The organism is Pseudomonas sp. MPB23 (assembly GCF_046605395.1).
Lineage (GTDB): Bacteria > Pseudomonadota > Gammaproteobacteria > Pseudomonadales > Pseudomonadaceae > Aquipseudomonas.
The window spans coordinates 6,011,568-6,067,835 of sequence record NZ_CP176771.1 but is presented as its reverse complement, the minus strand read 5'-3'; the positions used below and the strand labels follow the sequence as shown (position 1 = coordinate 6,067,835).

Here is a 56,268-nt window from a genome sequence, read left to right as displayed (position 1 = left end):
TGCGCCTGAGCGAAGAAGAACTGCTGACGTTCCTGTTCCTGCCGGGCTTCAGCCTGCGCGACAAGGTCACCGAAGTGTCCGGGCGCGGCGTCGGCCTGGATGCGGTGCAGCACATGGTCCGCCAACTGCGCGGCGCGGTGGTGCTGGAACAGACGGCGGGGCAGGGCAGTCGCTTCCATTTGGAAGTGCCGTTGACCCTGTCGGTGGTGCGCAGTCTGGTGGTCGAGGTCGGCGAAGAGGCCTATGCGTTCCCGCTGGCCCATATCGAGCGCATGTGCGACCTGGCGCCCGACGACATTGTGCAACTGGAAGGCCGCCAGCATTTCTGGCACGAGGGCCGGCATGTCGGCCTGGTCGCCGCCAGCCAGTTGTTGCAGCGCCCGGCGGCGCCAAGCAATGACGAAACCCTGAAAGTGGTGGTGATCCGCGAGCGCGATGCGGTGTACGGTATCGCCGTAGAGCGTTTTGTCGGCGAGCGCACCCTGGTGGTGTTGCCGCTGGATGATCGCCTGGGCAAGGTGCAGGATATTTCCGCCGGCGCCTTGCTGGATGACGGCTCGGTGGTGCTGATCGTCGATGTCGAGGACATGCTGCGCTCGGTGGACAAACTGCTCAACACCGGTCGCCTGGAGCGCATCGCCCGGCGTAGCCAGCAGGCCGCCGAGGCACCGCGCAAGCGGGTGCTGGTGGTGGATGATTCGCTCACGGTGCGTGAGTTGCAACGCAAATTACTGCTCAATCGCGGCTATGAAGTGGCGGTGGCGGTCGATGGCATGGACGGTTGGAACGCGTTGCGCTCCGAGGACTTTGACCTGTTGATCACCGATATTGATATGCCCCGCATGGACGGTATTGAATTGGTCACACTGCTGCGTCGTGACAGTCGCCTGCAATCGTTGCCGGTGATGGTGGTGTCCTACAAGGACCGCGAGGAAGACCGGCGTCGCGGACTGGACGCCGGCGCGGACTACTATTTAGCCAAAGCGAGTTTCCATGACGACGCGTTGCTGGATGCTGTGGTGGAACTGATTGGAGGTGCGCGGGCATGAGGATTGCGATCGTCAATGACATGCCCCTGGCCGTGGAAGCCTTGCGCCGCGCCCTGAGTTTCGAGCCCGCGCACGAACTGGTGTGGGTCGCCAGCAATGGCCTGGAAGCGGTGCAGCGCTGCGCCGAATTGACCCCGGACCTGATCCTGATGGACCTGATCATGCCGGTGATGGACGGCGTGGAAGCCACTCGCCGGATCATGGCCGAGACCCCGTGCGCCATCGTGATCGTCACCGTCGATCGCCAGGCCAACGTCAGCCGCGTGTTCGAAGCCATGGGCCACGGTGCCCTGGACGTGGTGGACACGCCGCCCCTTGGCGTGGGCAACCCCAAGGACGCGGCGGCGCCGCTGTTGCGCAAAATCCTCAATATCGGCTGGCTGATCGGCCAGCGGGGCAGCCGTGTCCGCGCCGAAACCGCACCGCAGCGCGCGACCGGCAAACGCCAGCGCCTGGTGGCCATCGGCTCGTCGGCGGGTGGCCCGGCGGCGCTGGAAGTCTTGCTCAAGGGCTTGCCCCGGGACTTTCCCGCCGCCATCGTGCTGGTGCAGCATGTCGACCAGGTGTTTGCCGCCGGCATGGCCGAGTGGCTGAGCACGGCCTCGGGATTGCCGGTACGCCTGGCCCGCGAGGGTGAGCCGCCCCAGAGCGGCGTGGTATTACTGGCCGGCACCAACCACCACATTCGTCTGTTGAAGAATGGCACGCTAGCCTATACCGCAGAGCCGGTGAACGAGATTTACCGGCCTTCGATCGACGTATTCTTCGAAAGCGTGGCCAGTCACTGGAATGGCGACGCCATCGGTGTACTCCTGACCGGTATGGGTCGCGACGGGGCTCAAGGCCTCAAACTGCTGCGTGAACAAGGTTATTTGACCATCGCCCAGGATCAGCAAAGCTCGGCGGTGTATGGCATGCCCAAAGCGGCGGCAGCGATTGATGCTGCTGTTGAAATTCGCCCACTGGACAGCATTGCGCCCCGATTGCTGGAGGTGTTTGCAAAATGAACCGCTCCTCCCGCTGCTGGCAGGCAGGCAGCAATTCAGGTGACTGCACATGAATGATTTACAGATCGACGACATCAAGACCGACGAAAACGCCGCCATGGTGTTGCTGGTCGACGACCAGGCCATGATCGGCGAGGCGGTGCGGCGTGGCTTGGCCCATGAAGAAAACATCGACTTTCACTTTTGCGCAGATCCGCACCAGGCCATCGCCCAGGCGATCCGGATCAAACCGACCGTCATCCTGCAGGACCTGGTGATGCCCGGCCTCGACGGCCTGACCCTGGTGCGCGAATACCGCAACCACCCGGCCACGCAGAACATCCCGATCATCGTGCTTTCCACCAAGGAAGACCCACTGATCAAAAGCGCGGCGTTCGCGGCCGGGGCCAACGATTACCTGGTCAAGCTGCCGGACAACATCGAACTGGTGGCGCGCATCCGCTATCACTCGCGTTCGTACATGACCCTGCTGCAGCGGGACGCGGCGTATCGCGCGCTGCGGGTCAGCCAGCAACAGTTGCTCGACACCAATCTGGTGCTGCAACGGCTGATGAACTCCGACGGCCTCACCGGGCTGTCCAACCGCCGGCACTTCGACGAATACCTGGAACTGGAATGGCGCCGCGCCATGCGCGACCAGACCCAGTTGTCGTTGCTGATGATCGACGTGGATTTCTTCAAGACCTATAACGACAGCTTCGGCCACGTCGAAGGCGACGAAGCCCTGCGCAAGGTCGCCGCCGCCATCCGCGAAGCCAGCAGCCGCCCTTCGGACCTGCCGGCGCGCTACGGCGGCGAAGAATTCGCCCTGGTGCTGCCCAACACCTCGCCGGGCGGTGCGCGGCTGGTGGCCGAAAAGCTGCGCATGGCCGTCGCCGCGCTGAAAATCCCGCACATCGCCCCGGCGGAAGGCGCAAGCCTGACCATCAGCATCGGCCTGTCGACCATGACCCCGGTACAAGGCACCGATTGCCGGAAACTGATCATGGCGGCGGACAAGGGGTTGTATACGGCCAAGAATAACGGGCGCAATCAGGTCGGCATCGAATGACTTGAGACCGTAGCCAATCCAAATGTGGGAGCCAGCCCTCCCACAGGCGTTGTTCATTGTTCTGCAGCGTGCCTGCAAACCCCGCCTTTTCGCCAAGCGGACTGCCGTTGTCGGCTGTTTGCCGTTATACTCGCCGGCTTTCAAAAGTTCGCCAACGAGTGCTGCCCGCCATGGAAATCAACCCGATCCTTAACACCATCAAGGACCTGTCCGAGCGCTCCGAAACTATTCGGGGGTATCTTTGACTACGATCAAAAGCATGAGCGTCTGACTGAAGTCAACCGCGAGCTTGAAGATCCGAGTGTCTGGAACAAACCTGAATACGCCCAGGAACTGGGCCGCGAGCGCTCTGCGCTGGCGCAGATCGTCGACACCCTCGACGAACTGAACACCGGTCTGGGCGATTGCCGCGACCTGCTGGACATGGCCGTCGAAGAAAACGACGAAGGCGCAGTGGGCGATGTCGTCGCCGAGCTGGCCCGTCTCGAGGAAAACCTCGCCAAGCTTGAATTCCGTCGCATGTTCAGCCACGAAATGGACCCGAACAACGCCTACCTGGACATCCAGGCCGGTTCCGGCGGCACCGAAGCCCAGGACTGGGCCAACATCCTGTTGCGCATGTACCTGCGCTGGGCCGACAAACGCGGTTTCGACGCGACCATCATGGAGCTGTCGGCCGGTGAAGTCGCCGGCATCAAAGGCGCCACCGTGCACATCAAGGGTGAATACGCCTTCGGCTGGCTGCGTACCGAGATCGGCGTGCATCGCCTGGTGCGCAAGAGCCCGTTCGACTCCGGCAACCGTCGCCACACCTCGTTCTCTGCGGTATTCGTGTCGCCCGAGATCGACGACAAGGTGGAAATCGAGATCAACCCGGCCGACCTGCGGATCGACACCTATCGCTCCTCCGGTGCCGGTGGCCAGCACGTAAACACCACCGACTCGGCCGTACGTATCACCCACGTACCGACCAACACCGTGGTCAGCTGCCAGAACGAACGTTCCCAGCACGCGAACAAGGACACCGCCATGAAAATGCTGCGGGCCAAGTTGTACGAGCAGGAAATGCAGAAACGCAACGCCGCTTCCCAGGCGCTGGAAGACACCAAGTCGGATATCGGCTGGGGTCACCAGATCCGTTCGTACGTGCTCGATGCGTCGCGAATCAAGGATCTGCGCACTAACATCGAACGCAGCGACTGCGACAAGGTGCTCGACGGCGACATCGACGAATACCTGGAAGCCAGCCTGAAATCGGGCCTGTAAAGACTGTAGGAGCCGGCTTGGCCGGCGATCCCCGGCCGCAGGTCGGGGACAACGAACCTGATGGAAAATCTAAAGACATGAGCGACCAACAACTCGACCCGCAAGCCCTGCAACAGGAAGAAAATTCCCTGATCGCCCTGCGCAAGGAAAAGCTTGCCGCCGAGCGCGCCAAGGGCAATGCCTTCCCCAACGACTTCCGTCGCGACGCCTACTGCGAAGACTTGCAGAAGCAATACGCGGACAAGACCAAGGAAGAGCTGGCAGAGGCTGCGATCCCGGTCAAGGTGGCAGGTCGCATCATGCTCAACCGTGGCTCGTTCATGGTGATCCAGGACATGTCCGGGCGCATCCAGGTCTACGTCAACCGCAAGACCCTGCCGGAAGAAACCCTGGCCGCCGTGAAAACCTGGGACCTGGGCGACATCATCGCCGCCGAAGGCACCCTGGCCCGTTCCGGCAAAGGCGACCTGTACGTTGAAATGACCAGCGTGCGCCTGCTGACCAAATCCCTGCGCCCGCTGCCGGACAAGCACCACGGCCTGTCCGACACCGAGCAGCGTTATCGCCAGCGCTACGTTGACTTGATCGTCAACGAAGACGTGCGCCACACCTTCCGCGTGCGTTCGCAAGTGATTGCCCACACCCGCGCCTTCCTGATGAAGCGTGACTTCCTGGAAGTGGAAACCCCGATGCTGCAGACCATCCCCGGTGGTGCCGCAGCCAAGCCGTTCGAGACCCACCACAACGCGCTGGACATGGGCATGTACCTGCGTATCGCGCCGGAGCTGTACCTCAAGCGCCTGGTGGTCGGCGGCTTCGAGAAAGTCTTCGAGATCAACCGCAACTTCCGCAACGAAGGCGTCTCGACCCGGCACAACCCGGAATTCACCATGTTGGAGTTCTACCAGGCCTACGCCGACTACGAAGACAACATGGACCTGACCGAAGAACTGTTCCGCGAGCTGGCGCAGTTGGTCCTGGGCAGCACCGACGTGCCGTACGGCGACAAGGTATTCCACTTCGGCGAGCCGTTCGTGCGTCTGTCGGTGTTCGACTCGATCCTCAAGTACAACCCCGAGCTGACCGCCGACGACCTGACCGACATCGACAAGGCCCGCGCCATCGCCAAGAAAGCCGGGGCCAAGGTGCTCGGCTTCGAAGGCCTGGGCAAGCTGCAGGTGATGATTTTCGAAGAGTTGGTGGAGCACAAGCTGGAACAGCCGCACTTCATTACCCAGTACCCGTTCGAAGTGTCGCCGCTGGCCCGTCGCAACGATGACAACCCGAACGTCACCGACCGTTTCGAACTGTTCATCGGCGGCCGTGAAATCGCCAACGCCTACTCCGAGCTGAACGACGCGGAAGACCAGGCCGAGCGCTTCATGGCCCAGGTGGCCGACAAGGACGCCGGCGACGACGAAGCCATGCACTATGACGCCGACTTCGTGCGCGCCCTGGAATACGGCATGCCGCCAACCGCCGGTGAAGGTATCGGTATCGACCGCCTGGTGATGTTGTTGACCAACTCGCCGTCGATCCGCGACGTGATCTTGTTCCCGCACATGCGGCCACAAGCGTAACCGTAGGGAAATCCAGAGCCGCCTTTTATAAGGCGGCTTTTTTATGCGGCGTTTATAAGCGTCAAGCAAACAGCGCCGGGTTTTTGATCTATTCAAGGATGTGAGTCGTGAACCGCGTAATCGCTCAAGAAGGCGCCGCCGGCATCGCCGCTGCCGTGGCTGAAAGCGTCCAGTACCAGGGCCGCAAGGCCAGTCGTCGGGGCAGCGAGCAGCGCAGGCAAGACATTCTCGATGCCGCCATGCGCATCGTGGTGCGTGACGGCGTGCGGGCCGTGCGCCACCGTGCAGTGGCGGCGGAGGCGGGGGTGCCGTTATCGGCGACGACGTACTACTTCAAGGACATCGACGACCTGCTCACCGATACCTTCGCCCAATACGTCGAGCGCAGCGCCGCCTTCATGGGCAATTTGTGGGTGCGCAACGAAGGCCTGCTGCGTGAGATGGTCGCCTACGGCGATGGCAGCCCGGAATCGCGTTCGCAACTGGCCGATGACATTGCGCGGCTGACCGCCGATTACGTCATGCGCCAGTTGAGCAACCGTCGCGAACACCTGATGGCCGAACAGGCCTTTCGCCAGGAAGCCTTGCTCAACCCGCGCCTGGCCGAGCTGGTGCGTTCCCACCAGCAGATCCTGTTGCAGGGCACCGGGCAGTTTTTCCAGGTATTGGGCTCGCGTGAGCCGCAACAGGATGCCAAAGTGTTGACGGCGATAATCGGTCGGATGGAATATCAGGGCCTGCTGGGCGGCGCAGAGCCTCTGACCGCTGACGAGATGCTTGAGATCCTCAAGCGTTACATGCATTTGGTGTTGGCCTCGGTCTGACACCGGGGGATGTCCAATGAAAACCTGGCGTGTCGCGGTCATCGCGTTGTCGTTCCTGCTCCTCAGCGGTTGCCTGGTGACCTTCAAGGACCCGCTGCCGGCCACTGAAGCCGCGCCCAAGGCCTTACTGGGCCAATGGAGCAGCAAGAATGCCTGGGGCGAGCCGCTCAACCTGACCATCACCCGCGCCGGGCAACATCGCTACAAAGCCGTGAGCTACCCTACAGCCAAGCCGGGTCAGCGCGATGAGTACCTGTTCAGCGTCTCGCGCCATGGCGGCCGCTGGTACCTGTCGGCGCCGTTGCCGGCAAAACTCGGTGGGCATTACGTCCTGGCCGGCTTTGAATTTGACGATAAGCACGAATTGGTGGTCTACAACCTCGACCTTGAGCAGATCCATCAAGCGATAGGCCAGCAAGCCTTGCATGGCAGCCCTGTAGACACCGTCGAAGGCGCCGGGGTGCTGGTGGACAGCCCCATGAACCAGGTGTTTGCCTACCTGGACAACCCGGCCAACGCCGATGTGTTCGTTGAAGCCGCGCGCTACCAGCGCGCGGGCCAATAACGTTTTAAGAGGAAGCACCGGGTGGACGATTACCAGCAGACGATACGCACCTTGTCTGATCGCATTGTGCTGGCGCAAACACCGATTCGTGTCCTCGACGCGGTGAAATGGGACGAAAACATCCGTCAGGGATTCCTCAAGGCCAAGGGCAAGGCCATGCCCGCCGTGGATCGCGACTATTACCTGAACCGGCCACTGTCGTTCGATTCGAGCGCGGTGAAGCTGGAATTCCAGAACATCGAGCGCGACATCACCCGCCGCCTCGGCCAGTTCAGCCCGGTGGGGCAGATCATGCGCCGCATGTGCCGGGAGTACCGGATGGTGGTGCGCATGCTCGAAGCACGGGGCACCGAGGACTTCGGCCTGATTTCCCAGGAACTCTATGGCGCCGCCTCCGATGCCTTCCACGCTGGCGATCCGACCCTGGCTGACCTGGGCCTGATGCTCTCCGATTACCTGAATAACATCGACGGCCGCGGCGACCTCAAGGACGAAGCCAAGACCCTGACCGCCAAGGACGCCGTTGCCCTGCTGCAAACCCGCCTGAACCGGGTGTTTGGCGAGGCCGAGGAAACCATCCGCGTGTTCGAGTCCGACGGGATCGTCGCCGATGCGGCGGCGGGTGCCGACTACATCAAGATCCGCGCCGATGCGATGTTCAACGAGCGCGACGTGCGTGCGCTGGAAGTGCACGAAGGCCTGGTGCACGTGGGCACCACCCTCAACGGCCTGAACCAGCCGATCTGCACCTTTTTGTCCAAGGGCCCGCCGTCGTCCACCGTGACTCAGGAAGGCCTGGCGATTCTGATGGAGATCATCACCTTCGCGTCCTACCCCAGCCGCCTGCGCAAACTGACCAATCGCACCCGCGCCATCCATATGGTGGAAGAGGGCGCCGATTTCCTGCAGGTGTTCGAGTTCTTCCGTGAGCAGGGCTTTGAAATGGCCGAAAGCTACGGCAATGCCAGCCGGGTATTCCGTGGTTCAGTGCCGACCGGTCTGCCATTTACCAAGGATTTGTCCTACCTCAAGGGCTTCATCATGGTCTACAACTACATCCAGCTGGCTGTCCGTAAAGGCAAGCTGGAACAAGTGCCGCTGCTGTTTTGCGGCAAGACCACCCTGGAAGACATGCGCACCCTGCGTCAACTGATCGACGAAGGCCTGGTGGTGCCGCCCAAGTACCTGCCCGAGCAGTTCCGCGACATGAACGCGTTGGCGGCGTGGATGTGCTTCTCCAACTTCCTCAACCACTTGAGCCTGGACCGGATCGAGGCGGATTACTCCAACATCCTGTAAAGGATGTGACTGACGCAACCGCTTCAAAACATGTGGGGGGCTTGCTCCCGATAGCGCGGCATCAGGCACATAGGTGTCAACTGACACACTGCTATCGCGGGCAAGCCCGTTCCTACAGTCTGATCTCATGGGTCTTTAGATCTACGACCTGCTCACGAGGCTTCAACGGATGAGAATCCTCGGCATTCTTTGCCTGCTACTCACATTGAACGGCTGCAGTTCGCTGCTGTTCTACCCCGAACCCGGCCTGCCGTTCACGCCGGAAAGGGCCCATCTGCCATACCGTGACGTCACCCTGACCACCGCCGATGGGGTCAAGCTGCACGCCTGGTGGCTGCCGGCCAAGCCCGGCGTGCCGCTCAAGGGCACGGTGCTGCATCTGCATGGCAATGGCGGCAACCTGGCCTGGCACCTGGGCGGCAGTTGGTGGTTGCCGGAGCAAGGCTACCAAGTGCTCTTGCTCGACTATCGCGGCTATGGATTGTCGCAAGGCAAACCCTCGCTGCCGGCGATCTACCAGGACTTGGACGCGGCATTCACCTGGCTCGACAAGGCCCCGGAAACCCAGGGCCAGCCGCTGATCGTCCTGGGCCAGAGCCTGGGCGGCGCGTTGGCCGTGCATTACCTGGCCGCCCACCCGGAGCGGCAGTCGCGGCTCAAGGCGCTGGTGCTGGACGGCGTGCCCGCCAGTTATCGTGACGTAGGACAATTCGCCCTGAGCACCGCCTGGTTAACATGGCCATTGCAAGTGCCCTTGTCCTGGCTGGTGCCGGATGCAGACAGTGCGATCCAGGCCATGCCCCGGTTGACCGGCGTGCCCAAACTGCTGTTCCACAGCCTGGATGACCCGATCGTACCCATGGCCAACGTTATCCGCCTGTACCAGGCCGCACCGCCGCCCCGGGTGTTGCAGTTGACCCGCGGTGGCCACGTGCAGACCTTCGCCGACAAAACCTGGCAAACCGTGATGCTGCGGTACCTGGATGACCCGCAGCACTTCAACGGCCTGCGCCGCCTCGGCGAAATTCCGAATTATCCGACTTCCCAAGTTGATTCATCAGAGAGCCCGCAATGAGCGAAGAACGCAATATGATCCCGCTGATCCTCACTGGCATCGGCACCATCATCGGCACCGTCGGTTGCCTGTGGTACTACGGCTACCTGCACTTCGCCAAACCGGAAGATGCATTGCTGCTCAGCGAATTCACCATGCTCAAGACCGTGCCTGGCGAGGACTACAAGATCTCCCTGACCCCGGCGGCCCAAGTGGCGCAATGCGTGGATGGCGTATTGGTGATGTTCGACACCGAACAGAAAGGCCTCAGCGGCGTGCTGGTGAACAATAAGAAACAGGCTGTGCGTTGCGTTGGTCAGGAAACTCCGCAGTTGCAGCAATAACCCACATTTCTGAAATGTTTGGAACCGCATTCCGTGAGAAACCACTGAGTGGGGTGTCAGCAGAGCTGGCACATAACCTACGAATGACGAATCCAGGAGTGTGATAATGGACGTTGGTGCATTAGGCAGGATGTTGGGCATGTCGAGGGGCCAGGACAGCCTCGACCAGAAGGGGGCGCAAGGCAGCGAGCAGCAGAAGGGTGGGATCGATCCGGAGCTGCTCAAGAAGCTGTTGGAAATGCTCTCGGGCGGTGCCGGTGGCGCACAGGGCGGTGGGGGCTCCTCGGGCTCCGGCGGTTCTGGCGGTTCTGGCGGTCAGCCGGATCTCGAACAAATCAACAAGATGATGTCCGGACGCGAAGGCATGCAGGCGATGATGCCGGACAGTGATAACGGTCGCCAAATCCAGGTCTGATAGGCAAAAAGAACCCCACCGTCAGGTGGGGTTCTTCTTTGCAGCATCAATCAATCAGTTCGCCATCGACGAACGTGGCTTGACCGGCTGGTTGTCGTTGGAGATGGTCACTTCGACGCGGCGGTTCATCGCACGGCCCGAGACGCTGCCGTTATCGGCAACCGGGTATTCCTTGCCATAGCCCTGGGTCACGATGCGCGAGATGTCCACGCCTTGCTGAGCCAGTGCACGCTGTACGGAGGCCGCACGACGCTCGGACAGGCTCTGGTTGTACGCGTCGGAACCGGTGCTGTCGGTGTAGCCTTCGACAATCACTTTACGGTCCGGGTTATCGCGCAGGAACTGCGCCAGCTTGGTGATGTTCACCAGGCCGTTGGATTTCAGATCCGACTTGTTGGTCGCAAACAGCACGTCACCGAAGGTCACCAGGGTACCGCGCTCGGTTTGCTTGGCGTTCAGGCTGTTTTGCAGTTGCTTGATCTGCGCATCACGGGCTTCCAGCAGGGCGCGGGCACGTTCGTCGCCGGCGTTTTTCAGCTTGGCTTCGGATTCGCGCAGCGAGATGGTGTCTTTGGCCACTTCCACGCGCTGGTTGGTCAGGTACGCCAGTTGGTCGACTTTCTTCTGGTCTTCCTTGTCGCGGTAGGCCTTGTCAGCCTTGTCCAGCCAATCCTGGGCGTCCTTGGTTTCCAGGGCGGCAACCTTGGTGGCGTTCGGGTTGGCCTGCAGGGCCGAGAAGTTGGTCCGTGCGTTTTCCAGGTTCGCGTTCGGCGGGGTGGAGCAGGCCGCCAGCGCAACGCTCATCGCCAACAGGGCAGGGATCATCAATTGTTTACGCATAGTCGTGTCGTCCTTTCAATTCGATATCAGGTGCGATGCAGTCAAGGGGTGCGTCTTACTGCTGCTGGATAACAGCCGGACGCATGCCTTCCTTGCGCAACTCGTCAACAGCCTTCTGGGAATCCTTCACAGCCTGTTCAGCCTTGGCGGCCTGGGCTTTACGCTCGGCGACGCGCGCGTCCCACTCGGCTTGTTCGGCCAGGCGACGGGCTTCGTCATAGTTCTTGTCGTGCATGGCGATTTCGGCTTGCTTGAGCTTGTCCTGGGCCGACTTCATTTCCACGGCCGCGTACTCGGTGCCGCCGGCGCTGACAGCGCTGTTCACCGCCGATTGGGTTACGGCGTACTGCTCGCTCGGAGGGTTGCCGGCGCAGCCAGCAAGAACGAAGCTGGTACCGATCGCCAGCGCGGCCAGTTTCAGCCCGCGCAGAGGGTTAAACGAGGATTTGGCAGTGCTGGTCTTCATCGTCTTCAACTCCATGGTGTAACTCCTGAAAAACATCAAAATCCATGTCACTGGTCAGCGGTCGCGGCACCGGCGGCAGAGCACCAAGCGCCTTTTCAAACGGCTGTTCCAAGTGATGGCTTACTGGCTGTGACCGGAGGCTTTTTTCAAAAGTTCAGAAAAGATGGCGATTTGCCCGAAAAGATAATTGACTGATCGGTCAGCGAAAAAAAATGGAACTTTGACGGCGCGCAAGAGTATTCCGGGCCTGTGGAAGGCCCGGAATACAAGGAGTTTGCGGGGGAGTGCGCGCGGATCGGTCAGTGCTTGTGTTCGTCGGCGCTGCTGGCCATGTCGTGCAAGTAGCGGCGTGACAAGGTCAGAAAACGCGGGGTAGGGCCGACGTCTTCATACAGCGGATCGCCCTCTTCGTCAGTGGCAACCACCTGTTGGCCCTTGATATAGGGAAAGCTGGCTTCCAGCTCTTCGAGGGCTGCGCCGATCAGTTCGCCGAGCAGTTCTTCGGCGCTGCGCTTGGGGTACATTTCCGCGATGGCCGCCAGTCTGGCCGCGGCCTCCACATCCAGGTGGATCGCGTACTCGGTTTTGGTCAGATGACCCTTGGCATTCTCTTCCCAATGCTGGGCCAGTTCTCGAATTTTCATGGCAACCTCAATAAAACCCAGGGTAACGGGCGGTGATGAGTGACCGGTCGTTCGCGTGGATAAGCGCGGCGACTCAGTAATGAGACTAGCTGTAAACCACAAGGTTTAAAGTCTTGTCATAAACCGACACTGGCGGCACTCTGCAAAGCTTGCGCGTCCCGGATTTCTGGCTGGAGATTGGCTGATGAGTGATATCGATGCACGCTTGCGTGAGGATGTTCACCTGCTGGGTGAGCTGTTGGGCAACACCATTCGAGAGCAGTACGGCGATGAGTTCCTCGACAAGATCGAGCAGATCCGCAAAGGCGCCAAAGCCGACCGTCATGGTGCTGGCGATGCGCTGAGCACCCGCTTGAACCAGTTGCAGGAAGACGAGTTGCTGCCGGTGGCACGGGCGTTCAACCAGTTCCTCAACCTGGCCAATATCGCCGAGCAGTATCAACTGATTCACCGGCGCGATGAGTCACAACCGGCCCCTTTCGAGTCCCGTGTACTGCCCGAGTTGCTGGCCCGCCTGCAGCGCGAAGGTCACAGTAACGAATCCCTGGCCCGCCAGTTGGGCCGCCTGGAAATCGAACTGGTCCTCACCGCGCACCCCACCGAAGTGGCGCGCCGCACCCTGATCCAGAAATACGATGCCATTGCCGCGCAACTGGCACTGCAGGATCACCGCGACCTCACCACCGCCGAGCGCGAGCAGATCCGCGAGCGCCTGCAACGATTGATCGCCGAGGCCTGGCACACCGAGGAAATCCGCCGCACCCGGCCTACGCCCGTGGACGAAGCCAAGTGGGGGTTCGCGGTGATCGAGCATTCGCTGTGGCACGCCATCCCCAATTATCTGCGCAAGGCCGATCACGCCTTGCATGCCGCCACCGGCCTGCGCCTGGCGCTGGAGGCGGCGCCGATTCGCTTTGCGTCGTGGATGGGCGGCGACCGTGACGGCAACCCGAACGTCACCGCGACGGTCACCCGCGAAGTGCTGTTGCTGGCGCGCTGGATGGCCGCGGACCTGTACCTGCGCGATATCGATCACCTGGCTTCCGAGTTGTCGATGCAACAAGCCAGCAAGGCCTTACTGGCCAAGGTCGGTGACAGCATCGAACCCTACCGCGCCGTGCTCAAGCAACTGCGTGACCGCCTGCGCGCCACCCGCCAATGGGCCAATGCCTCGTTGAGCACGCCGACCCCGGCACCGGCCGATGTGCTGCAGAACAACCGCGACCTGCTGGAGCCGCTGGAGCTGTGTTACCAGTCGCTGCACGAGTGCGGCATGGGCGTGATTGCCGATGGTCCGCTGCTCGATTGCCTGCGTCGCGCGGTGACCTTTGGTTTGTTCCTGGTGCGTCTCGATGTGCGCCAGGATTCCAGTCGCCATACCGCGGCCATGACCGAAATCACCGATTACCTGGGCCTGGGGCGTTACGAGGACTGGAACGAAGAAATGCGCATCAGCTTCCTGATGAAGGAACTGGTCAACCGTCGACCGCTGTTGCCGGGCTATTTCAAACCGTCGGCCGACACCGCCGAAGTGCTCAACACCTGTAAGGAAGTGGCCGCCGCCCCAGCGGCTTCACTCGGCTCCTATGTCATCTCCATGGCTGGCGCCGCGTCGGACGTGCTCGCTGTGCAACTGTTGCTTAAAGAGTCGGGCGTACAACGGCCGATGCGCGTGGTGCCGCTGTTTGAAACCCTGGCCGACCTGGATAACGCCGGTCCCGTGATCGAGCAATTACTGCTGCTGCCGGGCTACCGCGCGCGGTTGCAGGGCCCGCAGGAAGTGATGATCGGCTATTCAGACTCGGCCAAGGATGCCGGCACCACCGCCGCGGCCTGGGCGCAGTACCGCGCCCAGGAACGCCTGGTGGATATTTGCCGCGAGCAACAGGTGGAACTGCTGTTGTTTCATGGTCGCGGCGGCACCGTCGGCCGTGGCGGCGGCCCGGCCCACGCGGCAATTCTGTCGCAGCCGCCGGGGTCGGTGGCGGGGCGTTTCCGTACCACCGAACAAGGCGAAATGATCCGCTTCAAATTCGGCCTGCCGGATATCGCCGAGCAGAACCTCAACCTTTACCTGGCGGCAGTATTGGAAGCGACGCTGCTGCCACCGCCGCCACCCGAGCCTGCCTGGCGCCATTTGATGGATGAATTGGCGGCAGACGGTGTCAGTGCCTATCGCGCCGTGGTGCGGGAAAATCCGCAGTTCGTCGAGTACTTCCGCCAATCCACCCCGGAGCAGGAACTGGGTCGCTTGCCCCTGGGCAGCCGCCCGGCCAAACGCCGTGCCGGTGGTATCGAAAGCCTGCGCGCGATCCCGTGGATATTCGGCTGGACCCAGACCCGCCTGATGCTGCCGGCCTGGCTCGGCTGGGAAGCCGCGCTGAGCAAGGCCTTGGCCCGGGGCGAAGGCGAGCTGCTGGGGCAGATGCGCGAACAGTGGCCGTTCTTCCGTACCCGCATCGATATGCTGGAAATGGTGCTGGCCAAGGCCGATGCCGATATCGCCCGTCTGTATGACGAGCGCCTGGTGCAGCCGGACCTGTTGCCATTGGGCGCGCACTTACGCGACCTATTGTCGCAGGCGTGCAGCGTGGTGTTGGGCCTGACCGGCCAGTCGCAGTTGCTTGCCCACAGTCCTGATACCCTGGAGTTTATCCGCCTGCGCAATACCTACCTCGACCCTTTGCACCTGCTGCAGGCCGAATTGCTGGCGCGCTCGCGTCGCCAGGAAGCGGCGCAGGACAGCCCTCTGGAACAGGCGCTGCTGGTATCCGTGGCCGGAATCGCGGCGGGACTGCGCAACACCGGCTGAGGTTTTTTGCCTGTTCTCAACGGTTTGCAGATAAACCCCATCGACCGCCCGAACCGGGCGGTCGATGTTTATGGAGCCGGGTTGCACCCAGGCACACCGCACCTATGACGCGTGTACGGCGTGGGTTTTTCCTACTTTTGGCGGCTTGTGTGGTTTGGGCCCGCTGTGTATCTTGATCAGCCTTTGGCCGTTTGGGCGGCCTGGACCCACATTTTTACGAGATTGGCCCCCGCGGCGAATCCGAGCGTCATCTCTATAAAAAATTGAGGAGCACATCGATGCGCGTCATTCTGCTGGGAGCTCCCGGGGCCGGTAAAGGTACTCAGGCAAAGTTCATCACTGAAAAATTTGGCATTCCACAAATCTCCACCGGTGACATGCTGCGCGCTGCGGTAAAAGCAGGCACCGAGTTGGGTATTAAAGCCAAGAGCATCATGGATGCCGGCGGCCTGGTGTCCGATGACCTGATCATCGCACTGGTCCAGGACCGTATCGCGCAGCCTGACTGCGCCAACGGCTTCCTCTTCGACGGCTTCCCTCGCACCATTCCCCAGGCTGAAGCCCTGGTGACTGCCGGTGTCGAACTGGACGCCGTGGTCGAAATCGCCGTCGAAGACGAAGAAATCGTCCAGCGTATCGCCGGTCGTCGTGTCCACGAAGCCTCGGGCCGCGTGTACCACACCGTCTACAACCCGCCGAAAGTGGAAGGCAAGGACGACATCACCGGTGAAGACCTGGTGCAGCGCAAGGACGACACCGAAGAAACCGTGCGTCATCGCCTGTCGGTCTACCATTCCCAGACCAAGCCGCTGGTGGATTTCTACCAGAAGCTGTCCGCTGCCCAGGGCAAGCCGAAGTACAGCCACATCCCTGGCGTCGGCTCGGTCGAAGCGATCACCGCCAAGGTGCTGCAAGCACTGAGCTGATCGAACGACCGGCTTCATCGACAACGGCCCGCTTGCGGGCCGTTGTTGTTTATACTGGCGCACTTTTTTTCAACTTGGACACCGACACCGATGAGCACCCTGCTGGCCCTGGACACTGCGACTGAAGCTTGCTCCGTTGCCTTGCTGCACGATGGCAAGGTCACGAGCCACTACGAGGTGATCCCGCGCCTGCACGCGCAGAAGCTGTTGCCGATGATCAAGCAACTGCTCGAAGACGCCGGCATCACCCTGGCCGCTGTCGATGCCATCGCGTTCGGCCGTGGCCCGGGCGCGTTTACCGGTGTGCGTATCGCCATCGGCGTGGTGCAGGGCCTGGCCTTTGCGCTGGAGCGTCCAGTGTTGCCGGTCTCCAACCTGGCAGTGCTGGCACAGCGCGCGTTGCGTGAACACGGTGCACGGCAAGTCGCGGCGGCCATTGATGCGCGCATGGACGAAGTTTATTGGGGCTGCTACCGCGAAACGGCCGGCGAAATGCGCCTGATTGGCGTAGAGGCCGTGCAGCCACCGGAGTCGGCGGCATTGCCGGTCGACGCCAGCGGCGATTGGTTCGGTGCTGGCACCGGGTGGGGTTATGGCGAACGCATCGGCGTGCACGTGGCGGGGCAGGACGCTGCGATGTTGCCCCATGCCGAAGACCTGCTGACCCTGGCGCGCTTCGCTTTCGAGCGTGGCGAGGCCATGGCTGCCGACCAGGCCGCGCCGGTTTACCTGCGGGATAAGGTGGCGCAAACCAAGGCCGAACGCGGGATCCTATGAAGGCAAAAAGTGATGGCAATTTGGGCTAAAAGCCGCCAATCATCAGAATTTACCGCCGTTTTTAAACCTTTTTCAAATTATGTGTTCTAGTTATCACCAGAGCATTTGCGCGCCATGGATTGCGCCACTAAAATGCCATCACCGATACCGAGTTCGCATCGATGCGTATAGACGGCTTTTCCTCACAGTCCTACCCCATCAAGCGTAAGCCGCGTAAGGCAAACGCCACGGTAGACGATTCCGTCGAGGATTCGCCGGACTTCATCGACGTACAGTCCGAAGCCCAAGGCGCCGCCAGCGCTCGTATCAGCGGTCTTCCCGCCCGTCAGCAAGACATGGTGTTCCCGCGCTCCATGAGCAAGAACGTCGCCACCGCCCTGGCCAGCTACCTGACCACCGCCGGTTTCGTCGAATGGGATATGGAAGTGCTGGGCCTCGACATCCACATCTGATGTGCCTGCCTTACTACATCGGTTGCCCATCCTGGAGCGAAAACGCCTGGCGCGAGTACCTGTACCCCGCCGATGCCCGTTCCAGCGACTACCTGGCCTTGTATTCCCAAGTCTTCAACGCTGTTGAAGGCAACACCACGTTTTATGCTCGCCCCTCGGCCGCCACCGTGCAGCGCTGGGCCGAAATCATGCCTGACAACTTTCGCTTCACCGCCAAATTCCCCGGCGATATCAGCCATGGTGGCGACCTGCGTGAGCAGTTGCCGGCGGCGGAAAGCTTCGTCGGCCTGATGAGGCCGTTGGGCGAGCGCGTTTCACCGCTGTGGCTGCAACTGTCGGCGAGCTTTTCGCCGCAACGCCTTGGCGAGCTGGCCGGTTTTATCGACGGGCTGGAACGCCCGCTGGCCGTGGAAGTGCGCCACTCGGAATTCTTCGCCAAGGGCGATGCCGAGCGCAGGCTCAATCGGCTGCTGCGTGACCGTGGCGTCGAACGCATCTGCCTCGATCCGCGTGCGCTGTTCAGTTGCACATCCACCTCAGCGGCCGTGCTGCATGCTCAATCGAAAAAGCCCAAGGTACCGCCACGTCCGGCGGCGCTGACCCTGTTTCCCCAGGTGCGCTTTATCGGCCATCCGGAGCTTGAGGCCAACGATCCGTTCCTGATCCCCTGGGTGGAAAAAATCGCCGGCTGGATCGAAGAAGGGCGCACGCCCTACATGTTCCTGCATACCTCCGACAACCGCCTCGCCGCGCAACTGGCCCTGCGCTTCCATGACAAGCTGATGGCGCGCCTGCCCGGCCTGCCGGCACTGCCGACCTTGCATCGCGAGCCCGCTGTGGAGCAACTGGGGTTACTCTAGGGCACCTTTTCCCGCCAGGAGTCAGTCATGGATGCCCAAGCCCTTCGTGCCGAAACCTTCAAGGCCTTGCATGAACGTGATCGTGCGTTTGTGATGCCCAACCCGTGGGATGCGGGCTCGGCGGTCATGCTCGCCAGTCTCGGTTTCGAGGCCCTGGCCACCACCAGCGCGGGCTATGCCTTCAGCCTGGGGCGGCCGGATGCTGAAGGGGCACTGTCCCTGGAAGACACACTGGCCAATGCCGGCATGATTGCCAGGGCGACCACCTTGCCGGTCGCGGCGGACTTGGAAAACGGCTTCAGCGACATCCCCGAAGGCTGTGCCCACACCATCCTGCGCGCTGCGGCCAGCGGTATCGTCGGGGGTTCCATCGAAGATGCCACCGGCATTGCCGTTGACCCGATCTATCCCTTCGACCTGTCCGTGCAGCGCGTGGAAGCCGCCGTGGCCGCCGCTCGCAGCCTGCCATTTCCGTTCACCCTGACGGCCCGCGCAGAGAACCTCCTGCACGGTCGCCTGGATTTGCCCGACACCATCCGCCGCCTGCAGGCCTACGCCGAAGCCGGTGCCGACGTACTCTACGCGCCGGGCCTGAGCAGTGCCGAGGAGGTGCTGGCGGTGGTCAAGGCCGTCGCCCCGAAGCCTGTGAACGTGTTGATGTCCGGCGGGCTGAAACTGAGCGTGGCGCAGTTGAGCGAGATGGGTGTCAGGCGTATCAGCGTGGGCTCGGCCATGGCGCTGGCGGCCTATGGTGAGTTTTACCGGGCGGCGCAGGAGGTATACGAGCGGGGCACGTTCACCTTTACCGAGCGTTCGATGCCCTTCAACACCGCCAACCAGTTCTTCAAGGACTGAGCGCAGCGGGTTTTCAGCGTAACGGGTGTGCCGCCAAGGCTCAGGCGGCCAGGCGCAGGTTGTGGGTAATCAGCGGGCGCGCCCAGTAGTAGTCGAAGTCCAGGGCTTTTTGTTGCGCCACGAGTTCTTCTTCGGGGTATGGCGTGGCGGCCGGTGGCAGCAGATCCAGTTCGAATTCGGCAATCGGCAGGTGCAGCGGACGCGGTTCCGGCGCCGGGCCCGGTTCCGGCACTGGCTGGCCGGCGGTCAGCACGATCGGACGCACCCAGCCGCTTTCGAAATTTTGCTGGCGTTGCTGGGCGACGATTTCGTCGGGTGGGAATGGGGTTGCCGGCGGTGGCAGCAACTCGGTCTCGAACTCGGCTTTCGGCAGGAACAGCGGCTCAGGCGGGGCGATCTCGGTGTCTGTGACGTCGCATTCGCGTTGGGTGAGGATCTGCGACAACAGGTCGGCGCCTTCGCTGGGTTCTACCGTCGGGTCCACCGCTGTCGACGCCTTGGCTGCCAGGGCGTCCTGGTTTTCACCGAGCTGCTCGGCCAGCGCCCGGGCGAAGAAGTCCTGCCACACATGACTCACGCCGGCCAGCGCTTGAGTATTGCGCAGGCCGTAGTGGTTGTGGGTCGGCAGTACACCGATGGTTAGGGGAAGAATGTCTGACATTTTTCTCGGTCGACGCTCAGCTCTGGCAAAATACCTGACTGTTGTTTTTATCGGCCGCTTTTTGCCGATCCTTAATATTTTTGAGCGTAGCGATTGATGAGCGAACAACCCGCGGCCAGCCGCATCCAGGTCGAGGCCTTGGCCGAAGGTTTCCAGGCCCGTGCCGAGCAGGTGGCCAAACAGCTTGGCTTGCCATTAACGCTGGCCGATGCGGATTTTTCCCTGCAGGTCGGGGAACATGGCCTGCAACTGCAACAGCTCGGGCCTGACGCACCGGGGCCGGTGCGCGTCGACTTTGTGGAGGGCGGCGCCGCGCACCGGCGCTTATACGGCGGCGGTAGCGGACAGATGATCGCCAAGGCCGTGGGCATTGCCCAAGGCGTGCGTCCTCGGGTGCTGGACGCTACCGCCGGGCTGGGCAAGGACGCGTTTGTCCTCGCCAGCCTGGGTTGTGACATGAGTCTGATCGAGCGCCAGCCATTGATCGGTGCCTTGCTCGAAGACGGCCTGGCACGCGCGGCGGAGGATTTTGACGTGGCGCCGATCGTGGCGCGCATGAAGCTGCTCAAGGGCAACTCCATCGATGTGATGCTCAACTGGCAAGGTGAGCCGCCCCAGGTGATCTACCTCGATCCGATGTTCCCCCATCGTGAGAAAACCGCTCTGGTGAAGAAGGAAATGCGCCTGTTCCGCCCGTTGGTAGGCGATGATCTGGATGCTCCGGCTTTGCTCGCGGCCGCCCTGGCCCTGGCCAGTCATCGCGTGGTGGTCAAGCGCCCGCGCAAAGCGCCGTGCATCGAAGGGCCCAAGCCGAGCCATGCGCTGGATGGTAAATCCAGCCGCTATGACATCTATCCCAAGAAGGCGCTCAAGCCCTGATCATCAAGGTCGGTAGGCCCGCATAAACAATCCCACCACATCCTGCACATGGGCTTCGGCGGCCTCTTCGCTCAACTGCCCGGCGCAGCCATGCAACAAGCAGAAATTCGCGGTGCCCTTGAGCAGGCAGAAAAAGTGCTCCGCCGCCTTGAACGGTTTATCGATGCTCAGCGCGCCGCTCTGGTCGATTTTGCTCAGCAGGCGTTCCATGCCTTGCAACATGCGCATGGGGCCTGCTTCAAAGAAGATCTGTGAGAGTTTCACGTCCTGATTGCCGGTCGTCATCATCAGGCGATGCAGGTTCACCGACTCCTCGCTGTTGATCAGCCGATGGAACCCCCGCGCGATATTCAACAACACAGTTTCCACCGGCAGGTCGTGGGGCAGTTCGAAGTACATCACCGGCAGTTGTTCCTCGCACTTTGCCACCACCGCGGCGGTGAACAAGGTCTCTTTGTCGGTGAAGTGGCTATAGACGGTCAGTTTCGACACGCCGGCCTCAAGGGCCACAGCATCCATGCTGGTGCTGGCGTAGCCATTGCTCAAAAACAGGATTTTCGCTGCTTCGAGGATAGCCTGGCGTTTTGCCATGTCCTTGGGACGCCCGGGGCTATTGGTGTTGACAGGTTTGTCGGACATTTTCACCTTTAATACTGGACTGGTGAGTTTGGTATTAATAACATACCGGCAAGTATAATTATTCCAAGCTCCATTTGCGAAAGGTCCTTCAGCATGCGCAGCACTTTCCTGCACCTTGCGTTGCCTCTCAGTCTGGCTGTCCTGCTCTCCGCGTGCGGTCGTGAAGAAGCGGCCCAGACCACCCCCCGCCCAGCCATGGTGGTGCAGCCGCAGCCCTCGGCGCAGGCGACGGACAGCTATCCTGGCGAAGTACGTGCCCGTTACGAGCCAGACCTGGCCTTTCGCATCGGCGGCAAAGTCAGTAAACGGTTGGTGGAGGAGGGCGAACGGGTCAAGGCCAACCAGCCGTTGGCGGAGCTCGATCCCCAGGATGTGCGCCTGCAATTGGAGGCCGCCCGCGCCCAAGTCGCCGCTGCCGAAGCCAACCTGAGATTGGTGCGGGCCGAGCGTGATCGCTACAAGACCCTGATGGACCGTCAGTTGGTTAGCCGCTCCCAGTACGACAATGCTGAAAATCTCTACCGATCCGGCGAAGCGCGCCTCAAGCAGATCAAGGCCGAGTTCGACGTGTCCAGCAACCAGGCCGGCTATGCCGTGCTGCGTGCGCCGCAGGACGGCGTAGTCGCCAAGCGTTCGGTGGAAGTCGGCCAAGTGGTGTCCGCCGGCCAGACCGTGTTCACCCTGGCCACCGACGGTGAGCGAGAAGTGCTGATCAGTCTGCCGGAGCAAGGCTTCGGTCGCTTCAAGATCGGCCAGCCGGTCTCAGTTGAGTTGTGGAGCCAGCCGGAGCAGCGCTTTGCCGGGCGCATTCGTGAACTGTCGCCCGCTGCCGATCCCAAATCGCGTACCTTCGCTGCGCGTGTCGCGTTCACCGGCGGTAAGGTCCCGGCTGAACTAGGCCAGAGCGCACGTGTATTCATACAGGCCGATGGCGTTATTCCTCTGTCTGTGCCGCTGTCGGCCCTCAGTGCGCAGAACGGTGTGTCCTACGTCTGGCGCGTGCTGCCGGACAACACCCTCAAGCGCACGGCGGTGCGCATCGGTGCTTTCGGCGAAAAGACCGTACCGGTACTGGAAGGGTTGAATCCCACTGATTGGGTGATTGCTGCCGGTGTGCATGTGCTCCATGAGGGCCAGCAAGTGCGCCCGGTGGATCGCGCCAACCGCGTAGTGAATCTGGCGGCCAAGGAGTAGTCCCCGATGGGTTTCAATCTTTCCGAATGGGCGTTGCGTAATCGCCAGATCGTACTGTTCCTGATGATCTTGCTGGCAGTGGTTGGCACCTTGTCCTACACCAAGTTGGGGCAAAGCGAAGACCCGCCGTTCACCTTCAAAGCCATGGTGATCAAGACCAATTGGCCCGGGGCCACGGCTCAGGAGGTGTCGCGGCAGGTCACCGAGCGCATCGAGAAAAAACTCATGGAGACCGGCGAGTACGATCGCATCGTTTCCTTCTCGCGCCCCGGCGAATCCCAAGTCACGTTCGTCGCCCGCGATGCCATGCGTTCGGCGCAGATTCCCGAGTTGTGGTACCAGGTGCGCAAAAAGGTCAATGACATCCGCCAGACCTTGCCGCCCGATATCCAGGGGCCGTTTTTCAACGATGAATTCGGCACCACCTTTGGCAATATCTACGCCCTGACCGGCGACGGCTTCGACTACGCCGTGCTCAAGGACTACGCCGACCGCATCCAGATCCAACTGCAACGGGTGGCGGACGTCGGCAAGGTCGAGTTGATCGGCCTGCAGGACGAGAAAATCTGGATCGAGCTGTCCAACCTCAAGCTGGCTACCCTCGGTTTACCTCTGGCCGCCGTGCAGCAGGCGTTGCAGGAGCAGAACGCGGTGTCCACCGCTGGCTTCTTTGAAACCCCGAGTGAACGTGTGCAACTGCGGGTGTCGGGTAATTTCAAGACGGTGGAAGAGATTCGCGCCTTCCCGATTCGCGTCGGCGATCGCACCTTCCGCATCGGCGATGTGGCGCAGATCCACCGTGGCTTCAACGACCCACCCGCGCCGCGCATGCGCTACATGGGCGAAGACGCCATCGGCCTGGCCGTGGCCATGCGCGACGGCGGCGATATCCTGGTATTGGGCAAGGCCCTTGAAGGCGAATTCGCACGCTTGCAGAAGAACCTTCCGGCGGGCATGGAACTGCGCAAGGTATCGGACCAGCCCGCAGCAGTGAAAACCGGTGTCGGAGAATTCGTCCAAGTCTTGGCCGAGGCGCTGGCCATTGTGTTGCTGGTGAGCTTTTTCTCCCTCGGCGTGCGTACCGGCATGGTGGTAGCACTGGCGATTCCGCTGGTGCTGGCGATGACCTTTGCCAGCATGTATTACCTCGGTATCGGCCTGCACAAGATCTCCCTCGGCGCCTTGGTGCTGGCCCTGGGCTTGCTGGTGGATGATGCGATCATCGCCGTGGAAATGATGGCGATCAAAATGGAGCAGGGTTACGACCGGCTTAAAGCCGCGAGTTTCGCCTGGACCAGCACCGCGTTCCCGATGCTCACCGGTACCTTGATCACCGCCGCCGGCTTTCTGCCGATCGCCACCGCGCAGTCGAGCACCGGCGAATACACCCGTTCGATCTTTCAGGTGGTGACCATCGCGTTGCTGGCTTCCTGGGTGGCCGCCGTGGTGTTCGTGCCCTACCTTGGGGAAAAACTCCTGCCGGACCTGGCGAAGATTCACGCGGCCAAACATGGCGCTGATGGGCCCGATCCCTATGGCACGCCGTTCTATCAGCGTGTCAGGCGTGTGGTGGAGTGGTGCGTACGCCGCCGCAAAACCGTAATCGTGCTGACCCTGCTGCTGTTTTTCGGCTCGGTCGCGTTGTTTCGCTTTGTGCCCCAGCAGTTCTTCCCCGCATCCGGCCGCCTGGAACTGATGGTCGACCTCAAACTCGCCGAAGGCGCTTCCCTGAGCAACACCGCCGAGCGGGTCAAGCGCCTGGAGGCTTTGCTCAAGGACCATGCCGGCATCGACAACTACGTGGCCTATGTCGGCACCGGTTCGCCGCGCTTCTACCTGCCCCTGGACCAGCAACTGCCGGCGGCCAGTTTTGCCCAGTTCGTGGTGTTGGCCAAGACGATCGAGGAACGTGAAAGCCTGCGCACCTGGCTGATCCAAACCCTCAATGAACAATTCCCCGACCTGCGCTCACGGGTCACACGCCTGGAAAACGGCCCGCCCGTGGGCTACCCGGTACAGTTTCGCGTGACGGGCGAAAACATCGACGAAGTTCGTGGCCTGGCACGCCAAGTGGCGGCCAAGGTTCGCGAAAATCCCCACGTGGCCAACGTGCACCTGGACTGGGAAGAACCCAGCAAAATCGTCTACCTCAATATCGACCAGGATCGCGCCCGCGCCCTTGGCGTGAGCACCGCCAACCTGTCGAAATTCCTGCAGAGCTCCCTCACCGGTTCCAGCGTCAGCCAATTCCGGGAGGACAACGAGTTGATCGAAATCCTGCTGCGCGGCACTGTCCACGAACGTACCGAATTATCGCTGCTGCCAAGCCTGGCCGTGCCCACCGACAACGGGAAAAGCGTGGCCCTGGCGCAAATCGCCACCCTTGAATACGGGTTCGAAGAAGGTGTCATCTGGCACCGCAACCGCCTGCCGACCGTGACCATTCGCGCCGATATCTATGGCAAGGAGCAACCGGCGACGCTGGTCCAGCAGATTCTGCCGACCCTTGAAGGTGTGCGTGCCTCGCTGCCCGACGGCTACCTGCTGGACGTCGGCGGTACCGTCGAAGACTCCGCGCGCGGGCAGAACTCGGTGAAGGCCGGTGTACCGTTGTTTATCGTGGTGGTGCTGACGTTGCTGATGCTGCAACTGCGAAGTTTCTCACGCACGGCGATGGTGTTTCTCACCGCTCCCCTCGGACTGATCGGCGTGACGCTGTTCCTGCTGGTGTTCCGCCAACCCTTCGGTTTTGTCGCCATGCTCGGCACCATCGCGCTGTCGGGGATGATCATGCGTAACTCGGTGATCCTGGTGGACCAGATCGAACAGGATATCAAGGCCGGCCTGGCGCCGTGGCAAGCCATTATCGAAGCCACCGTCCGACGTTTCCGTCCGATTGTGCTGACGGCACTCGCGGCGGTACTGGCGATGATCCCGCTGTCACGCAGTGTGTTCTTCGGGCCGATGGCGGTGGCGATCATGGGGGGGTTGATTGTGGCGACGGCGTTAACCCTGTTGTTCCTGCCGGCCCTGTATGCTGCGTGGTTCAAAGTACGTAAGGACGTCGTGTAATCATGCTGGTCACTGTTTCAGCCTTGTTGTTGCTACTCATTGCCCCGGGTCCTACCAACACCCTGTTGTTTCGTGCCGGGGTGTTGTCGGGGTTTCGGGCTTCGTGGCGGTTGGCGTTTATCGAATGCCTGGCGTATGTGCTACAGGTCTCCCTGTGGGGCATGGCGTTGGTTTACCTGGCGGCCTATTCGCCGTGGGCAGTGAAGGCGACTCAACTGGCGGCAGCCTGTTACCTGCTGTACGTCTCCTACAAGCTGTGGCGGCACAAAGGCGACGCGGTTGACCCGGGCAAGGACCGATTCTCCGGCCTGTATTTCTTTTGGCTGACGGTGATGAATCCCAAGGGGTTGCTGATCGTATCGTTTATCGCGCCTGCCGGTGCCTTTGCCACGCTCAACGGCTATGGGGCGTTCATGACCACGCTCGCGTTAGTGGTGATACCTGTCGGGGCGGCCTGGATCGTGCTCGGCAGCCAATTCAACGGGATTCAAAAGACCTGGCTGAGCCCCTTGAAGATCAACCGTGTGACCTCCGTGGCGATCGGCTGTTTCGCCACGCTCATGATGGGGCGGCTGGCTGATTCGCTTCTGGGCTAGGGCTTATGACTACAGCCGGCAAGGAACCATTCTTGCGTGATCGCCACTCAACGTTACCTGATTGGCAGGTACCGGCTTCTGCTTGAGACAGACGCTGGAACAATTGGAACGCAAGGAGTTCACCATGATCCTCATGCCTATTCTGTTGAGTCCTCTTTCGCTGCTTGGCGCCGCGATGAAGAATGGTCCGTCCCACGGCGGCGGATGCTGCAAGCCTAAGCCAGCCAAGCCATGTGAAGACAGGGCCAATGAAAGGACAGTCAACATTGAGGCGAAAATAAAATATTGAACCCTGGCTGACGCCTGCACGCAAACGCCCCGAATCATCGGGGCGTTTTTCCGTGTTGCGAAGGGGTTTGGCCGGTGTCTACAGCGCGCCAAACACCTTCTTCGCCAGGCTGGTCGCCGCCGCTGCTGGATTCTTGCGAATCGTTTCTTCCTGCTGCGCGATCATCTTGAACAAACCATCCAGCGCCTGCTCGGTCACGTAGTTTTCGACGTTGGCGCTCTTGGCATCGACCGCGCCAAATGCCGCTGCCTTGCCGGCCAGGGCGTTGTACTGCTGGGCGACGCCGACCTTGTCGGTGGCGGCCTTGACGATGGGCAGGAACTTGGCGCGGATTTCTTCGCGGCTGCTCTTGTTCAGGTACTGGGTGGCCGAGTCCTGGCCGCCGGTCAGGATGCCCTTGGCGTCGGTCACGCTCATGTTTTTCACAGCGTTGACCAGGATCGGCTGGGCCTGGGTCACGGCGGTTTCAGCCGCTTTGTTCATGCTGTCTTCCAGTTGTGTGACCTGCTCGCCCATGCCGAACATTTTCAGCTTGTCGGCGACCTTGCCCAGTTTGCCCGGCAGGCCGATCTTTACTTCGGGGTTGTTGCTGAAACCACCGGGTACACCCAGTTGTTTCACAGCGATCTGTGCGCCTTGGGTGAGGGCGTCCTTGAGGCCGCCGCTGGCGTCGCCCTGGGACAGGCTGCCAAGGTCCAGGGCCATGGCGTTGGCACCGAGCAGCAGGCCGGCACACAGGGCAGTGAGGCGAAGGGAGTTGCGGAGCATGGGCGCTTCCTTATGGTCGAGAAATTCAGTGAGCGACAGCGTTGACCCTTAGGCGCAGTGGCTGTGGGTCCTGGCCATTGAGTTGTACAGCGTGCTGTTCGGTGGTCATAAACAGTAGCTTGCCATCCAGTTCGATGCGAGCACTCACCGCATAACGGTGGCCCGGCTTGACCTGTGCCGGATCGTAGCTCAGGTGAAACGGCAGCGGCACCTGGCCCTTGACCGGGCCTTTCTGCTCGGCGAGTGTCACGGCCGGGGCGTCCATCCGCGATACGTCTTGCAGGCTGACGCTCAAGGTCGCTGCGGGCGGCAGGGCGATGCGTTGCAGGTAGAACACTTCGCCATCGAGGCTGGCCGTGGGCGCGGGGGGCATGGATTGGCAGGCGCCGAGCAGGGCGGTGAGGCCCAGGAGGATAATCTTTTTCATGGTGCAGCTCCTTTTCAACGGTGCCGGCATCCAACCGGCACCTTGTTAAATCTAGCGGTTTTCTTCGGGGTTGACGGCTGCAGGTTCGTCCGGCGCCTCGGCCGCGCCGTCCACGCGATGCAAGGCCACCTGGCGAATCGACAGGCGAATATCGGCCGGCAACACGCGCTTGGCGGCGCCCTCGGCCAGTTCGCCGAGCAGGTCGTGGTAGCTCAACTTGCCGGCTTCATCACGGCGCAGCACATCTTGCTCCAGCAAGGTCTGGATGAAATGTCGGAAAAGGCTCTTGTCGAAGAACTCCGGGGCATTGAGGCCATGCAGGATCGACAGGCGCTGGGCCATGATCGTGCACAAGTCTTCCAGCTCTTCGGCGCTGATGCTGTTCCGGCCGCTGTTGAGCAGCAGCGAGATCGCCATGTAAAAGCGTTGCAGGGTCTGGGCGATGCTTTTGGACAGCAGCGTCAGCAGCACGAAGTGCCGCGAGCTCGGTGCCGGGCGCAGGTACACATCATTTTCGAAGCGCAGCAGGCCTTGTTCGACAAAGGCTTCCAGCCACTGGTCGATCACTGTGTCCAGCTCTTCCAGCGACCAGCGGATGAACAGCTCCGATTGCAGGTACGGGTACAGCGCATGGGTGTAGCGCAGGATCTGCTCGCGGCTCATTCGCGAGCTGCTCTGGAAGAAGCTCGCCAGCAGGGCCGGCAGGGCGAAGATATGCAGCACGTTGTTGCGGTAGTAGGTCATCAGGACGGCGTTCTGCTCGTCCAGGTACAGGATCTTGCCCAGGGCATCGCTCTGTTCCGACAGCAGGTGCATGTCCTTGACGTGCTGGATCAGCGCCATGCCATCGCCTTCGGGCAAGGTGGTGTGGGGTGAATAAGGCACGCGGCGCAGTAACGCCAGGTACAGATCCAACTGGCGGGCCATGGCCTGTTCGTCCAGGGCCAGGCGTGTGGTGGACAGCAGCGCCAGGGCCACCAGGTTGACCGGGTTGACCGCCGCCGCTTCGTTCAAGTGCCGCGCCACCTGTTCGCCGAGACGGTGCGTGGTTGCGTTGAGCCAGGCCGGTTTGTAGTGCGGGCCCAGCTCCTGGGCGCGCCAATCCGGCTGCTCGGCGTCGAGGAACTCCGCCAGCTTGATCGGTTCGCCGAAGTTGACCGCGACCTGGCCAAAACGCTGCTTGAGCGCACCGATCACTTTGAAAATATCGAAGATCGACTCTTTCTTCTTGCTCGCGCCACGCAACTCACCGAGGTAAGTGCGGCCTTCGAGCACGCGCTCATAGCCGATATACACCGGCACGAACACGATCGGCATGCGCGAGGAACGCAGGAAGCTGCGCAGGGTGATCGCCAGCATCCCGGTTTTCGGCTGCAGCATGCGCCCGGTGCGCGAGCGCCCGCCTTCGACGAAGTACTCCACGGGGAAGCCTTTGGTGAACAGGGTGTGCAGGTATTCGTTGAACACCGAGGTGTACAGCGGGTTGCCCTTGAAGGTGCGACGCATGAAAAACGCACCGCCACGGCGCAACAGGCTGCCGATCACCGGCATGTTCAGGTTGATCCCGGCGGCGATGTGCGGCGGGGTCAGGCCGTTCTTGAACAGCAGGTACGACAGCAGCAGGTAGTCGATGTGGCTGCGGTGGCAGGGCACATAGATCACCTCGTAACCCTGGGCAACCTTTTGTACGCCTTCGATGTTGTTGACCTTGATGCCGTCGTAGATCTTGTTCCAGAACCAGCTCAGCACCACTTCCAGGAAGCGGATCGCGGTGTAGGTGTAGTCCGAGGCGATCTCGTTGCCATAGCGCAGGGCCTGGGCCTTGGCTTTTTCCGGGCTGATCTTTTCCCGCTCGGCTTCGTCGGCAATCGCCTGGCGTACCAGCGGCATATTCACCAGGCCCTTCACCAGATTGCGGCGGTGGGACAGGTCGGGACCGATCACGGCGGTCTTCAGGTTACGAAAGTGCACGCGCAGGATGCGTTGTGCCATGCGCACGGTGCGTTCGTGACCTTTATTGTGCTCGATCAATTCACGCAGGTTGATGGGCGCGGAGAATTGCACGCGGGTCTTGCGACCGAGGATCAGGATGCTCAGCAAACGGCGCAGACGCCCGGTGACCGCCCAACTGTCGGCAAATAGCAGTTTCCACGGGCTGGACTCGCTATCGGGTGACTGCCCCCAGAACACGCTGACCGGAATGATTTGTGCATTCTCTTCGGCGTGCTCGGTGAGGGTATTGACCAGGCGGGTCAGGGTCGGCGGCGCACCGCGCTTATCCTGGCGGCCGAGCCAGTCCGGTTCCGGTGTGAGGTAGAAGAACGCCGCGGGTTCCATCAGCGGGCCGACCGATACCGGCAGCACCGGGCGCGGCAGGCCGGCCTTGGTGCACTCGGAATCGACCACGGCCAGTTCGCTGAGGGAGGGCGATTGCAGGACGTAGAACACCGGCCGGCTGCGGTCCAGGTTGAGGGTTAGGGACGACTGGTTGATCGTTTCCGAGCGAACCCAGAGGTACAACAGTCGGCGCAGGGTGCCAAACACCAGACGGCGGAACGGGGAGCGGGTCATAGGCGAACTGCTTCAAGTGGAAAAAACCGAGCAGTCGCTCGGGCGAGTAGTGTGCCGTATTCGCCGAAAATCGGCAAAAAAGCAGCGATGTAAACTTGAGTTGATCGTTTTTGAGCCTGTCATATACTCGGCAGTTCAACGCGACCGACTCAACAATAACAATCATGTGGGAGTGAACAGATGGCAACGCGCGAAACCGGTAGTGTGAAGTGGTTCAACGACGCCAAGGGCTACGGCTTTATTCAGCGTGAAGACGGCAAGGATGTGTTTGTGCACTACCGCGCCATTCGCGGTGAGGGCCACCGTTCATTGGCCGAGGGCCAACAGGTGGAATACGCCGTGGTGAGCGGCGAGAAGGGGTTGCAGGCGGAGGATGTGGTCGGTTTGTAATGCGGGTTTTTGTTATACCGCAGAACCCATGTGGGAGGGGGCTCGCTCCCGATAGTGGTGGATCAGTCACTACATTCAGTGACTGCCCCACTGCCATAGGGAGCAAGCCCCCTCCCACATTTTGCTTGGGTTCACCCATTCAGATCAGGCGGTTTTCCAGGTGATCTGCTCTTCGCCGTCCGCGCTGATCCGAATCCAGGTGTCAGCGTTTTCCTCGCCCTCTTCCTCGATCCAGCTCCCCGGCGCGCAGCGCACTTCGACATTCAGCGCGGCAAACGCAGCGCGGGCACAGGCGATGTCGTCTTCCCACGGCGTCTGGTCACTTTCCAGGAACAGGCTGTTCCACTTGCCTACGGCCTTCGGCAGCCAGGTGACGGGCACGTTGCCGGCCTTGCACTTGTAGGTCTGGCCCTTCTGGACCCAGGCGGTGCACGGACCCAGGGCGGCGCCGAGCCAGGCGGCAATGGCCTTGTAGTCGACGTCGGCGTCCTTCAGGTAAATCTCGATATCAGGTTGGCGCATGGATGTTCCTCGTTGCGGGATTCGAAAATCCATTCGCGGATGCTCGGTGGGCGTAGTGCCCGAAAAGTCGGTTATTGAAGCACGAAATAATCGTAGCGCATCGACACAGTGACCAGCAGCGGCTCGGCGGCCTCGATCACCTCGGCGCGGCGCTCGGCACTGGCGCGCCAGCCGTGGGGCGTCATGGCCAGCAGGTTGGCGCGGTCCTGGGGCTCGGCCAGACTCAGGGTGAATGCCAGGGTCTCGCTGTGCGCAAGGCTCATGCCGTCGGGTACCAGGGCCAGGTGCTTGTCGTCGGTGTACTCGCGCACTTCATCGTATAAACGCTCGCGCAGTTCCATCAGGTGGCCGCTGGTGGGGCCGACCTTCATCAAACCGCCGCCGGGGCTGAGCAGGCGCTTGGCTTCCTGCCAGTCCAACGGGCTGAACACGCTGGCGAGGAACTGGCAACTGGCATCGGCCAACGGCACGCGGGCCATGCTGGCGATCAACCAGGTCAGCGCCGGGTTGCGCTTGCAGGCACGCTTGACCGCCTCCTTGGAGATGTCCAGGGCATAGCCGTCGGCGTGGGGCAGGGCCTCGGCGATCTGCGCGGTGTAGTAGCCCTCGCCACAGCCGATGTCCACCCAGCGCTGCGGCGCACGTTCGGCCGCCAGTTCCGCCAGGCGCTTGGCCACCGGCGCGTAGTGGCCGGCGTTGAGGAAGTCGCGGCGCGCCTCGACCATCGCCAGGTTATCGCCTGGGTCACGGCTGTTTTTGTGCTGCACCGGCAACAGGTTCAGGTAACCCTGGCGGGCGCGGTCGAAACGGTGGCCGACCGGGCATGCCACGCCATTATCCACCGCGTGGAGCGGGGCGCTGCAAAGGGGGCAGGCGAGCATCAGGCGAGCAACTTGATCAGGGTTTGGTAGTAAATGTCGGTCAGCACATCAAGGTCGCTGGCCAGGATGCGTTCGTTGACCTGGTGAATCGTTGCGTTGACCGGGCCCAACTCGACCACCTGGGTGCCGAGGGTCGCAATGAAGCGCCCATCGGAGGTGCCGCCACTGGTGGACGCCTGGGTTTCGCGACCGGTAACCGCCTTGATGCTGGCCGAGACCGCATCGAGCAACGCGCCGGGTTCGGTGAGAAATGGCAGGCCCGACAGCGCCCACTCCACGTGCCAGTCCAGGCCATGTTTGTCGAGGATCGCGGCAACGCGTTGTTGCAGGCCTTCAACGGTGGATTCGGTGGAAAAACGGAAGTTGAACACGGCCGTCAGGTCACCGGGGATCACGTTGGTGGCGCCGGTGCCGGCGTTGAGGTTGGAGATCTGAAAGCTGGTCGGCGGGAAGAAGGTGTTGCCATCGTCCCAATGTTCGGCGGCCAGTTCGGCCAGGGCCGGAGCCGCCAGGTGGATCGGGTTCTTCGCCAGGTGCGGGTAGGCCACATGGCCCTGTACACCGCGCACGGTCAGCGTGGCGCCGAGGGAACCGCGACGGCCATTCTTGACCACGTCGCCCACCAGGGTCGTGCTCGACGGTTCGCCGACGATGCACCAGTCCAGGCGTTCCTTGCGCGCGGCCAGGCGTTCGATTACCGCCTTGGTGCCGTGGTGCGCCGGGCCTTCCTCATCGCTGGTGATCAGGAAGGCCACCGAACCCTTGTGGTCCGGGTAGTCGGCGACAAAACGCTCCGTCGCCACCAGCATCGCGGCCAGGCTGCCTTTCATGTCCGCCGCGCCACGTCCGCAGAGCATGCCGTTCTCGTCGATGAGGGCATCGAACGGGTCGTTCTGCCAGGCCTGCACCGGGCCGGTCGGGACCACGTCGGTGTGACCGGCAAAACACAGCACCGGGCCGTCGTGCTTGCCGTGGGTGGCCCAGAAGTTGTCCACGTTTTCGATGCGCATCGGCTCCAAGGCAAAACCGGCGTCCCCCAGGCGCTGCATCATCAGCTTCTGGCAATCGGCGTCGATCGGCGTCACCGAGGGGCGACGGATCAGGTCGATGGCAAGTTGAAGGGTCGGCGAAAGGTCGGCATGGGCCGTCATGGGAAAACTCCGAAAATCAAGGCGGCGACGTTCTAATTGACTGTAGGAGCGAGCAAGCTCGCTCCTACAGTCGTCGGGTGCAAGGCTTGCAAAAGGGCCGTTATCTTATAGCAAAACGGCGGCCAGAGGCCGCCGTTTAGTGCATTGCGCAAGTTTTTACAGTGCGGTTGCCGGCTCTGCTTTCGGTGCCGGTTTCGGCAGCGACGACAGGAACGCCATGATCAACGCCGCCACATACGGCAGCGATTGCACCAGCAGCATCACCACCCAGAAGCGCATGTCATTGCTCGGCAGGCCCTGTACCAGGTAGATCCCCAGTGCCGCGCCCCACAACAGCAGCATGATGAACATTTCTTCCCGCGCTTCGGAAATCGCCACCCAGAAGCCGTGGTTATCCGCGTTTTTCGGTGTACGAAAGAACGGAATGCTGGTGGTGAAGAAGCCATACAGCACCGCTTTGGCGATGGTGTGGGACAACGCCAACCCGGCCAGGGCCGCACAGAATGCGTCCTTGAGGTTCACGCCTACGGCGCGGCGGTACAGGAAGATGATCTTGCCCACCTTGAACACGAACAACGCCAACGGCGGGATCGCGAAAATCAGCAGCGGCGGGTCAACCCGGGTCGGCACGATGATCATTGCCGCCGACCACAACAGCGCGCCGACGGTGAAGAAGATGTTCATGCCATCGGCCACCCACGGCAGCCAGCCCGCGAGGAAGTGGTAGCGCTGGCCACGGGTCAGCTCGGTGTCCTTGCCGCGCAACAGGCTGGCGGTGTGACGCTTGATGATCTGGATCGCGCCGTAGGCCCAGCGGAAACGCTGCTTCTTGAAGTCGATGAAGGTATCCGGCATCAGGCCTTTGCCGTAGCTGTCGTGGTAATACGCGGCCGACAGACCTTTCTCGAATACCCGCAGGCCCAATTCGGCGTCTTCACAGATACACCAGTCGGCCCAACCCAGTTCCTCGAGCACCGAGCGACGGGTCATGGTCATGGTGCCGTGCTGGATGATCGCGTCGCGGTCGTTGCGGGTGACCATGCCGATATGGAAGAAGCCTTTGTATTCGGCGTAGCAGAGCTTCTTGAAGGTGCTTTCGTTCTGGTCGCGGTAATCCTGCGGCGATTGCACCACGGCGATTTTCGGGTCGGCGAAGTGCGGCACCATGTGCTTGAGCCAGTTCGGCGACACGCAGTAGTCCGAGTCGATCACCGCGATCACTTCGGCATCCTTGGCGGTGTGCGGGATCAGGTAGTTCAACGCGCCGCCCTTGAAACCGGCCAGGGGCGCCACGTGGAAGAACTTGAAGCGCGGGCCGAGGGTGGCGCAGTAATCGCGCACCGGTTCCCATACCGCCGGGTCCTTGGTGTTGTTGTCGATGATCAGGACTTCGTAGTCCGGGTAATCGAGGGCCGCCAGCGCGTCGAGGGTCTGTTTGACCATTTCCGGCGGCTCGTTGTAGCACGGCACGTGGATCGACACTTTCGGGCGGTAGTCCGAATCCCCCACCACCGGCAGGAATTCACGCCGACGCTTGTGGGTCCACACCGCTTCCGCCAGTTCGTGGGCCTCGGTCAGCAACACGATAAACACGCCCAGGGCGCCGAGTGCCAGGAGGAAACCGACGGTCAGACTGAACCAGGTGCTGTATTGCTGACTGTAGTCGTAGCCGATCCACACCAGCACCGAACCGCACAGGAACGCGATAAAGGTCAGGAAGGTGCGGCCACGTTGGCGCAGCGCCGAGCCGTCGATCATCAGCAGGGTCAGGGACAGTAGCGCAAGCACCACCGAACCGATGGCCAGCACGCGCCATTGCGGGATCGCCACTACCGGCCCTTCAAAGTTGAATTTCTGCTGGCGCGCGGCGTTGAACACACCCCAATAGGCGCCGACCGAGCCTTCGTCGCTGGCTTTCCACGGCTGGTCGAAGGCCTCGATCACGAAGTAGTTATAGCCTTGGCGATTGAGTTTGTTGACCAGGGTGCGCAGGTAAATCGCCTGGTCGGCCGGCGACGCATCAGCACCACCGCGCATGCGCCCGTTGCTCGGCCAGCCAACTTCCGATAGCAGCAGCGGCTTTTTCGGGAAGGTCTTCTTCAGATCCCGCGCGCGGTCGAGTACGAATTGGCCCGCCTGGTCCACCGGAATGTGTTCCCAGTACGGCAGGATGTGCGCGGCGATCAGGTCGACGTGCTTGGCCAGTTGCGGATTGTGTTCCCAAATGTGCCACTGCTCGGAGGTGGTCACCGGGACTTTCACCGCGGCGCGTACCCGGTCCAGCAGCACGATCAGCGCCTCAGGGGTGATCTCTTCACGGAACAGCGCTTCGTTGCCCACCACCACGCGCACGACGCTGCGCGAACTGTTGGCGATCTCGATGGCACGCTGGATTTCACGCTCGTTGCGTTCCAGATCCGGGCTGATCCAGATCCCCAGGGTCACCCGCAGGCCGAACTCTTCGGCCAGTTTGGGGATATCCCCCAGGGTGCCGTCGACCGAGTAGGTACGGATGTTGTCTGTCAGCTTGCTCATGATCGCCAGGTCCTGACGCATCTGTTCGTCGGTCGGGTACTGGTCTTTTTGCGGGTACTGGCCTTGCTGGAACGGCGAGTAGGAAAAACCGGAGATCTGCTCGGGCCAGTTGGGGGCAGTGACCGGGCGGTTGATCAGCGCCCAGAAACCGGTGAACAGCGCGGCAATTGCCAGCACCACCACCAGGTTGAGTCCAAATTTACGCGATGCCATGGTTATGTCGGGTTCCAAAAGGTGTGGAACGAAAAGAGGTGTCGGCCTGCGCCGGACGGCGCGCATCCTACACTGGCCTTTCACTGACCGTACAGCAAGCCGAGAAAAACCGGACATTGGGCAGCGAAAGTTCATCTAAGTTCTTAACTTGTAGCTTGTTGCTTAAAACTTGTCGCCGCAAAGCCCTATAATGCGCGCCGGTTTTTGGGGTAATGGTCATGAGTGCAGAAGATCCGCGGTTTGCAGGCGTCGCCCGCTTGTATGGCATTGAAGGCCTGGAACGCTTGAAAGCGGCCCATGTGGCGATCGTCGGCATCGGCGGAGTCGGCTCCTGGGCGGCGGAAGCCATCGCCCGTTGCGGGGTAGGCGAAATTTCGCTGTTTGACCTGGACGATGTCTGCGTGAGCAACAGCAACCGCCAGTTGCACGCCCTGGACAGCACCGTGGGCAGGCCCAAAGTCGAGGTGATGGCCGAGCGCCTGCGCGGCATCAACCCGGATTGCACGGTGCATGCGGTGGCGGACTTCGTCACCCGCGACACCATGGCCGAGTACATCACGCCGAACATCGATTGCGTGATCGACTGCATCGACGCGGTCAACGCCAAGGCTGCGTTGATCGCCTGGTGCAAGCGCCGCAAGATCCAGATCATCACCACCGGCGGCGCCGGCGGGCAGATCGATCCGACGCTGATCCAGGTGTGTGACCTGAACCGCACCTTCAACGATCCCCTGGCCTCGAAAGTGCGCTCCACCCTGCGCCGCGACTACGGTTTCTCCCGCACCGTGACCCGCCATTACAGCGTGCCGTGCGTGTTTTCCACCGAGCAACTGCGCTATCCCAAGCCGGACGGCAGCATCTGCTTGCAGAAGAGTTTTGTCGGGGATGGGGTGAAGCTGGACTGCGCCGGAGGGTTTGGCGCGGTGATGATGGTGACGGCCACTTTCGGCATGGTGGCGGCGACCAAAGCGGTGGACAAGATAGTGGCCGGGGTGCGCCGGCCTTCCGAGCGGGTCAAGCCCGCCTGAGTTCCAGATCCTATTGTGGGAGCAAGCCCCTTTGTGTATGGCTGAGTTCCCGCATGCGCTGCAGGACGGCATTGAGGCCATTGCTGCGAGACGGCGACAACTGGCGTGACAGTCCTAGCTGATTGAACCAGTCGGGTAAATCAACCGCCTGCAACTCGTCAGCCGACAGCCCGTTGACCCGTGCCAGCAGCAACGCCACCAGCCCGCGGATCATCCGCGCCTCGCTGCTGGCGGCAAACTGCCACTGCCCCTCGTGCAAGCGTCCCACCAACCACACCAGGCTCTCGCAGCCCTGTACCAGATTGGCCTCGACCTTATCTTCATCCGCCAATGCCGGCAGGCGTTCAGCCCACTGCATCAGCATCCGCGCCCGCTGCTCCCAACTGCCCACCGCCTGAAACGCCTCCAGGGCGGCCACGGCGTCTTTCGGCAGGCTCATCGCAGCATATCCAGCGCCTGGTCCAGTGCTTCAAAGAAGCGCTCCAGGTCATCGGAATCGTTGTACAGCGCCAGTGACACGCGGATCGCCCCCGACAAGTGCAATGCCTTGAGCAGCGGCATCGCGCAATGATGGCCGGCGCGCACGGCGATCCCTTGTTCGGTGAGCAGGTGGGCGAGGTCGGCGTTGTGCACCCCGTCCACCACAAAGCTGACCAGCGCCACCTGCGGCGCCCCGAGCACACGCACGCCATTACGGGCTTTCAAGCCGCGTAACAGGTAGTCATGCAACGCCGCTTCATGAGCGGACACCGCCTGTTGATCCAGCGAACTCAAGTAATCCAGGCTGGCGCCCAGGCCGATCACGCCGGCGATCGGCGGTGTCCCGGCTTCGAAACCCAGCGGCGCGGGGCGAAAGCTCGCACTGTGGTAGTCCGCCTGTTGCACCATCTCGCCGCCGAATTGCCAGTGGCGCAGGTGATGCAGGGCGTCGTTGTGGCCGAACAGCACGCCGACGCCGTCCGGGCCGTACAGCTTGTGGCTGGAAAACACATAAAAGTCGCAGCCCAGGGCCTGCATGTCGTGGCGGCCGTGGACGATGCCTTGGGCGCCGTCGACCACGGTCAGGGCTCCACGTGCCTTGGCCAGTGCCAGCAAGGCGTCCAGCGGCTGCCAGGTGCCGAGGACGTTGGACAACTGGCTCACCGCCAGCAGCCGCGTACGCGGGCCGATCAGCGCGGCGGCGGCGTCGAGGTCGATCACGCCGTCATCGCCGAGCGGCAGGATCACCAGTTCCAGTGCGCGGCGTTTGGCCAGTTGCTGCCAGGGCAGCAGGTTAGCGTGGTGTTCCAGGGCGCTGATGACAATTTCGTCACCGGCATTGAATAAGTGCTCCAGGCCATAGGCCAAGAGGTTCAGCGCAGACGTCGCGCCGTGGGTAAAGATGATTTGCCCGTTGTCGCCTGCATTCAACCATTGCGCAACCTTGCTGCGACTGTCCTCGAAGGCCTGGGTCGCGTGGGCCCCCGGCAAATGCTGGGCACGGTGCACATTGGCGGCACCATTGGCGTAGTAATGGCCGATGGCATCCAGCAGGGCTTGAGGTTTTTGCGTGGTGGCGGCGTTGTCCAGGTAGGTCTGGTCTTGCCGTTGCAGGGTGGCGATGGCCGGAAAATCGGCGCGCCAGGGTGAGGGCACAAGCATGGTGATCAAGACTCGTATAAGCGAGCCGGCCCGAAGGCGCGACCCGCTAGTGGCATCGAGTGGCTGCTTAGTTGTGAGCGTGCAGCGCTTCGTTCAGTTCGATGGCCGATTTGTGGGTTTTGCATTCCACGGCACCGGTCTCGGAGTTGCGGCGGAACAGCAGGTCCGGCTGGCCGGCCAGCTCGCGCGCCTTGACCACTTTGACCAGTTGGTTGCGCTCGTCGAGCAGCGCCACTTTGGTCCCGGCGGTCACATACAGGCCCGATTCCACGGTGTTGCGGTCGCCCAACGGGATACCGATACCGGCGTTGGCGCCGATCAGGCAGCCTTCGCCGACCTTGATCACAATGTTGCCGCCACCCGACAGGGTGCCCATGGTGGAGCAGCCGCCGCCCAGGTCCGAGCCCTTGCCGACAAATACGCCCGCCGAGACACGGCCTTCGATCATGCCTGGGCCTTCGGTACCGGCGTTGAAGTTGACGAAGCCTTCGTGCATCACGGTGGTGCCTTCGCCCACGTAGGCGCCGAGGCGGATACGCGCGGCGTCGGCGATACGCACGCCGGTCGGTACTACGTAATCGGTCATTTTCGGGAACTTGTCCACCGAGAACACTTCCAGCAACTCGCCACGCAGGCGCGCTTCCAGTTGGCGCTCGGCCAGCTCATTGATGTCGATTGCGCCCTGGCTGGTCCAGGCCACGTTCGGCAGTTGCGGGAACACACCGGCCAGGCTCAGGCCGTGTGGCTTGACCAGGCGATGGGACAGCAGGTGCAGCTTGAGGTAGGCCTCAGGGGTGGAGGTCAGCGCGGCGTCTTCGGCCAGCAGGGTGGCGACCAATGGGTTGTGGCTTTCAGCCAGGCGGTTGAGCAGCGCGGCCTGGGCGGCGTCGACGCCCTTGAGCGCGTCAGCCAGTTGCAGGGCCTGGGTGACGGTGAAGGTGATCGCCTGGTTGCCTTCGCTGTAGCCGAGGATCGGCGCGATGGCTGCAACGATTTCAGCCGATGGGTTGAGCAAGGGTTGTGCGTAAAACACTTCCAGCCAAGCACCTTGGCGGTTCTGAGTGCCGACGCCGAAGCCCAGGCTGAACAGGGAATTGGACATGCTGTTACCTCTACAAAAATGGAACGGCTGGCCTACGTGAGGGCCGCCGAATAACTATCTGGCTTGAAGCCAATCAGGGTTCTGTCACCGAGATCAAGCACCGGGCGCTTGATCATCGAAGGTTGCGCGAGCATCAATTCAATGGCTTTCGACTGATCGAGATCGGCTTTGCGTTCGTCTTCGAGTTTGCGAAAGGTGGTGCCCGCACGGTTCAAAACCACCTGCCAACCGTGCTCGTCGCACCATTGGGTCAAGTGTTCGCGGTCGATACCGGCCGTTTTGTAGTCGTGGAACTCATAGTTCACGCCGTGCTCATCGAGCCAGGTGCGCGCCTTTTTCATGGTGTCGCAGGCTTTAATGCCGAAAAGGTGCAACGTTTTGCTTGAAACGGTCAAGGAATTGCCCCCTTCTGGACGAATGAAATTCAAAGGTCACGGATTATGCCACGACCAGCGGCTTTGAGTGCCGCTCCTCAGCATCGTGCGACGTTTGTGCAAAAGCCATCGTGCAGCATAGGCGGCTAATATGGCACTTCAACGGCGAGTTGTTGCCTGATGTGTGTCGTTGCAAGTCGATTGTCCGGGAAACCCGCGTTATGCAAACCGCCTACACCGTTCTTATCCTGCTGATGCTGGTCAGCGTTTCGCGTCTGGTCGGGCGTGTCATTCCTCTACCGCTGCCGCTGGTGCAGATTGGCGCGGGAGCCTTGCTGGCCTGGCCCACCCTGGGGTTGCATGTGGCGCTGGACCCGGAGCTGTTCCTGTTTCTGTTCCTGCCGCCGCTGTTGTTCTCCGATGGTTGGCGCATGCCCAAGCGCGAGCTGTGGCGCCTGCGCGGCCCGATCCTCACGTTGGCCGTGGGGCTGGTGCTGTTTACCGTGGTCGGTGCCGGCTATTTCATCCACTGGATATTGCCTTCGATCCCGTTGCCGGTGGCCTTCGCCCTGGCGGCCGTGCTGTCGCCGACGGATGCCGTGGCGGTGTCGGCCATTTCCCAGAACCGTTTGCCGACACCGCTGATGCATATGCTCCAGGGCGAGGCCTTGATGAATGATGCTTCGGGCCTGGTGACCTTCAAGTTCGCCCTGGCGGCGGCGTTGACCGGGGTGTTTTCCCTGGCGGACGCCAGCCTGACCTTTGTACTGGTCGCCATGGGTGGCCTAGCGGTCGGTGTGGCGTTGAGCTGGCTGGTCGGCCGCCTGCGCGCGTGGATGATAGCCCGGGGTTGGGATGATCCGGCGACCCATGTGGTGTTCATGTTGCTGCTGCCGTTTGCGGCCTATGTGCTGGCCGAACGTCTGGGCGCATCGGGTATTTTGTCGGCGGTCGCGGCGGGGATGATGCAAAGCTGGCTCGACCTGTTGCCGCGCCAGACCAGTACACGCCTGCTCAACCGCAGTGTCTGGTCGCTGCTGGAATTTGCCTTCAACGGTCTGATCTTCCTGCTGCTGGGCCTGCAACTGCCGGACATCGTCAAGGCGGTGGTCAGTCATGAACCGACGTTATGGCCAACCTTGCTGTATCGCTGCCTGGATGTGGTCGCGATCTTCCTGGTGTTGTTGGTGCTGCGCTTTATCTGGGTACAAAGCATCTGGCGCCTGTCAGGAGTGCTCCGCCGTCTTCGTGGGAAAAGTGAACTGACCTTGGTGCCCACCGCGCGTTCCTGCTGGCTATTGACCGTCGGCGGCGTACGCGGTGCCGTGACCCTGGCCGGTGTGATGTCGGTGCCTTTGCTGCTGTCGCGAGGCAAGGATTTTCCCGAGCGCGACCTGCTGATCTTCATCGCCGCCGGGGTGATCCTGCTATCGCTGATCGCCGCGTGTATCGCCCTGCCGCTGCTGTTGCGCGGTATCGAAAAGAGCCCGGACGAGAAGCGTCGCAACGAAGTGCGCGAGGCCTGGAAAAAGACCGCCGTGGCGGCGATCCATGCCCTGGAGACGGAAGAGCCCGCCGAGGTGGAAAGCTCCGACGCCGCCCAGGCGGCATTGGCTACCGAACTCAGGGCGCGGCTGATGTCGGAATATCGGCATCAGTTGCAGGTGTTCAACGATTCGGCCGAAGCCCAGGCGCTGGCGCAGCAGATGGATCTGCTCGAACGCAAACTGCGGCTCAAGGCCCTGCGCGCGCAGCGTCTGGAGTTGTACAGCTTGAGCCGTCATCACCGGATCGGTGATGACGTGTTGAGGGAGGTGTTGGCGGATCTGGATATGAGTGAGGCGAATCTGGGTCATGTGAAATGACCCGCTGGGCGCTTACCGACGACGCTGAATAAAGTCGCGAATCCGCTCAGCCGCTTCCACGCACTCCGCCAATGGCGCGACCAGCGCCATGCGCACACGGCCGGCGCCGGGGTTGATGCCATCGACCTCCCGTGACAGGTACGAGCCTGGGACGACGGTCACGTGCTCTTCTGCGAACAGGTCGCGGCAGAACGCAGCGTCGTCGCCATTCACATTCGGCCATAGGTAGAAGCTGCCGTCCGGGTTTTGCACGTCCAGTACCGGCTTGAGAATCGCCAGCACCGCGTCGAACTTTTCGCGATACAGGTCGCGGTTGGCCCGTACGTGGGCTTCGTCCTGCCAGGCGGCGATGCTGGCCAGTTGGGTTTGCACGGGCATCGCGCAGCCGTGGTACGTGCGGTACAGCAGGAAGCCCTTGAGGATATCCGCATCGCCGGCCACGAAGCCGGAACGCAGGCCTGGCAGGTTGGAGCGCTTGGACAGGCTGTGGAACACCACGCAACGCTTGAAATCCTGGCGGCCCAGTTCGACGCAGGCGCTGAGCAGGCCCGGCGGCGGGGTCTGTTCGTCGAAGTACAGTTCGCTGTAGCACTCGTCGGCGGCGATCACGAAGTCGTATTCGTCGGCCAGGGCGATGAGTTTTTTCAGGGTGTCGACCGGAATCAACGCGCCGGTGGGGTTGCCTGGGGAGCACAGGAACAGGATCTGGCAGCGTTTCCAGATGTCGGGCGAGACCGCATCGAAATCCGGGTTGAAGCCGTTTTCGTCGAGGCACGGCAGGTAATGCGGCTTGGCCCCGGCCAGGAAAGCGGCGCCTTCGTAGATTTGATAGAACGGGTTCGGGCTGACCACCAGTGCGTCGTCGCTACGGTTGACCACGGTCTGGGTGAAGGCGAACAGGGCTTCGCGGGTGCCATTGACCGGCAGGATATTGCGCGCAGGGTCCAGCCAGCCTTTGGGCACGTTGAAGCGACGTTCGCACCAGGCGGCAATCGCTTCGCGCAGGGCCGGGATGCCCAAGGTGGTCGGGTACACCGCCATCTGGTCGAGGTTATTGCTCAGCGCCTCGGCGACGAACGCTGGGGATTTATGCTTGGGTTCGCCAATGGACAGTGCGATTGGGCGTTTATCCGGATTCGGCGTGACGCTGCCCAGCAGGGCGCGCAGTTTTTCGAACGGGTAGGGCTGCAGCTGGTTCAGAGCGTTGTTCATCGGTGGATCTCGTTCAATTCGTTGGAAGCTAAAAAGGGCTTTCGATCAGATGCTCAGGCGTGTCAGCTCGACGCCGGGTTCCTGGGTCACGCTCAACTGCTGGACGATGGCTTCCTGCAAGCGCCGGCACAGCTCAGGGTCGGACAACGGCTGGTTATCCGCATCGGTAATGAAGAACACGTCTTCCACGCGCTCGCCGAGGGTTGCAATCTTGGCGTTCTGCAACGACAGGTCGAACTCCAGGAAGATCCCGCCGATCCGCGCCAGCAGGCCAGGGCGGTCCGGGGCGCTGAGCTCCAGTACCGTCACCGGGCGCTGCGCGTCGTTGGAGATGGTCACCTGGGGCGCGAAGGCAAAGTGCTTGAGCTGGCGTGGTACGCGGCGCTGGATGATGGTCGGGTAGTCATCCGGGTTGCGCAGCGCTTCGGTCAAGCCTTCGCGGATCTTTTTCACCCGCGCCGGATTGTCGCCGATGGACTCGCCCTCGGTGTCGAGCACGATGTAGGTGTCGAGGGTGAACTGGCTGCTGGAGGTGATCACCCGGGCGTCATGGATGTTCAGGTTGAGCTGGTCCATGGCGGCCACGGTCACGGCGAAGAAGTCATGCTGGTCGGGCGCATAGATGAAGATCTGTGTGCCACCCTCGAATTCGCGCTGGGTGGTTTCCTTGATCAGCACCAGCGGGCCTCCATCGGCCGGCTGCTGCAGAATGGCGTCGGTGTGCCAGGCGACATCGCCGGCGGTGTGGCGCAGGAAATAGTCGTCGCCCAACTGCGACCATAGCTGCTCGACATCATCCGGGTCGTTGCCGCCGCGCACCAGGATATCCAGGGCCGCGCTTTGGGTGCGGCGGATCTGTTCTTCGCGGTCCACCGGGTTTTCCAGGCCTCGGCGCAAGGCGCGCTTGGTTTCGGTGTAGAGCTGGCGCAACAGGCTGGCGCGCCAGGAGTTCCACAGCGTTGGGTTGGTGGCGTTGATGTCGGAGACGGTCAGCACGTACAGGTAGTCGAGGCGGGTTTCATCGCCGACGATCTGCGCGAAGTCGTGGATCACCTGCGGGTCGGACAAGTCCTTGCGCTGGGCGGTGGTCGACATCACCAGGTGGTTCTGCACCAGCCAGACGATCAGGCGGCTGTCCCACAATGGCAACTGGTGGCGCTGGCAGAATGCCTCGGCGTCGACCGCGCCGACTTCCGAATGGTCGCCGTGCCGGCCCTTGCCGATGTCGTGGTACAGGCCGGCCAGGTAGATCAGTTCCGGTTTGGGCAGCTTGGCCATGAGCTTGCTGGCCAGCGGGAATTTCTCTGATACCTGGGTGTACTGCAGCTTACGCAGATGCTTGATCAGGTTCAGGGTGTGGGCGTCCACTGTATAAATGTGGAACAGGTCGTGTTGCATCTGCCCGACGATAAAGCCGAACTCCGGCAGGTAGAGGCCGAGAATGCCGTAACGGTTCATCCGTCGCAGGTTGCGGTGGATGCCGATCTTGCACTTGAACAGCTCGATAAACAGGCTGGTGTTACGAATATCGTGACGAAAATCGTCGTTGATCAGGTGACGGTTTTCCCGCAGCAGGCGGATGGTGTCGGCGCGCACGCCTTTGATTTCCGGCTGCTGGGCCATCAGCACGAAGATTTCCAGCATGGCGAACGGGGTGCGGCGGAATACGTTGTCGTTGCGCGCCTCGATATAGCCGTCGTGCAGTTGGAAGCGCGCATTGATCGGTTGCGGCGGCGCTTCGTCTTCGGGGGCCAGGATCACTTCTTCGAAGTGCTGGATGATCAGGTCGCTGAGCTGGGCAATGCTCATGACCACCCGATAATACTGCTGCATGAAGCTTTCGATGCTGGTCTTCGCGTCTTCGCCTTCAAACCCCAGCAGGGTGGCGATGGAGCGCTGGTGGTCGAACAGCAGGCGGTCTTCGGAGCGCCCGGCGAGCATGTGCAGGGCGTAGCGCACTTTCCACAGGAACTCCTGGGACGAGGCCAGCAGGGCGTTTTCGCTCTCCACCAGGAAGCCTTCGCCGGCCAGGGCCCGCAGGTTCAGGGTGCCGTACTGGCGACGGGCAACCCACAAAATCGTCTGGATATCCCGCAGCCCGCCCGGCGAGCCTTTGACGTTGGGTTCCAGGTTGTATTCGGTGTCGTTGTACTTATGGTGCCGGGCCTTCTGCTCGGCGCGTTTGGCCAGGAAGAAGTCCTTGCTCGGCCACATGTGTGCGGTGCTGGTGACTTCGAGCATGCGCTGGCGCAGGCGCTCGGGGCCGGCGATGGTGCGGCTTTCCATCAGGTTGGTGATCACGGTGAGGTCGGCGCGGGCCTCTTCGGCGCATTCGGCCACCGAACGCACGCTCTGGCCGACTTCCAGGCCGATGTCCCACAACAGCGTCAGAAAGCGTTCGATGGAATCGCGAAAGATCTCATGGTCGGCGCTGTCCAGCAGGATCAGCAGGTCGATGTCGGAGTAGGGGTGCAGTTCGCCGCGACCATAGCCGCCGACCGCCACCAGGGCGATATCGGCGTCTTCGCTCCAACTGAACTGTTCCCAGGCCTTTTGCAGGATGTTATCGACGAACCAGGCGCGGTCCTCGATCAGCCGACGGATGTCCCGGCCGCTGCGAAAGCGCTCGTCGAGTACCTCGCGGGCCTGGCGGATAGCCTTCTTGAAAGCGGCAATGGGGCTCGCCTTCAGGGCCAGTTCGGCCTGGAACTGGCCACGGTCGAAGAGTTCGGGATCCACCTGGGGCATCGATTGGCTTTCCTTTTTATCTAGTCAGTCAGTCACAACACAGCTTGGGAAAACCTTGTCAGCCTGCTTACGCCGAAGCTGCACCCGAAATGCGCGGGATCGTATCGTCGGCGCGCAAGGTGAAGATCTCGTAGCCAGTATCGGTGACCAGCAGGGTGTGCTCCCACTGGGCCGAGAGCTTGCGGTCCTTGGTGATCGCGGTCCAGCCGTCGCCCAACACCTTGGTGTCAGCCTTGCCCTGGTTGATCATCGGCTCGATGGTGAAGGTCATGCCCGCTTTGAGTTCCATGCCGGTGCCAGCGCGGCCGTAGTGCAGGACCTGCGGCTCTTCGTGGAACACCTTGCCGATGCCGTGGCCGCAGAACTCGCGTACGACCGAGAAACCGTTCTTTTCAGCGTGCTTCTGGATCACTTCGCCGATATCGCCCAGGCGGCAGCCGGGTTTGACCAGTTCGATGGCCTTGTACATGCATTCCTGGGTGACCTGGGACAGGCGCTCGGCCCACACCGGTACGGTGCCGACGTGGAACATGCGGCTGGTGTCGCCGTGGTAGCCATCCTTGATGACGGTGACGTCGATGTTCAGGGTGTCGCCGTCTTTCAGCGGTTTGTCACCCGGGATCCCGTGGCACACCACGTGGTTGATCGAGGTGCAGATCGACTTGGGGAAGCCCTTGTAGTTCAGCGGGGCAGGGATGGCTTTTTGCTCGTTGACGATATAGTCGTGGCAGATGCGATCCAGCTCTTCGGTGGTCACGCCGGGCTTGACGTGTTCGGCAATCATTTCCAGTACGTCGGCAGCCAGTTTGCCGGCGATGCGCATGCCGGCGATGTCTTCGGCGGTTTTCAAGGTAACGGTCATACAGGCTCTCTCTAGCGCGAGGCGCTGAAATCAATACGGTTTACGGGTGTGCGACAAAAGGTTGCAGAATTCGCACAAGCCCCAAAAAACGCGATTCTAACAGACGATGGCGTCAAATCATGAGCCTCTGATGATCGCTTCTGTCTATCAGGTGGGGTTAAATTCGCTCTATTCAAAGGGTTACGCCAGTAACGCGTACGGCAAATGTGATTGCGGGTTTCGTTTTCACCCTTCGTGTGGTATAAAATGCGCCGCTTTCCGGGGATACCCCGAAGAGCTTAAATCCACACACGTGTCGACACGATGACCTGGGTGCCGGAGGCCTTGATGCCGCTGGTTGGTCATTGGGATACGTGGAGGCCAAACCCGACTTATTAAGGAACTATCATGTCCCAAGTCAACATGCGCGATATGCTGAAGGCCGGTGTGCACTTCGGTCACCAGACCCGTTACTGGAACCCGAAAATGGGTAAATACATTTTCGGCGCGCGTAACAAGATCCACATCATCAACCTTGAAAAAACCCTGCCAATGTTCAACGAAGCGCTGACTTTCGTAGAGCGCCTGGCCCAGGGCAAAAACAAGATTCTGTTCGTCGGCACCAAGCGTTCCGCTGGCAAGATCGTTGCTGAAGAAGCAGCACGTTGCGGTTCGCCGTACGTCGATCACCGCTGGTTGGGCGGCATGCTGACCAACTTCAAAACCATCCGTGCTTCCATCAAGCGTCTGCGTGACCTTGAAGTGCAAGCCGAAGACGGTACTTTCGCCAAGCTGACCAAGAAAGAGGCGCTGATGCGCACTCGCGACCTGGAAAAGCTCGATCGTTCCCTGGGTGGTATCAAGGACATGGGCGGTCTGCCTGACGCACTGTTCGTTATCGACGTTGATCACGAGCGCATCGCGATCACCGAAGCCAACAAGCTGGGCATCCCGGTTATCGGCGTAGTCGATACCAACAGCAGCCCGGAAGGCGTTGACTACATCATCCCAGGCAACGATGACGCAATCCGCGCTATCCAGCTATACATGGGTTCGATGGCTGACGCTGTCATCCGTGGTCGCAACCACGTTGCTGGTGGTACCGAGCAGTTCGTTGAAGAAGCTCCGGTAGCTGCCGCTGAGTAATTGACGCCCTGGCGTTGACTCAGTAAGCAAAAAGGGGGCTTGGCCCCCTTTTTGCCCCCTCGAAAACCATTTGTCGGCAGCGCAGCTACAACATCTGTAACGTGCAGCGGCCTACAACGGAGATTCGGGAAGAATTGATCGCCCGTTTGATCGGGTGGAATGGTTGAAAACCTATCCAAGAGGATTTTGAAATGGCAGAGATTACTGCAGCGTTGGTCAAAGAACTGCGTGAGCGTACCGGCGAAGGCATGATGGATTGCAAAAAGGCCTTGACCAAGGCCGGCGGCGACATCGAAAAAGCCATTGATGACATGCGCGCTTCGGGCGCCATCAAGGCTGCCAAGAAAGCAGGCAACGTCGCTGCTGAAGGCGCCATCGCTCTGAAGGAGGACGGTAAATCCGCAGTCCTGCTGGAAGTGAACTCGCAGACCGACTTCCTGGCTCTGCAGGACGACTTCAAGGCATTCGTTGCTGCCAGCGTTGAGAAAGCGTTCGCTGACAAGCTGACTGACGCCGCTCCGCTGATCGAAGCTCAAGAAGCTGATCGCCTGGTATTGGTCGGCAAGGTTGGCGAAAACGTCAACATCCGTCGCCTGGTTCGCGTTGAAGGTGATGTTGTCGGTGGTTACCTGCACGGCAACAAGATCGGTGTAGCGGTTGTCCTGAAGGGCGGCAATGTTGAGCTGGCCAAAGACATCGCCATGCACGTAGCAGCCAGCAACCCTGAGTTCCTGCTGCCGTCGGAAGTGTCTGCTGACGCAATCGAACGTGAAAAAGCCGTGTTCATGAGCCTCAACGCTGACAAGATCGCTGGCAAGCCAGAGAACATCGTTGAAAACATGATCAAAGGCCGTATCACCAAGTTCCTGGCAGAAGCAAGCCTGGTCGAGCAGGCGTTCGTCAAGAACCCTGAAGTCAAGGTTGGCGAACTGGCCAAGAAAGCCGGTGCTGAAATCGTTTCCTTCACTTACTTCAAAGTAGGCGAAGGCATCGAGAAGCCGGTCGACAACTTCGCAGAAGAAGTTGCTGCCCAGCTGGCTGCCGCCAAGCAATAAGACAGTTTTCAACTGTCGCCCGAAAGAGGCTGCCCGCTCACGCGCGCAGCCTCTTTTCAAATGGGAAGGCTGATTTTATTTGGCTTCCCCTTGGAACTGGCTTACAAAGCCGTGTTCCGATGGCGCTGTGACAGCGTCCAGCTAGAGTGAACGCAAGCCGTAAACGGCTCGCCAAGAATTTTTAAAAAATACGCCGCAGGAGAGATTCGCAATGGCTCAGCAGGGCAGTGGTTATCAGGCTCGCTATAAACGCATTCTACTCAAGCTCAGCGGCGAGGCCCTGATGGGCTCGGAAGAGTTCGGGATCGATCCCAAGGTGCTTGATCGCATGGCGCTGGAAGTCGGCCAACTGGTCGGTATCGGCGTGCAGGTAGGCCTGGTGATTGGCGGCGGCAACCTGTTTCGTGGCGCGGCCCTGAGTGCTGCCGGCATGGATCGGGTAACCGGTGACCACATGGGTATGCTGGCCACTGTGATGAATGCCCTGGCCATGCGTGATGCCCTCGAGCGTGCCAACATCTCGGCTATCGTGATGTCGGCAATTTCCATGGTGGGTGTGACTGATCACTATGATCGCCGCAAAGCCATGCGCCACCTGAACTCCAAGGAAGTGGTGATCTTCGCTGCGGGTACGGGTAACCCGTTCTTCACCACCGATTCGGCGGCTTGCCTGCGCGCCATCGAGATCGATGCTGACGTGGTGCTCAAGGCCACCAAGGTGGATGGCGTATACACCGCAGACCCATTCAAAGATCCGCATGCCGAGAAGTTCGATCATCTGACCTACGATGAAGTGCTGGATCGCAAGCTGGGCGTGATGGACCTGACGGCTATTTGCCTGTGCCGTGACCACAAGATGCCGCTGCGCGTATTTAACATGAACAAGCCCGGCGCCCTGCTGAATATCGTACACGGCGGCGCGGAAGGGACTCTGATCGAGGAAGGCCAACAATGATCAACGACATCAAGAAAGGCGCCCAAGCGCGTATGCACAAATCCCTGGAGTCTCTGAGCCATGCATTCGGCCAGATTCGTACCGGCAAGGCGCACCCAAGCATCCTGGGGAGTGTGATGGTGCCTTACTATGGCGCCGATACCCCGCTGAGCGGCGTTGCCAACGTCACCGTGAAAGACTCCCGCACCCTGCAAGTCGTGGCTTTCGAGCGCAACATGCTCGCGGCGGTCGACAAGGCCATCCAGAGCGCTGGTCTGAACCTCAACCCGACCAACCTGGGCGAGTTGCTGCTGATCTCCATGCCTGCCCTGACTGAAGAAACCCGCAAGGGCTTCACCAAGCAGGCGCGCAGCGCAGCGGAAGATGCACGTGTTGCGGTGCGCAACATCCGTCGTGATGCCTTGGGCGATCTGAAGAAACTGGTCAAGGACAAGGAAATCAGCGAAGACGAAGAGCGTCGTGCCATCGCCGATATCGACAAGCTGACCAAGGATGCCGAGGCCCAGATCACCAAGGTCACGGAAGAAAAAGAAAAGGACCTGATGGCCGTATAAGGGGTCAGGACGCCTTCATGGAAAAGACCAAGCAGACTGTGCCCTCCGTGGTGCCGCGCCATGTCGCGATCATCATGGATGGTAATAATCGCTGGGCGAAGAAGCGCTTTTTGCCGGGTGTCGCAGGGCATAAAGCGGGGGTTGATGCGGTTCGGGCTGTGATCGAGGTGTGCGCCGAGGCCAAGGTCGAAGTCCTGACCCTGTTTGCCTTCTCCAGTGAGAACTGGCAGCGGCCCGCCGAAGAAGTCAGTGCCTTGATGGACCTGTTCTTCAAGGCCCTGCGTCGGGAGGCCAAGCGCCTCAACGAGAACAACATCAGCCTGCGCATCATCGGTGATCGCTCGCGGTTCCACCCGGAACTGCAAGCGGCCATGCGCGAGGCCGAGGCGATCACTGCCGGTGTCGGCCGTTTTGTGCTGCAGATTGCAGCCAACTACGGCGGGCAGTGGGATATTGCCCAGGCCGCCCAACGGCTGGCCCGTGAAGTGCAGTCCGGGCATCTGCGCCCGGACGATATCACCCCCGAGCTGTTGCAAACCTGTCTGGTGACCGGCGACCTGCCGTTGCCGGACTTGTGCATCCGTACCGGTGGCGAGCACCGCATCAGCAACTTCCTGTTGTGGCAGTTGGCCTATACCGAGCTGTACTTCTCCGACCTGTTCTGGCCGGACTTCAAACACGATGCCATGCGCACTGCGCTGGCCGATTTCGCTTCCCGTCAGCGTCGCTTCGGTAAAACGAGCGAACAGATCGAAGCTGGAGCCCGGGTTTAAATGCTTAAACAACGAATCATCACGGCACTGATCCTGTTACCGATCGCCTTGTGTGGGTTTTTCCTGCTCGAGGGCTCCGGCTTTGCGCTGTTTATCGGCCTGGTCGTAACCCTGGGAGCCTGGGAGTGGGCGCGCCTGGCGGGTTTCGGCACGCAGTTGTCACGTGTGGTGTATGCCGCCGCCGTCGCGCTATTACTGTTCCTGATGTATATCCTGCCCGACGTTGCGCCCTGGGTGTTGGGGGCGGCGGTACTGTGGTGGGCATTGGCGACTTTCCTGGTGCTGACCTATCCGCAGACCAGCAGCCATTGGTCCAGCGTGGCCTGCAAGCTGGTAATCGGTCTGTTGATCCTGTTGCCGGCCTGGCAAGGGCTGGTGCTGATCAAGCATTCGCCCATGGGCAACTGGTTGATCATGGCCGTGATGGTGCTTGTCTGGGGGGCTGATATCGGCGCCTATTTCTCCGGTCGGGCATTCGGCAAGCGCAAGCTGGCGCCGGCGGTCAGCCCGGGCAAGAGCTGGGAGGGGGTCTACGGCGGCCTGGCTTTGACGTTGGCGATCACGCTGGTTGTGGGGCTGGTGCGCGACTGGTCGATCAAGGACATCGTCCTGGCGCTGCTGGGCACGGCCGTGGTGGTATTTATTTCGGTGGTGGGTGACCTCACTGAAAGCATGTTCAAGCGCCAGGCCGGGATCAAGGACAGCAGCAATCTGCTGCCGGGTCATGGGGGGGTGCTGGACCGCATTGACAGCCTTACCGCGGCTATCCCGATCTTCGCTGTGCTCTTGTGGATGACCGCTTCGTGAGCCGCCTGCAGCAAGTGACCGTACTGGGGGCCACCGGCTCGGTAGGGCTGAGCGCCCTGGATGTGATCGCTCGCCACCCTGATCGTTATCAAGTCTTCGCTCTGACCGGGTTCTCGCGCCTGAGCGAATTGCTGGCCCTGTGCGTGCGCCACGGGCCGCGCTTCGCTGTCGTGCCTGAGGTTGCGGCTGCGCGGGGGCTGCAGGAGGAACTGCGGGCTGCCGGGCTGTCCACTCAAGTGCTGGTGGGGGAGGAGGGGTTGTGTCAGGTCTCGGCCGATGCCGAGGTGGATACGGTGGTGGCGGCCATTGTCGGCGCCGCCGGCTTGCGCCCGACCTTGGCGGCGGTCGATGCCGGCAAGAAAATCCTGCTGGCGAACAAAGAAGCACTGGTTATGTCGGGCGCGCTCTTCATGCAGGCTGTGCGTAGAAGTGGCGCGGTACTGTTGCCCCTCGACAGTGAGCACAACGCAATCTTTCAGTGCATGCCCGGTGACTTTGCCCGCGGCCTGAGCCATGTGGGCGTGCGTCGGATTCTATTGACCGCCTCCGGTGGTCCTTTCCGGCAAACCCCGCTGGAAGAGCTGGAGCATGTGTCTCCCGATCAGGCGTGCGCGCACCCTAACTGGTCCATGGGGCGCAAGATTTCCGTGGATTCGGCAAGCATGATGAACAAGGGCCTGGAGTTGATCGAGGCATGCTGGCTGTTTGATGCGCGGCCTGATCAGGTCGAGGTGGTGGTTCACCCGCAAAGTGTGATTCATTCCCTGGTCGACTATGTGGACGGTTCGGTTTTGGCGCAGTTGGGCAATCCCGATATGCGTACGCCAATCGCCAATGCCCTGGCCTGGCCGGAGCGGATTGATTCCGGTGTGGCATCATTGGACCTGTTTGCGATTGCCCGGCTGGACTTCGAAGCCCCGGATGAGCAACGCTTTCCCTGTCTGCGCCTGGCGCGGCAAGCGGCGGAGGCGGGGAACAGCGCGCCGGCGATGCTCAATGCGGCCAATGAAGTGGCGGTGGCGGCGTTTCTCGAACGGCGCATCCGCTTTCCGCAGATCGCGAGTATCATCGAGGACGTCCTGGGTCTGGAGCCCGTAGTGGCTGTGAATGACCTGGGGGCAGTATTCGAGGCGGATACCAAGGCCCGGGTCCTGGCCGAACAATGGTTGAGCCGCAACGCGCGTTAGCCTATCGGCGCGCTTGAGCCTTCAGGCACTGGATTGGAATGCGGAGAAATTAGATGAGTGCGCTTTACATGATTGTCGGCACCCTGGTTGCTCTGGGTGTGCTGGTTACCTTCCACGAGTTCGGCCACTTCTGGGTGGCGCGTCGTTGCGGCGTCAAGGTACTGCGCTTTTCCGTCGGTTTCGGCATGCCGCTGCTGCGCTGGCACGACCGCCGGGGCACCGAATTCGTGATTGCCGCCATCCCGTTGGGCGGTTACGTCAAGATGCTTGACGAACGCGAAGGCGAAGTACCGGCGGATCAGTTGGACCAATCCTTCAATCGCAAGACCGTTCGTCAGCGTATCGCTATCGTTGCTGCCGGTCCGATTGCCAACTTCCTGTTGGCGATGGTGTTTTTCTGGGTTCTGGCCATGCTTGGCAGCCAACAGATACGCCCGGTTATCGGTGCGGTTGAGGCGGACAGCATGGCGGCGAAGGCTGGATTGGTCGCCGGGCAGGAAATTGTTTCTATTGATGGCGAACCCACCACCGGTTGGGGGGCGGTCAATTTGCAGTTGGTCCGTCGCCTGGGCGAAAGCGGCACCGTCAACGTGGTGGTGCGCGAGCAGGACTCCAGCACCGAAAGCCCGCGAGAATTGGCCCTGGACCACTGGCTCAAGGGGGCTGACGAGCCTGACCCGATCAAATCCCTGGGCATCCGTCCGTGGCGTCCGGCGCTGCCGCCGGTGCTCGCTGAGCTGGACCCGAAAGGGCCGGCCCAGGCCGCAGGTCTGAAAACCGGTGACCGATTGTTGGCCCTTGATGGGCAGGTGTTGGGGGACTGGCAGCAAGTCGTCGACTTGGTGCGTGTACGTCCAGATACCAAAATTGTGCTGAAAATTGAACGCGACGGTGCTCAAATCGACGTTCCCGTGACCCTGTCGGTACGCGGGGAAGCCAAGGCGGCCGGGGGTTACCTTGGTGCCGGGGTCAAGAGTCCGGAGTGGCCGCCCTCGATGGTACGAGAGGTCAGTTTCGGGCCGTTGGCCGCGATTGGCGAGGGCGTGCGACGCACCTGGACCATGAGTGTGCTGACTCTCGAATCGCTCAAGAAAATGTTGTTCGGCGAGCTCTCGGTAAAAAACTTGAGTGGGCCGATAACCATTGCTAAAGTGGCGGGCGCTTCTGCCCAGTCGGGTGTCGCGGATTTCCTGAATTTCCTGGCTTATCTGAGTATCAGCCTGGGTGTTCTGAATTTGTTGCCCATTCCTGTATTGGATGGGGGGCATCTGTTGTTTTATCTGGTCGAGTGGGTGCGTGGTCGCCCCTTGTCGGATCGGGTGCAGGGTTGGGGGATACAGATCGGTATCAGTTTGGTGGTCGGGGTGATGTTGTTAGCTCTGGTCAACGATCTGGGTCGTCTGTAACGCTTCGCTGAATTGCGAATCTGCCGCATTTTGCGGCAGTTTGTTTATTGCCAGTTGGAATAAGAAAGGACTTCATGAAACGTCTGCTGCTAACTGCGGTTCTCACCGTATTGATGATCGCCGAAGTTCACGCCGAGTCCTTCACCATCTCCGATATTCGCGTCAACGGCCTCCAGCGGGTTTCCGCGGGTAGCGTCTTTGGCGCCTTGCCGTTGAACGTTGGGGAACAGGCTGATGACCGTCGCCTGGTGGAATCCACTCGTGCGCTGTTCAAAACCGGTTTCTTTCAAGATATCCAACTGGGTCGCGAAGGCAATGTCCTGGTCATCACCGTCGTCGAGCGACCTTCCGTCGCCAGTATCGAGATCGAAGGCAACAAGGCGATCTCCACTGAAGACCTGATGAAAGGCTTGAAGCAATCCGGTCTGGCCGAGGGCGAAATCTTCCAGCGCGCCACCCTTGAGGGTGTGCGTAACGAACTGCAACGTCAGTACGTTGCCCAGGGTCGCTACTCCGCGACCGTGGAAACGGAAGTGATACCCCAGCCTCGTAACCGTGTCGGCCTCAAGGTCAACATCAACGAAGGCACCGTGGCGGCCATCCAGCACATCAACGTGGTGGGCAATACCAAGTTCGCTGACGAAGACCTGGTCGACCTGTTCGAACTCAAGACCACCAACTGGTTGTCGTTCTTCAAGAACGATGACAAGTACGCCCGTGAAAAACTCTCCGGTGACCTGGAGCGCCTGCGTTCCTACTACCTGGACCGTGGCTATATCAACATGGATATCGCTTCGACCCAGGTGTCCATCACGCCGGACAAGAAGCACGTCTACATTACCGTCAACGTCAACGAAGGCGAGAAATACAAGGTTCGTGACGTCAAGCTCAGTGGCGACCTGAAGGTGCCTGAAGACCAAGTCAAGGCCCTGCTGCTGGTGCAGAAAGACCAGGTGTTCTCGCGCAAGCTGATGACCACCACGTCCGAACTGATCACTCGTCGTCTGGGTAACGAGGGTTACACCTTCGCCAACGTCAACGGCGTGCCGACTCCGCACGATGATGACCACACTGTGGACATCACCTTCGTCGTCGACCCTGGCAAGCGTGCCTATGTGAACCGCATCAACTTCCGTGGCAACACCAAGTCCGCTGACGAAGTGCTGCGTCGTGAAATGCGTCAGATGGAAGGTGGCTGGGCTTCGACTTACCTGATCGACCAGTCCAAGACCCGTCTCGAGCGCCTGGGCTTCTTCAAGGAAGTGAACGTCGAGACTCCGGCTGTACCGGGTGTGGACGACCAGGTTGACGTGAACTACGCCGTGGAAGAGCAGGCGTCGGGTTCCATCACCGCCAGCGTCGGATTCGCCCAGAGTGCCGGTCTGATCCTTGGTGGTTCGATTACCCAGAACAACTTCCTGGGTACCGGTAACAAAGTCTCCATCGGCCTGACCCGCAGCGAATACCAGAGCCGCTATAACTTCGGTTATGTCGACCCCTACTGGACTGCCGACGGCGTGAGCCTGGGCTACAACGCCTTCTACCGCACCACCGACTACAAAGACCTCGACGTTGACGTTGCAAGCTATGCGATCGACAGCCTGGGTGTGGGTGCGAACATCGGTTACCCGATCAGCGAGACTTCGCGTCTGACCTTCGGCCTGACTGCGCAGCAGGATGAGATCAAGACCGGTGTTTAC

Annotated in this window: 53 protein-coding genes (2 of these 53 running past the window's edge); 34 read left to right on the top strand and 19 right to left on the bottom strand. The window is 61.2% G+C overall.

Annotated features, from left to right (window positions below; genetic code table 11):
• The 11 genes from ACLH0J_RS27595 to ACLH0J_RS27545 form a co-directional block, all read left to right on the top strand.
• On the top strand, positions 1–1,049 hold the 3' end of the coding sequence (locus ACLH0J_RS27595; protein ID WP_411389918.1) for a hybrid sensor histidine kinase/response regulator. It extends 1,225 nt beyond the left edge of the window; 1,049 of the gene's 2,274 nt are visible here — the last part of the coding sequence; its start codon lies beyond the left edge, outside the window; the stop codon is at positions 1,047–1,049.
• Complete coding sequence (locus tag ACLH0J_RS27590; protein ID WP_411389917.1) at positions 1,046–2,056, top strand: chemotaxis response regulator protein-glutamate methylesterase; 1,011 nt, start codon at positions 1,046–1,048, stop codon at positions 2,054–2,056. The genes ACLH0J_RS27595 and ACLH0J_RS27590 overlap by 4 nt, the downstream gene beginning before the upstream one ends.
• 49 nt (positions 2,057–2,105) lie before the next feature.
• Positions 2,106–3,107 (top strand): diguanylate cyclase, encoded by a 1,002-nt coding sequence (locus ACLH0J_RS27585; protein WP_411389916.1) that lies wholly within the window; start codon positions 2,106–2,108, stop codon positions 3,105–3,107.
• Between the two features lie 170 nt (positions 3,108–3,277).
• A protein-coding gene (gene prfB, locus ACLH0J_RS27580) for a peptide chain release factor 2 (protein ID WP_108240705.1) occupies positions 3,278–4,373 on the top strand; the annotation gives its coding sequence in 2 pieces (ribosomal slippage) (positions 3,278–3,349 and positions 3,351–4,373; 1,095 coding nt in all).
• 77 nt (positions 4,374–4,450) lie between these two features.
• The gene (gene lysS, locus ACLH0J_RS27575; protein WP_046490136.1) at positions 4,451–5,953 is read left to right on the top strand and encodes a lysine--tRNA ligase; all 1,503 of its coding nucleotides are present in this window, start codon (positions 4,451–4,453) and stop codon (positions 5,951–5,953) included.
• Positions 5,954–6,060: 107 nt separating this feature from the next.
• Entirely contained in the window at positions 6,061–6,777 is a 717-nt protein-coding gene (locus ACLH0J_RS27570) for a TetR/AcrR family transcriptional regulator (protein WP_411389915.1), read from the top strand.
• Positions 6,778–6,793: 16 nt separating this feature from the next.
• Positions 6,794–7,342 (top strand): hypothetical protein, encoded by a 549-nt coding sequence (locus ACLH0J_RS27565; protein WP_411389914.1) that lies wholly within the window; start codon positions 6,794–6,796, stop codon positions 7,340–7,342.
• Positions 7,343–7,363: 21 nt separating this feature from the next.
• Positions 7,364–8,641 (top strand): flavohemoglobin expression-modulating QEGLA motif protein, encoded by a 1,278-nt coding sequence (locus ACLH0J_RS27560; protein ID WP_411389913.1) that lies wholly within the window; start codon positions 7,364–7,366, stop codon positions 8,639–8,641.
• A 169-nt stretch (positions 8,642–8,810) separates the two neighbouring features.
• Positions 8,811–9,716: an alpha/beta hydrolase gene (locus ACLH0J_RS27555; RefSeq protein WP_411389912.1), complete on the top strand. Its 906-nt coding sequence runs from the start codon at positions 8,811–8,813 to the stop codon at positions 9,714–9,716.
• Positions 9,713–10,039: a hypothetical protein gene (locus ACLH0J_RS27550; protein ID WP_411389911.1), complete on the top strand. Its 327-nt coding sequence runs from the start codon at positions 9,713–9,715 to the stop codon at positions 10,037–10,039. Before ACLH0J_RS27555 ends, ACLH0J_RS27550 begins: the two co-directional genes overlap by 4 nt.
• Before the next feature lie 139 nt (positions 10,040–10,178).
• Positions 10,179–10,454, top strand: coding sequence for a hypothetical protein (locus ACLH0J_RS27545; protein ID WP_411389910.1), 276 nt, complete (start codon positions 10,179–10,181; stop codon positions 10,452–10,454).
• A 54-nt stretch (positions 10,455–10,508) separates the two neighbouring features.
• On the opposite strand, the gene ACLH0J_RS27540 is transcribed toward ACLH0J_RS27545, so the two are convergent.
• The 3 genes from ACLH0J_RS27540 to ACLH0J_RS27530 all read right to left on the bottom strand — a co-directional run bounded on the left by ACLH0J_RS27540 (position 10,509) and on the right by ACLH0J_RS27530 (position 12,404).
• Entirely contained in the window at positions 10,509–11,294 is a 786-nt protein-coding gene (locus tag ACLH0J_RS27540; protein WP_411389909.1) for an OmpA family protein, read from the bottom strand.
• A 55-nt stretch (positions 11,295–11,349) separates the two neighbouring features.
• Entirely contained in the window at positions 11,350–11,775 is a 426-nt protein-coding gene (locus tag ACLH0J_RS27535; RefSeq protein WP_411389908.1) for a DUF4398 domain-containing protein, read from the bottom strand.
• A 284-nt stretch (positions 11,776–12,059) separates the two neighbouring features.
• Entirely contained in the window at positions 12,060–12,404 is a 345-nt protein-coding gene (locus tag ACLH0J_RS27530; protein WP_411389907.1) for a pilin assembly protein, read from the bottom strand.
• A 184-nt stretch (positions 12,405–12,588) separates the two neighbouring features.
• Between ACLH0J_RS27530 and ppc the strand changes: the two genes are divergently transcribed.
• The 6 genes from ppc (at position 12,589) to ACLH0J_RS27500 (ending at position 19,086) form a co-directional block, all read left to right on the top strand.
• A complete protein-coding gene (gene ppc, locus ACLH0J_RS27525; RefSeq protein WP_411389906.1) occupies positions 12,589–15,216 on the top strand; it encodes a phosphoenolpyruvate carboxylase in 2,628 nt (875 codons plus the stop codon).
• A gap of 278 nt (positions 15,217–15,494) precedes the next feature.
• The gene (gene adk / locus ACLH0J_RS27520; RefSeq protein WP_010563492.1) at positions 15,495–16,142 is read left to right on the top strand and encodes an adenylate kinase; all 648 of its coding nucleotides are present in this window, start codon (positions 15,495–15,497) and stop codon (positions 16,140–16,142) included.
• 90 nt (positions 16,143–16,232) lie between these two features.
• Positions 16,233–16,919 (top strand): tRNA (adenosine(37)-N6)-threonylcarbamoyltransferase complex dimerization subunit type 1 TsaB, encoded by a 687-nt coding sequence (gene tsaB, locus ACLH0J_RS27515; RefSeq protein WP_411389905.1) that lies wholly within the window; start codon positions 16,233–16,235, stop codon positions 16,917–16,919.
• Between the two features lie 161 nt (positions 16,920–17,080).
• Positions 17,081–17,371 carry a hypothetical protein gene (locus ACLH0J_RS27510; protein WP_411389904.1) on the top strand — a complete coding sequence of 97 codons (291 nt, stop codon included), beginning with the start codon at positions 17,081–17,083 and terminating at the stop codon, positions 17,369–17,371.
• The gene (locus ACLH0J_RS27505) at positions 17,371–18,231 is read left to right on the top strand and encodes a DUF72 domain-containing protein (RefSeq protein WP_411389903.1); all 861 of its coding nucleotides are present in this window, start codon (positions 17,371–17,373) and stop codon (positions 18,229–18,231) included. Before ACLH0J_RS27510 ends, ACLH0J_RS27505 begins: the two co-directional genes overlap by 1 nt.
• 27 nt (positions 18,232–18,258) lie before the next feature.
• Complete coding sequence (locus tag ACLH0J_RS27500; RefSeq protein WP_411389902.1) at positions 18,259–19,086, top strand: oxaloacetate decarboxylase; 828 nt, start codon at positions 18,259–18,261, stop codon at positions 19,084–19,086.
• A gap of 40 nt (positions 19,087–19,126) precedes the next feature.
• On the opposite strand, the gene ACLH0J_RS27495 is transcribed toward ACLH0J_RS27500, so the two are convergent.
• Positions 19,127–19,747 (bottom strand): energy transducer TonB, encoded by a 621-nt coding sequence (locus ACLH0J_RS27495; RefSeq protein WP_411389901.1) that lies wholly within the window; start codon positions 19,745–19,747, stop codon positions 19,127–19,129.
• A gap of 96 nt (positions 19,748–19,843) precedes the next feature.
• Here ACLH0J_RS27495 and ACLH0J_RS27490 point away from each other — a divergent pair, with 96 nt between their 5' ends.
• On the top strand, positions 19,844–20,626 hold the full coding sequence (locus ACLH0J_RS27490; protein ID WP_411389900.1) for a class I SAM-dependent methyltransferase: 783 nt from the start codon (positions 19,844–19,846) through the stop codon (positions 20,624–20,626).
• 3 nt (positions 20,627–20,629) lie between these two features.
• Here ACLH0J_RS27490 and ACLH0J_RS27485 read toward each other — a convergent pair whose 3' ends face one another.
• Positions 20,630–21,265 (bottom strand): TetR/AcrR family transcriptional regulator, encoded by a 636-nt coding sequence (locus ACLH0J_RS27485; protein ID WP_411389899.1) that lies wholly within the window; start codon positions 21,263–21,265, stop codon positions 20,630–20,632.
• Positions 21,266–21,358: 93 nt separating this feature from the next.
• Between ACLH0J_RS27485 and ACLH0J_RS27480 the strand changes: the two genes are divergently transcribed.
• The 4 genes from ACLH0J_RS27480 to ACLH0J_RS27465 all read left to right on the top strand — a co-directional run bounded on the left by ACLH0J_RS27480 (position 21,359) and on the right by ACLH0J_RS27465 (position 26,416).
• Positions 21,359–22,459, top strand: a complete 1,101-nt coding sequence (locus ACLH0J_RS27480) for an efflux RND transporter periplasmic adaptor subunit (protein ID WP_411389898.1) — start codon at positions 21,359–21,361, stop codon at positions 22,457–22,459.
• Positions 22,460–22,465: 6 nt separating this feature from the next.
• Positions 22,466–25,531, top strand: a complete 3,066-nt coding sequence (locus ACLH0J_RS27475) for an efflux RND transporter permease subunit (protein WP_411389897.1) — start codon at positions 22,466–22,468, stop codon at positions 25,529–25,531.
• A gap of 2 nt (positions 25,532–25,533) precedes the next feature.
• Entirely contained in the window at positions 25,534–26,127 is a 594-nt protein-coding gene (locus ACLH0J_RS27470; RefSeq protein WP_411389896.1) for a LysE family translocator, read from the top strand.
• 124 nt (positions 26,128–26,251) lie between these two features.
• On the top strand, positions 26,252–26,416 hold the full coding sequence (locus ACLH0J_RS27465; protein WP_411389895.1) for a hypothetical protein: 165 nt from the start codon (positions 26,252–26,254) through the stop codon (positions 26,414–26,416).
• A 78-nt stretch (positions 26,417–26,494) separates the two neighbouring features.
• On the opposite strand, the gene ACLH0J_RS27460 is transcribed toward ACLH0J_RS27465, so the two are convergent.
• From ACLH0J_RS27460 to plsB, 3 genes are read right to left on the bottom strand one after another with little or no spacing between them, the layout of a single operon-like run.
• The gene (locus ACLH0J_RS27460; protein ID WP_411389894.1) at positions 26,495–27,184 is read right to left on the bottom strand and encodes a DUF4197 domain-containing protein; all 690 of its coding nucleotides are present in this window, start codon (positions 27,182–27,184) and stop codon (positions 26,495–26,497) included.
• 25 nt (positions 27,185–27,209) lie between these two features.
• On the bottom strand, positions 27,210–27,611 hold the full coding sequence (locus ACLH0J_RS27455) for a YbaY family lipoprotein (protein ID WP_411389893.1): 402 nt from the start codon (positions 27,609–27,611) through the stop codon (positions 27,210–27,212).
• A 51-nt stretch (positions 27,612–27,662) separates the two neighbouring features.
• Positions 27,663–30,182 carry a glycerol-3-phosphate 1-O-acyltransferase PlsB gene (gene plsB, locus ACLH0J_RS27450; protein ID WP_411389892.1) on the bottom strand — a complete coding sequence of 840 codons (2,520 nt, stop codon included), beginning with the start codon at positions 30,180–30,182 and terminating at the stop codon, positions 27,663–27,665.
• A gap of 180 nt (positions 30,183–30,362) precedes the next feature.
• On the opposite strand from plsB, the gene ACLH0J_RS27445 reads away from it, so the two are divergent.
• The gene (locus ACLH0J_RS27445) at positions 30,363–30,572 is read left to right on the top strand and encodes a cold shock domain-containing protein (protein ID WP_010563504.1); all 210 of its coding nucleotides are present in this window, start codon (positions 30,363–30,365) and stop codon (positions 30,570–30,572) included.
• A 144-nt stretch (positions 30,573–30,716) separates the two neighbouring features.
• Here the strand turns inward: ACLH0J_RS27445 and ACLH0J_RS27440 are convergent, their stop codons facing one another.
• The 4 genes from ACLH0J_RS27440 to ACLH0J_RS27425 form a co-directional block, all read right to left on the bottom strand.
• Positions 30,717–31,094, bottom strand: a complete 378-nt coding sequence (locus ACLH0J_RS27440; protein WP_411389891.1) for a hypothetical protein — start codon at positions 31,092–31,094, stop codon at positions 30,717–30,719.
• 71 nt (positions 31,095–31,165) lie between these two features.
• The gene (locus tag ACLH0J_RS27435; RefSeq protein WP_411389890.1) at positions 31,166–31,975 is read right to left on the bottom strand and encodes a putative RNA methyltransferase; all 810 of its coding nucleotides are present in this window, start codon (positions 31,973–31,975) and stop codon (positions 31,166–31,168) included.
• Positions 31,975–33,126, bottom strand: coding sequence for a succinyl-diaminopimelate desuccinylase (gene dapE, locus ACLH0J_RS27430; RefSeq protein ID WP_411389889.1), 1,152 nt, complete (start codon positions 33,124–33,126; stop codon positions 31,975–31,977). The genes ACLH0J_RS27435 and dapE overlap by 1 nt, the downstream gene beginning before the upstream one ends.
• A 156-nt stretch (positions 33,127–33,282) precedes the next feature.
• Complete coding sequence (locus ACLH0J_RS27425) at positions 33,283–35,874, bottom strand: glycosyltransferase (RefSeq protein WP_411389888.1); 2,592 nt, start codon at positions 35,872–35,874, stop codon at positions 33,283–33,285.
• A gap of 218 nt (positions 35,875–36,092) precedes the next feature.
• Here ACLH0J_RS27425 and tcdA point away from each other — a divergent pair, with 218 nt between their 5' ends.
• Entirely contained in the window at positions 36,093–36,902 is an 810-nt protein-coding gene (tcdA, locus tag ACLH0J_RS27420) for a tRNA cyclic N6-threonylcarbamoyladenosine(37) synthase TcdA (protein WP_411389887.1), read from the top strand.
• Between the two features lie 10 nt (positions 36,903–36,912).
• Here the strand turns inward: tcdA and ACLH0J_RS27415 are convergent, their stop codons facing one another.
• The 4 genes from ACLH0J_RS27415 to ACLH0J_RS27400 all read right to left on the bottom strand — a co-directional run bounded on the left by ACLH0J_RS27415 (position 36,913) and on the right by ACLH0J_RS27400 (position 39,986).
• Complete coding sequence (locus ACLH0J_RS27415) at positions 36,913–37,341, bottom strand: SufE family protein (RefSeq protein ID WP_411389886.1); 429 nt, start codon at positions 37,339–37,341, stop codon at positions 36,913–36,915.
• Entirely contained in the window at positions 37,338–38,543 is a 1,206-nt protein-coding gene (locus tag ACLH0J_RS27410) for an aminotransferase class V-fold PLP-dependent enzyme (RefSeq protein WP_411389885.1), read from the bottom strand. The genes ACLH0J_RS27415 and ACLH0J_RS27410 overlap by 4 nt, the downstream gene beginning before the upstream one ends.
• Positions 38,544–38,610: 67 nt before the next feature.
• Entirely contained in the window at positions 38,611–39,645 is a 1,035-nt protein-coding gene (gene dapD, locus ACLH0J_RS27405; RefSeq protein ID WP_010563512.1) for a 2,3,4,5-tetrahydropyridine-2,6-dicarboxylate N-succinyltransferase, read from the bottom strand.
• Between the two features lie 32 nt (positions 39,646–39,677).
• Positions 39,678–39,986, bottom strand: coding sequence for an arsenate reductase (locus tag ACLH0J_RS27400; RefSeq protein WP_411392901.1), 309 nt, complete (start codon positions 39,984–39,986; stop codon positions 39,678–39,680).
• A gap of 254 nt (positions 39,987–40,240) precedes the next feature.
• Here ACLH0J_RS27400 and ACLH0J_RS27395 point away from each other — a divergent pair, with 254 nt between their 5' ends.
• Entirely contained in the window at positions 40,241–41,884 is a 1,644-nt protein-coding gene (locus ACLH0J_RS27395) for a Na+/H+ antiporter (protein ID WP_411389884.1), read from the top strand.
• 12 nt (positions 41,885–41,896) lie between these two features.
• Here the strand turns inward: ACLH0J_RS27395 and dapC are convergent, their stop codons facing one another.
• From dapC to map, 3 genes are all read right to left on the bottom strand, one after another.
• Positions 41,897–43,096 (bottom strand): succinyldiaminopimelate transaminase, encoded by a 1,200-nt coding sequence (gene dapC, locus ACLH0J_RS27390; RefSeq protein WP_411389883.1) that lies wholly within the window; start codon positions 43,094–43,096, stop codon positions 41,897–41,899.
• A gap of 45 nt (positions 43,097–43,141) precedes the next feature.
• Positions 43,142–45,844: a [protein-PII] uridylyltransferase gene (locus ACLH0J_RS27385; protein ID WP_411389882.1), complete on the bottom strand. Its 2,703-nt coding sequence runs from the start codon at positions 45,842–45,844 to the stop codon at positions 43,142–43,144.
• 67 nt (positions 45,845–45,911) lie between these two features.
• Positions 45,912–46,706 carry a type I methionyl aminopeptidase gene (gene map / locus ACLH0J_RS27380; RefSeq protein WP_411389881.1) on the bottom strand — a complete coding sequence of 265 codons (795 nt, stop codon included), beginning with the start codon at positions 46,704–46,706 and terminating at the stop codon, positions 45,912–45,914.
• Positions 46,707–47,093: 387 nt separating this feature from the next.
• Between map and rpsB the strand changes: the two genes are divergently transcribed.
• From rpsB to bamA, 9 genes are all read left to right on the top strand, one after another.
• Positions 47,094–47,831: a 30S ribosomal protein S2 gene (gene rpsB / locus ACLH0J_RS27375; protein ID WP_003219330.1), complete on the top strand. Its 738-nt coding sequence runs from the start codon at positions 47,094–47,096 to the stop codon at positions 47,829–47,831.
• A 191-nt stretch (positions 47,832–48,022) separates the two neighbouring features.
• Positions 48,023–48,886 (top strand): translation elongation factor Ts, encoded by an 864-nt coding sequence (tsf, locus tag ACLH0J_RS27370; protein WP_411389880.1) that lies wholly within the window; start codon positions 48,023–48,025, stop codon positions 48,884–48,886.
• A gap of 211 nt (positions 48,887–49,097) precedes the next feature.
• A complete protein-coding gene (gene pyrH / locus ACLH0J_RS27365; protein ID WP_003189161.1) occupies positions 49,098–49,841 on the top strand; it encodes a UMP kinase in 744 nt (247 codons plus the stop codon).
• On the top strand, positions 49,838–50,395 hold the full coding sequence (gene frr / locus ACLH0J_RS27360; RefSeq protein WP_411389879.1) for a ribosome recycling factor: 558 nt from the start codon (positions 49,838–49,840) through the stop codon (positions 50,393–50,395). Before pyrH ends, frr begins: the two co-directional genes overlap by 4 nt.
• Positions 50,396–50,412: 17 nt before the next feature.
• Positions 50,413–51,168: a polyprenyl diphosphate synthase gene (uppS, locus tag ACLH0J_RS27355; RefSeq protein WP_411389878.1), complete on the top strand. Its 756-nt coding sequence runs from the start codon at positions 50,413–50,415 to the stop codon at positions 51,166–51,168.
• Positions 51,169–51,975, top strand: a complete 807-nt coding sequence (locus ACLH0J_RS27350; protein ID WP_411389877.1) for a phosphatidate cytidylyltransferase — start codon at positions 51,169–51,171, stop codon at positions 51,973–51,975.
• The gene (gene ispC / locus ACLH0J_RS27345) at positions 51,972–53,162 is read left to right on the top strand and encodes a 1-deoxy-D-xylulose-5-phosphate reductoisomerase (protein WP_411389876.1); all 1,191 of its coding nucleotides are present in this window, start codon (positions 51,972–51,974) and stop codon (positions 53,160–53,162) included. The genes ACLH0J_RS27350 and ispC overlap by 4 nt, the downstream gene beginning before the upstream one ends.
• Positions 53,163–53,215: 53 nt before the next feature.
• Positions 53,216–54,568 carry a sigma E protease regulator RseP gene (gene rseP, locus ACLH0J_RS27340; RefSeq protein WP_411389875.1) on the top strand — a complete coding sequence of 451 codons (1,353 nt, stop codon included), beginning with the start codon at positions 53,216–53,218 and terminating at the stop codon, positions 54,566–54,568.
• A gap of 74 nt (positions 54,569–54,642) precedes the next feature.
• On the top strand, positions 54,643–56,268 hold the 5' portion of the coding sequence (gene bamA, locus ACLH0J_RS27335) for an outer membrane protein assembly factor BamA (protein ID WP_411389874.1). 762 nt of this gene lie beyond the right edge of the window; 1,626 of the gene's 2,388 nt are visible here — the first part of the coding sequence; the start codon lies at positions 54,643–54,645; its stop codon lies beyond the right edge, outside the window.

Excerpts from the sequence above, each read along its gene's own strand:
- dapE (WP_411389889.1), bottom strand. The coding sequence starts at position 33,126 with ATGACGGCCCATGCCGACCTTTCGCCGACCCTTCAACTTGCCATCGAC.
- tsaB (WP_411389905.1), top strand. The coding sequence starts at position 16,233 with ATGAGCACCCTGCTGGCCCTGGACACTGCGACTGAAGCTTGCTCCGTT.
- ACLH0J_RS27530 (WP_411389907.1), bottom strand. The coding sequence starts at position 12,404 with ATGAAAATTCGAGAACTGGCCCAGCATTGGGAAGAGAATGCCAAGGGT.
- dapD (WP_010563512.1), bottom strand. The coding sequence starts at position 39,645 with ATGTCCAATTCCCTGTTCAGCCTGGGCTTCGGCGTCGGCACTCAGAAC.
- rseP (WP_411389875.1), top strand. The coding sequence starts at position 53,216 with ATGAGTGCGCTTTACATGATTGTCGGCACCCTGGTTGCTCTGGGTGTG.
- plsB (WP_411389892.1), bottom strand. The coding sequence starts at position 30,182 with ATGACCCGCTCCCCGTTCCGCCGTCTGGTGTTTGGCACCCTGCGCCGA.
- adk (WP_010563492.1), top strand. The coding sequence starts at position 15,495 with ATGCGCGTCATTCTGCTGGGAGCTCCCGGGGCCGGTAAAGGTACTCAG.
- ACLH0J_RS27535 (WP_411389908.1), bottom strand. The coding sequence starts at position 11,775 with ATGGAGTTGAAGACGATGAAGACCAGCACTGCCAAATCCTCGTTTAAC.
- ACLH0J_RS27495 (WP_411389901.1), bottom strand. The coding sequence starts at position 19,747 with ATGTCAGACATTCTTCCCCTAACCATCGGTGTACTGCCGACCCACAAC.
- ACLH0J_RS27455 (WP_411389893.1), bottom strand. The coding sequence starts at position 27,611 with ATGAAAAAGATTATCCTCCTGGGCCTCACCGCCCTGCTCGGCGCCTGC.
- pyrH (WP_003189161.1), top strand. The coding sequence starts at position 49,098 with ATGGCTCAGCAGGGCAGTGGTTATCAGGCTCGCTATAAACGCATTCTA.
- ACLH0J_RS27485 (WP_411389899.1), bottom strand. The coding sequence starts at position 21,265 with ATGTCCGACAAACCTGTCAACACCAATAGCCCCGGGCGTCCCAAGGAC.
- ACLH0J_RS27500 (WP_411389902.1), top strand. The coding sequence starts at position 18,259 with ATGGATGCCCAAGCCCTTCGTGCCGAAACCTTCAAGGCCTTGCATGAA.
- ACLH0J_RS27545 (WP_411389910.1), top strand. The coding sequence starts at position 10,179 with ATGTCGAGGGGCCAGGACAGCCTCGACCAGAAGGGGGCGCAAGGCAGC.
- ACLH0J_RS27510 (WP_411389904.1), top strand. The coding sequence starts at position 17,081 with ATGCGTATAGACGGCTTTTCCTCACAGTCCTACCCCATCAAGCGTAAG.
- tsf (WP_411389880.1), top strand. The coding sequence starts at position 48,023 with ATGGCAGAGATTACTGCAGCGTTGGTCAAAGAACTGCGTGAGCGTACC.
- ACLH0J_RS27505 (WP_411389903.1), top strand. The coding sequence starts at position 17,371 with ATGTGCCTGCCTTACTACATCGGTTGCCCATCCTGGAGCGAAAACGCC.
- ACLH0J_RS27460 (WP_411389894.1), bottom strand. The coding sequence starts at position 27,184 with ATGCTCCGCAACTCCCTTCGCCTCACTGCCCTGTGTGCCGGCCTGCTG.
- dapC (WP_411389883.1), bottom strand. The coding sequence starts at position 43,096 with ATGAACAACGCTCTGAACCAGCTGCAGCCCTACCCGTTCGAAAAACTG.
- ACLH0J_RS27590 (WP_411389917.1), top strand. The coding sequence starts at position 1,046 with ATGAGGATTGCGATCGTCAATGACATGCCCCTGGCCGTGGAAGCCTTG.
- ACLH0J_RS27350 (WP_411389877.1), top strand. The coding sequence starts at position 51,169 with ATGCTTAAACAACGAATCATCACGGCACTGATCCTGTTACCGATCGCC.
- ACLH0J_RS27415 (WP_411389886.1), bottom strand. The coding sequence starts at position 37,341 with ATGAGCCTGCCGAAAGACGCCGTGGCCGCCCTGGAGGCGTTTCAGGCG.
- map (WP_411389881.1), bottom strand. The coding sequence starts at position 46,706 with ATGACCGTTACCTTGAAAACCGCCGAAGACATCGCCGGCATGCGCATC.
- ACLH0J_RS27400 (WP_411392901.1), bottom strand. The coding sequence starts at position 39,986 with ATGAAAAAGGCGCGCACCTGGCTCGATGAGCACGGCGTGAACTATGAG.
- ACLH0J_RS27585 (WP_411389916.1), top strand. The coding sequence starts at position 2,106 with ATGAATGATTTACAGATCGACGACATCAAGACCGACGAAAACGCCGCC.
- ACLH0J_RS27490 (WP_411389900.1), top strand. The coding sequence starts at position 19,844 with ATGAGCGAACAACCCGCGGCCAGCCGCATCCAGGTCGAGGCCTTGGCC.
- frr (WP_411389879.1), top strand. The coding sequence starts at position 49,838 with ATGATCAACGACATCAAGAAAGGCGCCCAAGCGCGTATGCACAAATCC.
- ACLH0J_RS27565 (WP_411389914.1), top strand. The coding sequence starts at position 6,794 with ATGAAAACCTGGCGTGTCGCGGTCATCGCGTTGTCGTTCCTGCTCCTC.
- ACLH0J_RS27540 (WP_411389909.1), bottom strand. The coding sequence starts at position 11,294 with ATGCGTAAACAATTGATGATCCCTGCCCTGTTGGCGATGAGCGTTGCG.
- ACLH0J_RS27475 (WP_411389897.1), top strand. The coding sequence starts at position 22,466 with ATGGGTTTCAATCTTTCCGAATGGGCGTTGCGTAATCGCCAGATCGTA.
- ACLH0J_RS27550 (WP_411389911.1), top strand. The coding sequence starts at position 9,713 with ATGAGCGAAGAACGCAATATGATCCCGCTGATCCTCACTGGCATCGGC.
- ppc (WP_411389906.1), top strand. The coding sequence starts at position 12,589 with ATGAGTGATATCGATGCACGCTTGCGTGAGGATGTTCACCTGCTGGGT.
- ACLH0J_RS27425 (WP_411389888.1), bottom strand. The coding sequence starts at position 35,874 with ATGGCATCGCGTAAATTTGGACTCAACCTGGTGGTGGTGCTGGCAATT.
- ACLH0J_RS27395 (WP_411389884.1), top strand. The coding sequence starts at position 40,241 with ATGCAAACCGCCTACACCGTTCTTATCCTGCTGATGCTGGTCAGCGTT.
- ACLH0J_RS27440 (WP_411389891.1), bottom strand. The coding sequence starts at position 31,094 with ATGCGCCAACCTGATATCGAGATTTACCTGAAGGACGCCGACGTCGAC.
- ACLH0J_RS27445 (WP_010563504.1), top strand. The coding sequence starts at position 30,363 with ATGGCAACGCGCGAAACCGGTAGTGTGAAGTGGTTCAACGACGCCAAG.
- ACLH0J_RS27470 (WP_411389896.1), top strand. The coding sequence starts at position 25,534 with ATGCTGGTCACTGTTTCAGCCTTGTTGTTGCTACTCATTGCCCCGGGT.
- ACLH0J_RS27555 (WP_411389912.1), top strand. The coding sequence starts at position 8,811 with ATGAGAATCCTCGGCATTCTTTGCCTGCTACTCACATTGAACGGCTGC.
- ACLH0J_RS27385 (WP_411389882.1), bottom strand. The coding sequence starts at position 45,844 with ATGCCCCAGGTGGATCCCGAACTCTTCGACCGTGGCCAGTTCCAGGCC.
- ACLH0J_RS27435 (WP_411389890.1), bottom strand. The coding sequence starts at position 31,975 with ATGCTCGCCTGCCCCCTTTGCAGCGCCCCGCTCCACGCGGTGGATAAT.
- ACLH0J_RS27410 (WP_411389885.1), bottom strand. The coding sequence starts at position 38,543 with ATGCTTGTGCCCTCACCCTGGCGCGCCGATTTTCCGGCCATCGCCACC.
- tcdA (WP_411389887.1), top strand. The coding sequence starts at position 36,093 with ATGAGTGCAGAAGATCCGCGGTTTGCAGGCGTCGCCCGCTTGTATGGC.
- lysS (WP_046490136.1), top strand. The coding sequence starts at position 4,451 with ATGAGCGACCAACAACTCGACCCGCAAGCCCTGCAACAGGAAGAAAAT.
- uppS (WP_411389878.1), top strand. The coding sequence starts at position 50,413 with ATGGAAAAGACCAAGCAGACTGTGCCCTCCGTGGTGCCGCGCCATGTC.
- ACLH0J_RS27465 (WP_411389895.1), top strand. The coding sequence starts at position 26,252 with ATGATCCTCATGCCTATTCTGTTGAGTCCTCTTTCGCTGCTTGGCGCC.
- rpsB (WP_003219330.1), top strand. The coding sequence starts at position 47,094 with ATGTCCCAAGTCAACATGCGCGATATGCTGAAGGCCGGTGTGCACTTC.
- ACLH0J_RS27480 (WP_411389898.1), top strand. The coding sequence starts at position 21,359 with ATGCGCAGCACTTTCCTGCACCTTGCGTTGCCTCTCAGTCTGGCTGTC.